Origin of the sequence: Kineococcus lubricus (assembly GCF_050871965.1) — a bacterium.
In the GTDB taxonomy this organism is placed as follows: Bacteria; Actinomycetota; Actinomycetes; order Actinomycetales; family Kineococcaceae; genus Kineococcus.
The window spans coordinates 57,672-114,437 of record NZ_JBJLSK010000011.1; the positions used below are offsets into that span (position 1 = coordinate 57,672).

Annotated in this window: 52 protein-coding genes, 2 tRNA genes and 1 pseudogene (2 of these 55 running past the window's edge); 18 read left to right on the forward strand and 37 right to left on the reverse strand. The window is 73.6% G+C overall.

Going from position 1 to position 56,766, the window contains the following annotated elements; translation table 11 throughout:
* From mutM to ACRYRX_RS10175, 8 genes are all read right to left on the reverse strand, one after another.
* On the reverse strand, positions 1–755 hold the 5' portion of the coding sequence (mutM, locus tag ACRYRX_RS10140) for a bifunctional DNA-formamidopyrimidine glycosylase/DNA-(apurinic or apyrimidinic site) lyase (RefSeq protein ID WP_432511736.1). The gene continues 172 nt to the left of window position 1, outside the view; only the first 755 of its 927 coding nucleotides appear in the window; its start codon is at positions 753–755; its stop codon lies off the left edge, out of view.
* A 1-nt stretch (position 756) separates the two neighbouring features.
* Positions 757–1,506 (reverse strand): ribonuclease III, encoded by a 750-nt coding sequence (gene rnc / locus ACRYRX_RS10145; protein WP_432511840.1) that lies wholly within the window; start codon positions 1,504–1,506, stop codon positions 757–759.
* Between the two features lies 1 nt (position 1,507).
* Entirely contained in the window at positions 1,508–1,711 is a 204-nt protein-coding gene (rpmF, locus tag ACRYRX_RS10150) for a 50S ribosomal protein L32 (protein WP_432511737.1), read from the reverse strand.
* A 2-nt stretch (positions 1,712–1,713) separates the two neighbouring features.
* Complete coding sequence (locus tag ACRYRX_RS10155) at positions 1,714–2,307, reverse strand: YceD family protein (RefSeq protein WP_432511738.1); 594 nt, start codon at positions 2,305–2,307, stop codon at positions 1,714–1,716.
* 135 nt (positions 2,308–2,442) lie between these two features.
* On the reverse strand, positions 2,443–2,997 hold the full coding sequence (locus ACRYRX_RS10160) for a hypothetical protein (protein ID WP_432511739.1): 555 nt from the start codon (positions 2,995–2,997) through the stop codon (positions 2,443–2,445).
* Between the two features lie 23 nt (positions 2,998–3,020).
* Complete coding sequence (gene coaD / locus ACRYRX_RS10165) at positions 3,021–3,539, reverse strand: pantetheine-phosphate adenylyltransferase (RefSeq protein WP_432511740.1); 519 nt, start codon at positions 3,537–3,539, stop codon at positions 3,021–3,023.
* Positions 3,540–3,548: 9 nt separating this feature from the next.
* A complete protein-coding gene (gene rsmD, locus ACRYRX_RS10170) occupies positions 3,549–4,124 on the reverse strand; it encodes a 16S rRNA (guanine(966)-N(2))-methyltransferase RsmD (protein ID WP_432511741.1) in 576 nt (191 codons plus the stop codon).
* Between the two features lie 117 nt (positions 4,125–4,241).
* Complete coding sequence (locus ACRYRX_RS10175; RefSeq protein WP_432511742.1) at positions 4,242–6,236, reverse strand: glycoside hydrolase family 3 protein; 1,995 nt, start codon at positions 6,234–6,236, stop codon at positions 4,242–4,244.
* 110 nt (positions 6,237–6,346) lie between these two features.
* On the opposite strand from ACRYRX_RS10175, the gene ACRYRX_RS10180 reads away from it, so the two are divergent.
* The gene (locus tag ACRYRX_RS10180) at positions 6,347–6,970 is read left to right on the forward strand and encodes a TetR/AcrR family transcriptional regulator (RefSeq protein ID WP_432511743.1); all 624 of its coding nucleotides are present in this window, start codon (positions 6,347–6,349) and stop codon (positions 6,968–6,970) included.
* 48 nt (positions 6,971–7,018) lie between these two features.
* Here ACRYRX_RS10180 and ACRYRX_RS10185 read toward each other — a convergent pair whose 3' ends face one another.
* From ACRYRX_RS10185 to ACRYRX_RS10195, 3 genes are read right to left on the reverse strand one after another with little or no spacing between them, the layout of a single operon-like run.
* Complete coding sequence (locus ACRYRX_RS10185; RefSeq protein ID WP_432511744.1) at positions 7,019–8,644, reverse strand: DUF6297 family protein; 1,626 nt, start codon at positions 8,642–8,644, stop codon at positions 7,019–7,021.
* Positions 8,641–9,363 (reverse strand): ABC transporter ATP-binding protein, encoded by a 723-nt coding sequence (locus ACRYRX_RS10190; RefSeq protein ID WP_432511745.1) that lies wholly within the window; start codon positions 9,361–9,363, stop codon positions 8,641–8,643. Before ACRYRX_RS10190 ends, ACRYRX_RS10185 begins: the two co-directional genes overlap by 4 nt.
* Complete coding sequence (locus ACRYRX_RS10195; RefSeq protein WP_432511746.1) at positions 9,360–11,651, reverse strand: ATP-dependent DNA helicase RecG; 2,292 nt, start codon at positions 11,649–11,651, stop codon at positions 9,360–9,362. Before ACRYRX_RS10195 ends, ACRYRX_RS10190 begins: the two co-directional genes overlap by 4 nt.
* 238 nt (positions 11,652–11,889) lie before the next feature.
* Here ACRYRX_RS10195 and rpmB point away from each other — a divergent pair, with 238 nt between their 5' ends.
* Positions 11,890–12,075 (forward strand): 50S ribosomal protein L28, encoded by a 186-nt coding sequence (gene rpmB / locus ACRYRX_RS10200; protein ID WP_432511747.1) that lies wholly within the window; start codon positions 11,890–11,892, stop codon positions 12,073–12,075.
* 72 nt (positions 12,076–12,147) lie between these two features.
* Here the strand turns inward: rpmB and ACRYRX_RS10205 are convergent, their stop codons facing one another.
* Positions 12,148–13,107, reverse strand: a complete 960-nt coding sequence (locus ACRYRX_RS10205; RefSeq protein ID WP_432511748.1) for a thiamine-phosphate kinase — start codon at positions 13,105–13,107, stop codon at positions 12,148–12,150.
* A 45-nt stretch (positions 13,108–13,152) separates the two neighbouring features.
* Here ACRYRX_RS10205 and ACRYRX_RS10210 point away from each other — a divergent pair, with 45 nt between their 5' ends.
* Positions 13,153–13,722 (forward strand): DUF3515 family protein, encoded by a 570-nt coding sequence (locus ACRYRX_RS10210; RefSeq protein WP_432511749.1) that lies wholly within the window; start codon positions 13,153–13,155, stop codon positions 13,720–13,722.
* Between the two features lie 14 nt (positions 13,723–13,736).
* On the opposite strand, the gene ACRYRX_RS10215 is transcribed toward ACRYRX_RS10210, so the two are convergent.
* Positions 13,737–14,852, reverse strand: coding sequence for a D-alanine--D-alanine ligase family protein (locus ACRYRX_RS10215; protein WP_432511750.1), 1,116 nt, complete (start codon positions 14,850–14,852; stop codon positions 13,737–13,739).
* Between the two features lie 39 nt (positions 14,853–14,891).
* On the opposite strand from ACRYRX_RS10215, the gene ACRYRX_RS10220 reads away from it, so the two are divergent.
* Entirely contained in the window at positions 14,892–16,055 is a 1,164-nt protein-coding gene (locus ACRYRX_RS10220) for a trans-sulfuration enzyme family protein (RefSeq protein ID WP_432511751.1), read from the forward strand.
* A 96-nt stretch (positions 16,056–16,151) separates the two neighbouring features.
* Positions 16,152–17,702: a helix-turn-helix domain-containing protein gene (locus ACRYRX_RS10225; RefSeq protein WP_432511752.1), complete on the forward strand. Its 1,551-nt coding sequence runs from the start codon at positions 16,152–16,154 to the stop codon at positions 17,700–17,702.
* A 66-nt stretch (positions 17,703–17,768) separates the two neighbouring features.
* On the opposite strand, the gene ACRYRX_RS10230 is transcribed toward ACRYRX_RS10225, so the two are convergent.
* The 3 genes from ACRYRX_RS10230 to leuC form a co-directional block, all read right to left on the reverse strand.
* Positions 17,769–18,314: an HU family DNA-binding protein gene (locus tag ACRYRX_RS10230; protein ID WP_432511753.1), complete on the reverse strand. Its 546-nt coding sequence runs from the start codon at positions 18,312–18,314 to the stop codon at positions 17,769–17,771.
* Between the two features lie 325 nt (positions 18,315–18,639).
* Positions 18,640–19,245 carry a 3-isopropylmalate dehydratase small subunit gene (gene leuD / locus ACRYRX_RS10235; protein WP_432511754.1) on the reverse strand — a complete coding sequence of 202 codons (606 nt, stop codon included), beginning with the start codon at positions 19,243–19,245 and terminating at the stop codon, positions 18,640–18,642.
* Positions 19,246–19,257: 12 nt separating this feature from the next.
* Positions 19,258–20,706 (reverse strand): 3-isopropylmalate dehydratase large subunit, encoded by a 1,449-nt coding sequence (gene leuC, locus ACRYRX_RS10240; RefSeq protein ID WP_432511755.1) that lies wholly within the window; start codon positions 20,704–20,706, stop codon positions 19,258–19,260.
* Positions 20,707–20,755: 49 nt separating this feature from the next.
* Between leuC and ACRYRX_RS10245 the strand changes: the two genes are divergently transcribed.
* Positions 20,756–21,472, forward strand: a complete 717-nt coding sequence (locus tag ACRYRX_RS10245) for an IclR family transcriptional regulator (RefSeq protein ID WP_432511756.1) — start codon at positions 20,756–20,758, stop codon at positions 21,470–21,472.
* Between the two features lie 48 nt (positions 21,473–21,520).
* Here the strand turns inward: ACRYRX_RS10245 and ACRYRX_RS10250 are convergent.
* The 3 genes from ACRYRX_RS10250 to gltX form a co-directional block, all read right to left on the reverse strand.
* A tRNA-Glu gene (locus ACRYRX_RS10250) sits at positions 21,521–21,593 on the reverse strand.
* Positions 21,594–21,612: 19 nt separating this feature from the next.
* Positions 21,613–21,684, reverse strand: a tRNA-Gln gene (locus ACRYRX_RS10255).
* A 120-nt stretch (positions 21,685–21,804) separates the two neighbouring features.
* A complete protein-coding gene (gene gltX, locus ACRYRX_RS10260; protein ID WP_432511757.1) occupies positions 21,805–23,289 on the reverse strand; it encodes a glutamate--tRNA ligase in 1,485 nt (494 codons plus the stop codon).
* A 169-nt stretch (positions 23,290–23,458) separates the two neighbouring features.
* On the opposite strand from gltX, the gene ACRYRX_RS10265 reads away from it, so the two are divergent.
* Positions 23,459–24,109 (forward strand): hypothetical protein, encoded by a 651-nt coding sequence (locus tag ACRYRX_RS10265; protein WP_432511758.1) that lies wholly within the window; start codon positions 23,459–23,461, stop codon positions 24,107–24,109.
* Positions 24,110–24,122: 13 nt separating this feature from the next.
* Here ACRYRX_RS10265 and ACRYRX_RS10270 read toward each other — a convergent pair whose 3' ends face one another.
* The 3 genes from ACRYRX_RS10270 to ACRYRX_RS10280 form a co-directional block, all read right to left on the reverse strand.
* A complete protein-coding gene (locus ACRYRX_RS10270) occupies positions 24,123–24,920 on the reverse strand; it encodes a fumarylacetoacetate hydrolase family protein (RefSeq protein WP_432511759.1) in 798 nt (265 codons plus the stop codon).
* 42 nt (positions 24,921–24,962) lie between these two features.
* The gene (locus ACRYRX_RS10275; protein ID WP_432511760.1) at positions 24,963–26,066 is read right to left on the reverse strand and encodes a branched-chain amino acid aminotransferase; all 1,104 of its coding nucleotides are present in this window, start codon (positions 26,064–26,066) and stop codon (positions 24,963–24,965) included.
* Positions 26,067–26,143: 77 nt separating this feature from the next.
* A complete protein-coding gene (locus ACRYRX_RS10280) occupies positions 26,144–27,193 on the reverse strand; it encodes a 3-isopropylmalate dehydrogenase (RefSeq protein ID WP_432511761.1) in 1,050 nt (349 codons plus the stop codon).
* Positions 27,194–27,340: 147 nt separating this feature from the next.
* On the opposite strand from ACRYRX_RS10280, the gene ACRYRX_RS10285 reads away from it, so the two are divergent.
* From ACRYRX_RS10285 to ACRYRX_RS10315, 7 genes are all read left to right on the forward strand, one after another.
* Positions 27,341–28,525: a sensor histidine kinase gene (locus tag ACRYRX_RS10285; RefSeq protein ID WP_432511762.1), complete on the forward strand. Its 1,185-nt coding sequence runs from the start codon at positions 27,341–27,343 to the stop codon at positions 28,523–28,525.
* 4 nt (positions 28,526–28,529) lie between these two features.
* Positions 28,530–29,291, forward strand: a complete 762-nt coding sequence (locus tag ACRYRX_RS10290) for a response regulator (protein WP_432511841.1) — start codon at positions 28,530–28,532, stop codon at positions 29,289–29,291.
* A gap of 129 nt (positions 29,292–29,420) precedes the next feature.
* Entirely contained in the window at positions 29,421–30,122 is a 702-nt protein-coding gene (locus tag ACRYRX_RS10295) for a hypothetical protein (RefSeq protein ID WP_432511763.1), read from the forward strand.
* 166 nt (positions 30,123–30,288) lie between these two features.
* Positions 30,289–31,062 carry an ABC transporter ATP-binding protein gene (locus ACRYRX_RS10300; protein ID WP_432511764.1) on the forward strand — a complete coding sequence of 258 codons (774 nt, stop codon included), beginning with the start codon at positions 30,289–30,291 and terminating at the stop codon, positions 31,060–31,062.
* Between the two features lie 12 nt (positions 31,063–31,074).
* Positions 31,075–33,606, forward strand: coding sequence for an FtsX-like permease family protein (locus ACRYRX_RS10305; RefSeq protein ID WP_432511765.1), 2,532 nt, complete (start codon positions 31,075–31,077; stop codon positions 33,604–33,606).
* An 18-nt stretch (positions 33,607–33,624) separates the two neighbouring features.
* Positions 33,625–33,930 (forward strand): antibiotic biosynthesis monooxygenase family protein, encoded by a 306-nt coding sequence (locus tag ACRYRX_RS10310; protein ID WP_432511766.1) that lies wholly within the window; start codon positions 33,625–33,627, stop codon positions 33,928–33,930.
* 10 nt (positions 33,931–33,940) lie between these two features.
* Complete coding sequence (locus ACRYRX_RS10315) at positions 33,941–34,471, forward strand: alpha/beta hydrolase (RefSeq protein WP_432511767.1); 531 nt, start codon at positions 33,941–33,943, stop codon at positions 34,469–34,471.
* Positions 34,472–34,515: 44 nt separating this feature from the next.
* On the opposite strand, the gene ACRYRX_RS10320 is transcribed toward ACRYRX_RS10315, so the two are convergent.
* Genes ACRYRX_RS10320 through ACRYRX_RS10340 form a run of 5 tightly spaced genes read right to left on the reverse strand, consistent with a single transcriptional unit; the run spans position 34,516 to position 38,917 of the window.
* Positions 34,516–35,382, reverse strand: a complete 867-nt coding sequence (locus tag ACRYRX_RS10320; RefSeq protein WP_432511768.1) for an LLM class F420-dependent oxidoreductase — start codon at positions 35,380–35,382, stop codon at positions 34,516–34,518.
* Positions 35,383–35,434: 52 nt separating this feature from the next.
* Positions 35,435–35,830 carry a DUF3253 domain-containing protein gene (locus ACRYRX_RS10325; RefSeq protein WP_432511769.1) on the reverse strand — a complete coding sequence of 132 codons (396 nt, stop codon included), beginning with the start codon at positions 35,828–35,830 and terminating at the stop codon, positions 35,435–35,437.
* 7 nt (positions 35,831–35,837) lie between these two features.
* Complete coding sequence (locus tag ACRYRX_RS10330; protein ID WP_432511770.1) at positions 35,838–37,157, reverse strand: ABC transporter substrate-binding protein; 1,320 nt, start codon at positions 37,155–37,157, stop codon at positions 35,838–35,840.
* Positions 37,158–37,175: 18 nt separating this feature from the next.
* The gene (locus ACRYRX_RS10335; RefSeq protein ID WP_432511771.1) at positions 37,176–38,003 is read right to left on the reverse strand and encodes a carbohydrate ABC transporter permease; all 828 of its coding nucleotides are present in this window, start codon (positions 38,001–38,003) and stop codon (positions 37,176–37,178) included.
* Positions 38,000–38,917, reverse strand: coding sequence for a carbohydrate ABC transporter permease (locus tag ACRYRX_RS10340; RefSeq protein ID WP_432511772.1), 918 nt, complete (start codon positions 38,915–38,917; stop codon positions 38,000–38,002). Before ACRYRX_RS10340 ends, ACRYRX_RS10335 begins: the two co-directional genes overlap by 4 nt.
* 82 nt (positions 38,918–38,999) lie before the next feature.
* Between ACRYRX_RS10340 and ACRYRX_RS10345 the strand changes: the two genes are divergently transcribed.
* Positions 39,000–39,605 (forward strand): flavodoxin family protein, encoded by a 606-nt coding sequence (locus ACRYRX_RS10345; protein ID WP_432511773.1) that lies wholly within the window; start codon positions 39,000–39,002, stop codon positions 39,603–39,605.
* Positions 39,606–39,653: 48 nt separating this feature from the next.
* On the opposite strand, the gene ACRYRX_RS10350 is transcribed toward ACRYRX_RS10345, so the two are convergent.
* The 8 genes and pseudogenes from ACRYRX_RS10350 to ilvD form a co-directional block, all read right to left on the reverse strand.
* The gene (locus tag ACRYRX_RS10350; RefSeq protein WP_432511774.1) at positions 39,654–40,271 is read right to left on the reverse strand and encodes a hypothetical protein; all 618 of its coding nucleotides are present in this window, start codon (positions 40,269–40,271) and stop codon (positions 39,654–39,656) included.
* 237 nt (positions 40,272–40,508) lie between these two features.
* Positions 40,509–40,649, reverse strand: a pseudogene (locus tag ACRYRX_RS10355) (ketol-acid reductoisomerase); the annotation flags it as partial.
* 82 nt (positions 40,650–40,731) lie between these two features.
* Positions 40,732–41,685, reverse strand: a complete 954-nt coding sequence (locus tag ACRYRX_RS10360) for a hypothetical protein (protein ID WP_432511775.1) — start codon at positions 41,683–41,685, stop codon at positions 40,732–40,734.
* A complete protein-coding gene (locus ACRYRX_RS10365; RefSeq protein WP_432511776.1) occupies positions 41,685–43,031 on the reverse strand; it encodes an AAA family ATPase in 1,347 nt (448 codons plus the stop codon). The genes ACRYRX_RS10360 and ACRYRX_RS10365 overlap by 1 nt, the downstream gene beginning before the upstream one ends.
* A gap of 70 nt (positions 43,032–43,101) precedes the next feature.
* Positions 43,102–44,130 carry a ketol-acid reductoisomerase gene (gene ilvC / locus ACRYRX_RS10370; protein WP_432511777.1) on the reverse strand — a complete coding sequence of 343 codons (1,029 nt, stop codon included), beginning with the start codon at positions 44,128–44,130 and terminating at the stop codon, positions 43,102–43,104.
* A gap of 42 nt (positions 44,131–44,172) precedes the next feature.
* Positions 44,173–44,685 (reverse strand): acetolactate synthase small subunit, encoded by a 513-nt coding sequence (gene ilvN / locus ACRYRX_RS10375; protein ID WP_432511778.1) that lies wholly within the window; start codon positions 44,683–44,685, stop codon positions 44,173–44,175.
* A complete protein-coding gene (locus ACRYRX_RS10380) occupies positions 44,685–46,529 on the reverse strand; it encodes an acetolactate synthase large subunit (RefSeq protein ID WP_432511779.1) in 1,845 nt (614 codons plus the stop codon). The genes ilvN and ACRYRX_RS10380 overlap by 1 nt, the downstream gene beginning before the upstream one ends.
* A gap of 263 nt (positions 46,530–46,792) precedes the next feature.
* Positions 46,793–48,496 (reverse strand): dihydroxy-acid dehydratase, encoded by a 1,704-nt coding sequence (gene ilvD / locus ACRYRX_RS10385; protein ID WP_432511780.1) that lies wholly within the window; start codon positions 48,494–48,496, stop codon positions 46,793–46,795.
* A 108-nt stretch (positions 48,497–48,604) separates the two neighbouring features.
* Here ilvD and ACRYRX_RS10390 point away from each other — a divergent pair, with 108 nt between their 5' ends.
* Positions 48,605–50,590 carry an aldo/keto reductase gene (locus ACRYRX_RS10390; RefSeq protein WP_432511781.1) on the forward strand — a complete coding sequence of 662 codons (1,986 nt, stop codon included), beginning with the start codon at positions 48,605–48,607 and terminating at the stop codon, positions 50,588–50,590.
* Positions 50,587–51,528, forward strand: coding sequence for a LacI family DNA-binding transcriptional regulator (locus ACRYRX_RS10395; RefSeq protein ID WP_432511783.1), 942 nt, complete (start codon positions 50,587–50,589; stop codon positions 51,526–51,528). The genes ACRYRX_RS10390 and ACRYRX_RS10395 overlap by 4 nt, the downstream gene beginning before the upstream one ends.
* Before the next feature lie 2 nt (positions 51,529–51,530).
* Here ACRYRX_RS10395 and ACRYRX_RS10400 read toward each other — a convergent pair whose 3' ends face one another.
* On the reverse strand, positions 51,531–51,707 hold the full coding sequence (locus ACRYRX_RS10400) for a hypothetical protein (RefSeq protein WP_432511784.1): 177 nt from the start codon (positions 51,705–51,707) through the stop codon (positions 51,531–51,533).
* 191 nt (positions 51,708–51,898) lie between these two features.
* Between ACRYRX_RS10400 and ACRYRX_RS10405 the strand changes: the two genes are divergently transcribed.
* A complete protein-coding gene (locus ACRYRX_RS10405) occupies positions 51,899–53,467 on the forward strand; it encodes a methyl-accepting chemotaxis protein (RefSeq protein WP_432511785.1) in 1,569 nt (522 codons plus the stop codon).
* A 34-nt stretch (positions 53,468–53,501) separates the two neighbouring features.
* Here ACRYRX_RS10405 and ACRYRX_RS10410 read toward each other — a convergent pair whose 3' ends face one another.
* A protein-coding gene (locus tag ACRYRX_RS10410) for a molybdopterin-dependent oxidoreductase (RefSeq protein WP_432511786.1) crosses the window boundary here: on the reverse strand, positions 53,502–56,766 show its 3' portion. 671 nt of this gene lie beyond the right edge of the window; 3,265 of the gene's 3,936 nt are visible here — the last part of the coding sequence; its start codon lies beyond the right edge, outside the window; it ends in the stop codon at positions 53,502–53,504.

The following is a 56,766-nucleotide window of genomic DNA, read 5'->3' on the forward strand; positions in this document are numbered from 1 at the left end:
TACAGCGCGTCGAAGCTCGTCCCGCCCGCGGCCAGCGCGGCCGTCATGACCTCGCGCAGACCGGTGAGGAGGTCGGCGGCCTGGGCCCGCGTCGTGCTGCGGGTGGGACGGGCGTAGTGCAGCCGCGCCCGCCACAGCGCCTCGTCGGCGTAGATGTTGCCCACCCCGGACACGAGCGTCTGGTCCAGCAGCGCCCGCTTCAGGCCCGTGGTGCGCTCCCGCAGCCGCTTCGCGAACCCGGCGTCGTCGAAGGCGGGGTCGAGCGGGTCCCGGGCGATGTGCGCGACCGGCGCCGGCAGCATCCGGGACCAGGGGGCGTCGGTGGACTCCCCCGCACCGCCCAGGCCCCCGTCGCCGGTCCCCACCAGCGGCACGACGGCGATCCCGCCGAAGGTGCGCTGGTCGACGAACCGCAGGTCCTCGCGGTCGTCCTCGAACGTCCACACCGCCCGCAGGTGCTTCTCCGGCGGCGCGTCGGCGGCCTCCACGAGCAGCTGCCCGCTCATGCCGAGGTGGACGACCATCGCGTCCGCGGCGTCGCCGCCGGGACCGGCCAGCGGCATCCACAGGTACTTCCCGCGGCGCACCGCGTCGGCGACGACCAGCCCGCGGGTGCGGGCGACCGCGTCGGCCGGGCCCTCCACGTGCCGGCGGGTCACCCGCGGGTGCAGGAACGAGGCGGACGCGACGGTCCGCCCCACCACCCAGCGGGCGACGCCGCGGCGGACGACCTCGACCTCGGGCAGCTCGGGCACGTCAGGAGGACGCGCGCACGGCGGCGGCCGCGGTGGCCGCCCGCAGCGCCTCGACGGCGGCCGCCGCGGCCTTCTGCTCGGCTTCCTTCTTGCTGCGGCCCTCGCCGTGCCCGATCGCGGTGCCGCCCACGACGGCGTCGGCCGTGAAGCTCTTGGCGTGGTCCGGCCCGGACTCAGTGATGGCGTAGGAGGGGACGCCGAGGTCCTCCGCGGCCGTCAGCTCCTGCAGCGCGGTCTTCCAGTCGGTCCCGGCGCCCAGGCGCTCGGAGGAGTCCATCAGCGGCGCCGTCAGGCGCAGCACGAACTCCCGGGCGCCCTCGACGCCGACGGACAGGTACGCCGCCCCGATGACGGCCTCCATGGTGTCGGCCAGGATCGAGTTCTTGTCCCGGCCACCGGTGCCCAGTTCACCCTTGCCCAGGCGCACGTGCGCCCCCAGGTCGAGCCCGCGGGCGATGTCCGCCAGCGCGCGGGAGTTCACGACAGCGGCCCGCAGCTTGGCGAGCCGGCCCTCGGAAACGTCCGCGAACCGCGTGTACAGCTCGTGCGTCACGACCAGGCCGAGCACCGAGTCCCCCAGGAACTCGAGCCGTTCGTTGGTCGGCAGCCCGCCGTGCTCGTAGGCGTAGGAGCGGTGGGTCAGGGCGAGCAGCAGCAGCTCCGCCTCGATCTCCACCCCCAGAGCAGCAGTCAGCCGGGCGACGTCTCGGACGTCGCCCGGCGTGACGGCGGGGGCCTGCTGAGCGGTCAGCTCAGAGGTCCTTGACCTTGCGGCCCTTGTACTCGAGGTACAGCGGGGTGCCGGCGGAGTCGGTGACGACGCGGGCGGTGTGGGGACGCGAGTACGCGACCTGGCCACGGACGGTGTCGCGCACCAGCGTCTCCTCGGACGCCTTCCACTGCGAACGGCGGGCGCGGGTGTTGCTGCGGGACATCTTCCGCTTCGGGACGGCCACGATCAGCTCTTCTCTCTGGTTCCGGACGGGGAGTCGTCACTGCTCGGGAGCAGGGACTGCAAGGCGGCCCACCGGGGGTCCGCCGGTTCTTCGGGGACGGGGGCCGGTTCGGACACCCCGATCTCGTAGTCCTGCTGGCAGGGACCGTCGCACGCGGGCTGGAACGGCAGCTCCAGCACGATCGCGTCCCGCACGGCGGGTTCGAGGTCGACGAGCTCGCCGGGGGCGACCTCACGGATCTCGTCCTCGTCGTCGGCCACCTCGACCGGCGTCCTGCCGGGGTAGGCGAACAGCTCCTGCAGGGTGACCTCGACCGGTGCGGTGACCTCGGTGAGGCACCGCACGCACTCGCCCACGGCCGTCCCGGAGACCGTGCCGGAGACCAGCACACCCTCCATGACCGCTTCCATCCGCAGGTCGAGCTCGAGATCGCTGCCCTCCGGGACGCCGATGACGGCGATCCCGAGGTCGGCGGGGGCGGGCACGGTGCGCCGCAGGGTGCGCATCGAACCCGGCCGGCGCCCCAGGTCGTGCGTGGACAGCACGAGCGGCGCGTTCGGGTCCAGGTGACCTTCCGGCAGTTGCCTCTTGCTCACGTCCACACCTCGTTCCCCAGTCGTTCCGGCACACCACACGGCCCCGCCGCTGGTGGGAGTCCCACGCGCGCCGAGGCCGCCCCCAAGGGTAACCGAGGGTGCCCCCCGCGACCCAATCGGCGGGCCGGACAGGGCTCAGGACTCGGCGGCGGGCACCGCGGAGGCGGCCGTCGCGCCGGCCGGGGCCTGCCCGGCGGCCCGGGCCGGGGCCTGCGGCGCCTCCTCCGGCTCGGCGTCGGCGTCGGCGTCGCGCACCTTCAGCCGGTCCCGGCCGCGGGCGGCCTGCTGCTTGAGCCGGTCCAGCTCGTCCTCGAAGTCCGACAGCTTGCGGTCGACCCAGGCGTCGGCGTCCAGCCGCAGCCGCTTGGCCTCCTCCCGCGCCGTCTGCACGATGTGGTCGGCCCGCTCCCGGGAGGCGCGGGTCACGGCCTGGGCGTCGACGAGCTCCTCGGCCCGCTCGCGCGCCTCGGTCAGCACCTTGTCCGCGTCGGCGCGGGCGGCCTCGAGGACCTCGTCGCGCTGGGCCAGGACGTCACCGGCCTGCTGGACCTCGGCCGGCAGCAGCCGCCGGACGTCCCCGACGAGCGCGAGCAGCTGCTCTCGGTCGACCAGCACCGACGACGACAGCGGCACGCCCCGCGCCCCCGACACGAGCGCGGCGAGCTCGCCGAGCTTCTCGTGCACCTCCACAGCAACAGCCTCTCGTAGATCCGTCAGTCCGAGCCGGTCGCATTCTCCCCCAGCCGTGCGGCCAGGGCCGCACGCACCGCCGCGGGCACCAGCCCCGAGACGTCCCCGCCGTACCGGGCGACCTCCTTGACCAGCGAGGAGGAGACGTGCCCGAACCTCGGGTCGCCGACCAGGAACACCGTCTCGACGTCGGCCAGGTGCCGGTTCATCAGCGCCATCGGCAGCTCGTAGGCGTAGTCCGTCCCCCCGCGCAGCCCCTTCACCACGACCCGCGCGCCCAGCCGCCGGCACTGGTCGACCAGCAGCCCGTCGCCGAACTCGTGCACGACGACCCGCCCGGCGCGCGGGTCGCCGGAGTCCGCGAGCGAGCGCCGGACCAGCTCGACGCGCTCGGCGCCGGTGAACAGGCCGCGCTTGGCGGGGTTGACCGCCACCGCGGCGTGGACGACCTCGAACACCCCCGCCGCCCGCAGCAGGACGTCGAGGTGACCCAGGGTCAGGGGGTCGAAGCTGCCCGGGCACACGCAGGAGGTCGCCGTCACGCCAGAACCCTAGGTGGCACCGGGGCCGGCGAAGGCCGCCACCCACACCGTCGTCTCCCCGTAGCGCCGCTCCCGCACGTCCGGGACCGGCTCGGGCCAGGTCGGCGGCGCGGTGCGCGAGGACCGCTCGACGACGACGACGGCCCCCGGGGCCAGCAGCGGCGCGAGCGCGGCCAGGACGGCGGAGACCTCCTCGGAGGCCACCGCGTACGGCGGGTCGACCAGCACGAGGTCCCACCCGCCGTCCACCACGGCGCCGGGCGAGGCGAGGAACCGCTCGACCCGGTCGGCCACGACCCGCACCCCCGGCAGCGCGACGGTGCCCGCGTTGGCCCGCGCGGTCGCGGCCGCCGCCCGCGCCGCCTCGACGAGGACCACCTGCGCGGCCCCGCGGCTGGCCGCCTCCAGGCCCAGCGCCCCCGACCCGGCGTACAGGTCCAGGACGCGGGCGCCCTCGACCGCCCCGGCGGCCTCCAGCGCGGAGAACAGCGCCTCGCGCACCCGGTCGCTGGTGGGCCGGGTGGTCTCCCCCGGCGGCACCTTCAGCCGCCGGCCGCCGGCCGCGCCGGCCACGATCCTGGTCACGTCGAACCCCTCGTCCCGTCGGGGCCCCCCTCACGTCGAGAGCCGGGTCCCCGGCCCCAGGGTAGGAAGGCCGTCCCGGCCCCGGTCCGGGTACCCGGAGCGGGCCGGGACGGTGGCTCAGCGCCGGTCGTAGGACAGGCCCGCTCCCCGGGCGAACAGCGGGTCGGCCGAGTCGTCGGCCACGTCGGGCGACTGCGCCTCGACGGCGGCGGTGGACGACGGCAGCTCGAAGGGCAAGCGCCCACCCGGTTCCCGCAGGCCCAGGACGGTGTCGAGCAGCACCTCGTCGGACACGCCGTAGTTGGCGAGCACGGCGTCGGCGACGTCGGCCACGCCCGTCAGGACGAGCGGGCGGTCCAGCTTCGGGACGGCGACGGTCGGGGTGCCGGCTGCAGCCGCGGCGCGCAGCAGGCGGACGTCCTCCTGCTCCTCGGTCGGTTCCAGGCCGGTGAGGTCGTCCCCCGAACGCGGGTCGGCGATGCGGACGACGGCGAGGTCGGCCTGCGCCGGGTCGTCGGTGACGCGCAGACCGCGGGCCTGCGCGACGGCGGGGTCGACGCCGACGAGGTGGACGGTGCGGACGGAGGCGCGCGAGACGGGCAGCAGGTCGTCGGTGTTCTGCAGCAGGGTCAGGGACCTCTCCTGCGCCTCGTCGCCCAGCCGCTGGAACCGGGCGTTCCCGGCGAGCCGGCCGGCGGCGGCGGGGTCGACGAAGGGGTTCTCGAACAGGCCGAGCTGGAACTTCTGCACCAGGACGCGGTGGGCGGCCTGCGCGACGCGCTCGGGGCTGAGCAGCCCCTGCTCGACGGCCGCCACGACCTGCGTGGAGTCGGAGTCCCCGCCGATCTGGTCGACGCCGGCGTTCAGGGCCTTCGCGAACCGCTCGGTGCGGGTGAGGTCCTCCACGCCCCAGGGCATCCCCACGCCCCAGGAGCCGACGAAGCTGTCCGGCGGGCGGTTCTCGAGGCACTCCTGCGGGCAGTCGCCGGTGATGCCCCAGTCCGACAGGACGACCCCGTCGAAACCCTTCTCGCCGCGCAGCACGTCCTGCAGCAGGTAGGAGTTGAAACCGGCGCCGACCTGCTCGACCTCCTGCCCGTCGCGCTGCAGGCCCTGCAGGATCGAGTAGGTCGGCATGATGCCGGCGGTCCCGGCCTCGAAGGCGCCGTCGTAGGGGACGAGGTGCTCCTCGAAGTCCCCGCCGGGGAACGCGGCGTAGCGGCCGTAGTGGTAGTGCGAGTCGTAGCCGTCCACCTGGGCGCCGTACCCGGCCCAGTGCTTGGTGACGGTGGCGACGCTGTCGCGGTGCAGGCCGTCGGCGCCGCCCTGCGTCCCGTCGACGTAGGCCCGCACCTGGTCGCGGGCGGTGTCCGCGTCCGAGCCGAAGGTGCCGTTGATCCGCGTCCAGCGCGGTTCGGTCGCCAGGTCGGCCTGCGGCCCGAGCAGTTCGGCGATGCCCACGGCGCGGAACTCCTGGCGCACGACGTCGGCCAGGCGGCGCGTGAGGTCGGGGTCGCCGGCGGCGGCCAGGCCGGTCGGGTCCGGCATGGCGGTGGTGCCGGTGCGGGCCACGGTCTGCCCCTCGGTGACGGAGAAACCGTTGCGGGGGTCGCTGGAGACGAGGACGGGGATGCCGAGCGGCTGCTGCTCGGCGATGAGCTGCACGAGGTTGTTCGCCTCGGCGATCTCCTCGGGCCCGGCCGACAGCCGGGTGATGAACGTGGTGACGTGCCGGTCGGCGACGTCGCGGGCGGTCGCGGCGACGTCGTAGGTGGTGCCGGAGGAGGTGAGGTTGCCGTGGACGAGCAGCCCGGCGCGCTGGGCGAGGTCGAGGCGCCCCAGCAGGTCGTCGGCGCGCTGGTCGGGGGTCAGCCGCCAGTCCTCGTAGGGGGTGAGCTGCCCGTCCCGGTCGAGGTCGCGGAAGCGCAGACCCCCGACCTGCAGGACCTCGGCGCCGCGGGTGGACAGGACCGGCTGCCCACCGGCCGCGGTGGGGGCGGTGGCCGGTGCCGCGGTGGAGGTCGTCGTGCCGGCGACCGTGACGGCGACGAGCCCGGCGAGCGCGGCGAGCGCCCGCGAGACGCGGCGGGGGGTCGTGAGGTGTCCGTCCATGATTCTCCTTCGAACCGGTGGGGCGTACCCGCCCGGCGGCGTCGCCGGGCACGGGAACCGTACATGAACTTCTCATCCAGCACAGAAATTGGGCGTGGGAAGGTGGTCGTGTGCCGACCACCGACACCAGCCGCCCGCGCGGGGCGCGCGGGGAGTACGCCAAGTCGGCGCTGCGGCGGCAGGAGATCCTCGACGCCGCCCTGACCGTCTTCGCCGCCTCCGGGTACCGCAACGCCTCGGTGCGGGAGATCGCCGACCGCATCGGCATCACCCAGCAGGGCCTGACCTACCACTTCCCCACCAAGGACGCGCTGCTCGCGGCGGTGCTGCGCGCCCGCGGCGAACGCGACCGCGCGCTGTTCGAGGCCGACGCGCAGGGGCCGGAGTCGCACCTGCGGGCGGTGCTGGAGCTCCTGGAGCGCAACCAGGCGACCCCCGGTCTGGTCGAGCTGCACTGCACGCTGTCGGCCGAGGCCACGTCGGCCGACCACCCCGCGCACGAGTACTTCCAGGAGCGCTACGCGGGCATCCTCGGACGCACCCGGCAGGTCTTCGAGGAACTGCGCGCCCAGGGGCGGCTGCGCGAGGGGGCCGACCCCGGCCGCTGCGCCCGCGCCCTGGTCGCGCTCATGGACGGCCTGCAGGTGCAGTGGCTGCTGTCGGGCAAGCAGGTCGACATGGTCGCCGACGTCCGCGCCCACCTGGCGTCGGTGACGACCCTCGACCTGTCCTGACCCCACCGTGCGGGTCCCGACGAACTCCCCGGCGTCACGTCGCCCACCTCAGGAGATCCTGCGGGCCCGGTGGGCGGCGTAGGCCCAGCCGATCCCGACCGCCGCCGCCGAGGCCAGCGCCTGCCCGAGCAGCAGCCAGTCGAAGGCGCCGCGCGACAGCGTCGCCAGCAGCACCGGAACGCTCACCAGGACCGCGAGGTCGGGCCCCGTGGTCGTCGCGGCCGCGGCTCCCGGCGGTAGCGCGCCCATCGCCGTCGCGATGACCGGCTTGGCCAGGTCCGGGTCCGGCCGCACCGCCCCCCGCAGGGCGGCCGCGGCGAACCCCGGCCCGGCCAACGCCCCCAGCGCCGCCCACGACCACCACGCCGCGCCGATCGACTCCCCGTGCAGCAGACCGGAGGTCGTGACCGCCAGGGGGTACGCCAGCGCGCCCCACACCGTCGACAGGACCGCCACCGGGATCCACCGCACGATCACGACGGTGGAGGCCGCGATCGGCAGCGTGCGGGCCGCGGCCGGGACCAGCGCCAGCCCGCGCGCCGGTTCGGACAGCGTCGTGGCCGCCGCGTACCCGGCCAGCCACAGCAGCAGGGCCACGACCGCGCGGTGCGCCGAGGTGCCGGCGGCCAGCACGAACGGCACGAGCACCAGCACCCCCGCCGTCACCAGCCGCCGCGGCTGCCGGCGCAGCAGCAGGACGTCGGCCGCCACGACCGCCGCGACCGGCCCGCGGACGCGCCCGAACGTCCGGCGGCGCCGGACCCGGCCCTCGGAGTCCGCCGACAGCGCCCGCCCCATCTCGCGCACGTCGAACTGCAGCACCGACGACGTCAGCCGCTCCAGCCGCGACGCCCCCCGCCGCAGCGACGGCGAGCCGACCTGCCCGGCGCGCGCCAGCGCCCACCGCCCCGCCAGGACGAGGACCAGGAGCGCCCCCGCGGTCACCACCGCGGCCGGCAGCAGGACGTCGCGCGGGTGGACGGCGTCCAGCGGGATCCCGACGGCGGCGCCGGCGGCCAGCAGCACCACGACGAGCACCCCGAACGCGTCGAGCAGCCGTCCCGCGCGCAGCAGCGCCGCCACCCCCGAGCGCACGGCCGGGCGCACGACGAGCAGGTACCCCGCCCCGGCGAGCCCGGCCCCGACGGCGACGCCGCCGAGCAGCCCCGCGGCGACCAGGCCCCCCGTCAGCGTCCCGGCGACCCCGAAGGCCACCGACGTCGCCCACGCTGTGAAGGCCCCGCCGGCCAGCGCGGTCCCCAGCGCCCGGTTGCGCACCACGGGCCGCAGCAGGCCGCCGCGGTCCACCGGCAGCGGCGTCCACCAGGTCGTCGGGGCGGTACCCAGGGAGACCGGGCCCAGCCGGCACCAGACGGCCAGGCCGAAGGCGACGGCGGCGGCCGAGATCCCCACGGAGGTCAGCACCGCCGACGTCTGCGCCGTCCACCCCGGCCCGTCGCCGGTGGCCGACAACCCCGCCCGCAGCGCGTTGCGCAGGGACCCGCTGCCGCCGAGCAGCAGCAGGAAGGCGATGGCCACCTGCAGCACCGTCGTGTAGGTGTCGACGAACGTGGCGCGCAGACCGCGCGCGGCCCGCGACGGCGCGGCCTCGTCGCGCAGCTCGCGGCGGGTGGGGTACGGCTGGTCGGCGAGGGGACCGACGAGGTCGGTCACCGGACGGGGTCGCTGACGATCCGGGCCGCTTCCTCGGCGTCCACGACGGCGCAGGCGTCGTCGTCGATCACGACGGCGCGGGTCGCGAGCCGGCGCAGCAGCACCACGTCGTGGGTCGCCAGGACCAGGGCCGTCCCGGCGTCGCGCTCGGCGACGAGCCGTTCGGCCAGCGCCTCCCGGCCGGTGGGGTCCAGCCGCTGCTCGGGCTCGTCCAGCAGCAGCACCGAGCGCGGGCGCACGAGCGCCGCGGCCAGCAGCAGCCGGCGCTTCTGCCCGCTGGACAGGGAGGTGGGCAGCTGGTCGGCGGCGTCGGTGAGCCGCTGCGCCTCCAGCTCGGCGTCGACGACCCCGACGACGTCGCGCACGCCGTGGCCGCGGGCGACCAGCTCGAGGTGCTCGGCGACGGACAGCTCCGCGAACCAGGCGTCCTCGTCGAAGACGCAGGCGACCTCGCGGCGGAAGCGCACGGACCGCTCGTCGACGGGCTCGCCGTGCAGCGCGACGGTGCCGCCCAGGGGCTCGAGCAGCCCGGCGACCGCGCGCAGCACCGTCGACTTGCCGGCGCCGTTGGCGCCGACGAGGCACAGCGCCTCCCCGCGGGCGACGTCCACGGTGACGGGCGCGCAGACGGGTTCGCCGTACCCGACGCGCAGGTCCTCCAGGGCCAGGACGACCTCGCGCCGCTCCTTCGCCCTCTTCTTCGACGTGCTGGTGCTCATGTCCGTCCCAGGAACGCTTCGGTGTCGCCGCTCACGCGGGCCGCCACGGCGGCGGCCAACCCGGCGAACCCTGCCAGGTCGGGGTCGGCCTCGACGATCGAGCGGGCGTAGGTGCGCGCCCGCTCGATGATCTCGCTGTGCTGCAGGACGCCCAGCAGCTGCAGGGACGTGCGCTGACCGGACTGCGCGGCGCCCAGCACGTCGCCCTCGCGACGTTCCTCCAGGTCCAGGCGGGCCAGTTCGAACCCGTCGCGGGTGCGGGCCAGCGCGGCCAGCCGGCGCCCGGCGCGCGAGCCCTCGGTGGTTCCGGACAGCAGCAGGCAGGTCCCGGGCAGCCCGCCGCGGCCGATGCGGCCGCGCAGCTGGTGCAGCTGGGAGATGCCGAACCGGTCGGCGTCGACGACGACCATGACGCTGGCGTTGGGCACGTCGACGCCGACCTCGACGACCGTGGTGGCCACGACGACGTCGAGCTCGCCGCCGGCGAAGCGGGCCATGACGTCGTCCTTGTCGGCCGGGGCGAGCCGGCCGTGCAGGACGTCGATGCGCAGCCCCGAGGTGGCGGGGTGGTTCCGCACGACCTCGACGATCTGCGACACCGCGGCCGGCGGGCGCGGCCCGGGCTTGCGGCCCGGGCCGCCGCGGGGGGCGGCCGGGACGGCCCCCTCCTCCAGCAGGGCCTCCTGCGCGCCGTCGGCCACGGCGTCGTCGTCGGCGTCGATGCGCGCGCACACCACGTACGTCTGCCGGCCCAGCGCGGCCTCCTCGGCGACCTTCTGCCAGGTCCGGTCGACCCAGGCGGGCCGGTCCTGCGGGACGACGACGGTCTGGACCTCGGCGCGACCGGGCGGCAGCTCGGACAGCACCGAGGTCTCCAGGTCGCCGAACAGGGTCATCGCGACCGTCCGGGGGATCGGCGTGGCCGTCATGACGAGCAGGTGCGGGATGCCGTTCCCCTTGCGGCGCAGCACGTCCCGCTGCTCGACACCGAAGCGGTGCTGCTCGTCGACGACGACGAGGCCGAGGTCGGCGAACTGGACGCCCTCCTGCAGCAGGGCGTGGGTGCCGATGACGATCCCCGCCTCCCCGCTCGCGGCGGCCAGCAGCGCCTCGCGCCGCGCCGCGGCCCCCATCGACCCGGTCAGGAGGACGACCCGCGTCCCGCGCGGGTCACCGCCCAGCAGGCCCCCCGCGGCGAGGTCGCCGAGCATCGCCGTGATCGAGCGCAGGTGCTGGGCGGCGAGGACCTCGGTGGGGGCCAGCAGCGCGGCCTGCCCGCCGCCGTCGGCGACGGTGAGCATGGCCCGCAGCGCGACGAGCGTCTTGCCGGAGCCGACGTCGCCCTGCAGGAGGCGCTGCATGGGGTGCGGCCGGGCGAGGTCGGCGGCGATCTCGTCGCCGACCTCGCGCTGGGAGCCGGTGAGGGGGAACGGCAGCCGCGCGTCGAACGCGGCGGCCAGGCCGTCGGCCGACGCCACGCGGGGCAGGGCCCGCTGCGCGGCGGTGGAGGCGCGGCGCATCGCCAGCGCGGTCTGCAGGACGAACGCCTCCTCGAAGCGCAGCCGGTCCTGGCCGGCGGCCAGCTGCGCGCGGTCGCGGGGTGCGTGCACCGCGCGCAGGGCCTCCAGCGGGCTGGGCAGGTCCTCGGCGGCGACGACGTCGGGCGGCAGGAACTCCTCGAACCCGTCGGCGGTGGCGCCGAGGCGGTCCAGCAGCGTGGCGACGCAGTCGCGGATCAGCCAGTTCGGGCAGTCGCGGGTGGCGGGGTACAGCGGGATCGGCCGGTCGGCGCGGGTGGCGGTCTCGACGCCCTCCTGGAGGGCTCCCCCGGGGTCGGCGCCGGTGTCCTCGAGCAGCTCGTAGTCGGGCTGGCCCAGCTGCCACTTGCCGTTGAACTGCCCGGCCTTGCCCGAGGCCAGCACCAGCCGCCCGGGCTCGAGGTCCTTCTGGACGTGCCCGAACTGGTGCACGCTCTTCATGAAGAACGTCATGGTGATCTCGTCGCGGCCGTCGGACAGCGTCACGACGAGGCGCGCGCCGGGCCGGCTCTTGAGCACCGCGGGCTTCCCGGCGTCGACGACCTCGGCGAGGATCGTGACGTTCTCCCCGACCTCCAGGTCGCGCAGGGGGGTCAGCGCACCCCGGTCGGCGTACTTGCGCGGCAGGTGCCACAGCAGGTCCCGGCCGGTCTCCAGGCCCAGGGAGGACAGCCACCGGGCCGGGTCCCCCTTCTTCCCCCGGCCCTGCCCGGGCAGCAGGCTGGACAGCGGGGCGTCCAGGTCAACCACGCGGGCAGGCTACCGCCGGGCTCCCCCGCGGCCCCCGCCGGCAGCCACCGGCGCTGCGAAGCCGCGGTCACCCGGTCGGCGGCACGCCCCCGCGCGCCGGGCGCGGCGTCGCCCGACGCGCCGGTTTCACCCGGAGCGTCGACCTCGGCTATGGTGTTCGACGGTGTTCGGGATGGCCGGGCACCTGCGCGCCCCGTCCGGGGCGGCGCACCTGTTCGTTCGACTTCAGGAGTTCCCCGTGGCTGCCACCTGTGACGTCTGCGCCAAGGGCCCTGGCTTCGGCAAGAGCGTCTCGCACTCGCACCGGCGGACCAACCGCATGTGGCTCCCGAACATCCAGCGGATCAAGGCCACCGTGAACGGTTCCCCCAAGCGCGTCAACGTGTGCACCTCCTGCCTGAAGGCGGGCAAGGTCACGCGCTGACCCCCTTCCAGATCGCAGGACGGGCCCGGATCCTCTGGATCCGGGCCCGTCCTGCGTCCTGAGCCGGTCGGGTCAGCGGCGGAAGTGGTCCCAGCCCCCGGGGCCGGCCCACGGCCGCCCGTCGACGAGGACGGGGTGCCCGCCCGCGGCGACGACCCGCCCCACCGGGACGAACGGCTCCGGCAGCGGCGTCCCGGCCGGGAAGCACCCCAGGAGGGCGTGGTCCTCCCCGCCGGTCAGGACCTGGGCGAGGCCACCGGCCCCGCCCAGGTCGGCGGCCCACTCCCCCAGCGCCGAGCCCGTCGACAGCTCGACCGAGACCCCGCTGGCCGCGGCGATCCGGCCCGCGTCGCGCAGCAGCCCGTCGCTGACGTCCATGAGCGCGCTCGCGCCGGCGAGCGCGGCGGCGGGGCCGGCCGCGACGGGCGGCTCGGGGCGCCGGTGCGCGGCCAGCAGGTCCGGGCGGGCGTCGGGCGCCCCGGTGCGCAGCAGCTCCCAGCCCGCCGCGGAGCGGCCGAGGACCCCGGCGACGGCCACGACGTCCCCGGCCCGCGCACCCGAGCGCAGGACCGGTGCCCGGCCCCCGAGGTCGCCCAGGGCGCTCACGGCGACGACGACCTCGCCGGCCGCGGACAGGTCCCCGCCGACCACCACGGCCCCGAACCGGGCGCAGGCCTGCGCGACGCCGGCGGCGAAGCCCTCCACCCAGGCGACCTCGACGTCGCCGGGCAGCCCCAGGCCGATGAGCAGCCCCGTGCAGGTGGCGCCCATGGCGGCGACGTCGGCGACGTTCTGCGCGACGGCCTTCCACCCGACGTCCGCGGCCGTGGACCAGTCGCGGCGGAAGTCGCGGAACTCGACCAGGACGTCCGTGGTCGCCACCACCCGCCCGTCGGGGGCGGCGACGAGCGCGGCGTCGTCACCGGGTCCCAGCAGGGCCCGGGTGGGCATGAGCGGCACCACGCGGGCCAGCAGCTCCCCCTCGTCCAGGTCCTGGACCCGCAGGTCCTCCCGCACACCGTCGTCCCGCAAGCCCTCGTCCCCTCGTCCCGGCGCTGGGCGGCACACTACGGGGCGATGTCCCACCCCGACCCCACCCCCGACGACACCCCCGACGACACCCCCGGCGACACCCCCGGCGACGCCCCCGGGCCCGGCCCCGCGACGCGCCGGCCCGCACCGCTGGTGGTCGCCCTCGCCGTCGCCGCCGTGACCGCCGCGGCGGTGTGGGCGTACGCGGCGGGCTCGCGGGGCGTGGACCCCGCCCCCGACGCCGACGACCCCGCCTGCGCACCGCTGCTGGCGGCCCTGCCCCCCACCCTGGGCGACCTGCCGCGCACCCCGCAGGGTGCGGCGGGGGTCGCGGTGTGGGGCGAGGACCAGGTCGTCCTGCGCTGCGGTGCGCAGGTCCTGGGGCCTACCGGCAAGCCGTGCATCCCGGTGGCCGACTCCGCGGGCCGCAGCGTCGACTGGGTGCAGGACGCCGCGAGCGAGCGCGCCGTCCGGTTCCTCACCTACGGCCGCACCCCGGCCGTGGAGGTGACCGTGCGGTACGGCGACGGCCTCACCAGCGACCAGGCGACCTCGCAGCTCGTCGACCTCGCCGCGGCCGTCGAGCCGATCCCGCAGACGCGCACCTGCGTGTAGGCGGGGGTCGCGGGTCAGCGCAGCCCGGTGGGCCGGCGCAGCGCGAGCTGCAGGAGGTGGTCGACCAGCTGCGGGTAGTCGACGCCCGTGGCGGCCCACATGCGCGGGTACATCGAGAAGGGGGTGAACCCCGGCATCGTGTTGATCTCGTTGACGACGATCCCCTCCGGCCCCTTCGCGGGGTCCACGAAGAGGTCGACCCGGGCCAGCCCCTCGGCCCCCATGGCCTCGAACACCCGGGCGGCGGTGCGGCGGACCTCGGCGGTGACGTCGTCGGGCAGGTCCGCCGGGCAGGACAGCCGCACGCTGTCCGCGTCGAGGTACTTGGCCTCGAAGTCGTAGAAGTCGTGACCGCCGACGAGCTCGATCTCCCCGGGCAGGCTGGTGAGCGGCTCACCGCCGTCGAGGTCCTCCAGGACCCCGCACTCGATCTCGCGGCCGGTCACGGCGGCCTCGACGACGACCTTGGGGTCGTGCGAGATCGCCTCGGCCACGGCCGCCTCCAGACCGTCGCGGCCGGTGACCCGGCTGATGCCGATGCTGGACCCGGCGCGGGCGGGCTTGACGAAGACGGGGTACCCCAGCGCCTCGACCTCGGCGACGACGGCGTCGCGGTCGGTCTCCCAGCGGCGGGCCCGGAAGGAGGTCCACGGGCCCACGCGCAGGCCCTGGCCGGCCAGCAGGAGCTTCATGACCTGCTTGTCCATGCCCGCGGCCGAGGCCAGCACCCCGGAGCCGACGTAGCGGGTGTCGGACAGCTCCAGCAGCCCCTGCAGAGTGCCGTCCTCCCCGAAGGGGCCGTGCAGCAGCGGCAGCACGACGTCGACGGCACCGCCGAGGACCTGCCCGGCCGGTCCCTGCAGCGCCTTGGAGTCCACGTCCTGCGACAGCGCCACCGGGACGCCGGCGGCGGGGACCTCGGGCAGCTTGCCCCCGGTCAGCTGGAACCGGGCGGGGTCGTCGTCGACGAGGACCCACCGGCCGCTGGTGGTGATGCCGATCGGGACGACGTCGTAGACGTCGCGGTCGAGGGCGGCGAGGACGCCCGCGGCGGTCACGCAGCTGATGGCGTGCTCGGAGGACCTGCCGCCGAAGACGACGGCGACGCGGGGTTTGGGCTGGCTGCTCATCGGCGCCGACCCTACCCGCGGTGTGGTTGGGTTCCCCCCGTGCCAGATGACGTGTCCCCCGCCAGCCTGTCCCCCCGCACCGTCGCCGTCGTCGCCGGACGCCCGGCCCGGGCGCTGGACAGCGAGCTGAACACCCCCGTGTCCCTGTCCGCCACCTACGTCGGGGGCGGTTCGCTGGGGCAGGCCGACCTGGGCTACGGCCGGTTCGGCAACCCGACCTGGACCGCCCTGGAGACGGCGGTCGGTGAGCTGGAGGGCGGGCGCGCGCTGGCGTTCGCCTCCGGCATGGCCGCCGTGGCCGCGGCCCTGCACCTGGTGCCGGCCGCCGGGACGGTGCTGGTCCCGCACGGCGCCTACAACGGCACGCACTCCCTGACGGCGCTGCTGGTGGCCCAGGACCGGCTGCGGGTGCAGCCGGTGGACATCACCGACGTCGCGGCCGTCCGCGCGGCGCTGGCGGGCGTGCAGGGCCCGGTGGTGCTGTGGCTGGAGTCGCCGACGAACCCGCTGCTGGAGGTCGCCGACATCGCCGCGCTGGCCGCGGCCGGGCACGAGCACGACGCGCTGGTGGTGGTGGACAACACGTTCGCGACGCCGCTGCTGCAGCGCCCGCTGGAGCTGGGCGCCGACGTCGTCGTGCACTCGGTGACGAAGTTCCTCTCGGGCCACTCCGACGTCGTGCTGGGGGCGGTGGTGGCCCGCTCGGAGCCGACGCTGGCGGCCCTGCAGGCGCACCGGACGCTGCACGGGGCCATCCCCGGCCCGCTGGAGACGTTCCTGGCCCTGCGGGGCCTGCGGACGCTGCCGCTGCGGCTGGAACGCGCCCAGCAGAACGCCGCCGACCTGGCGCGCCGGCTGCTGGACCACCCGGCCGTGACGCGGGTGCGCCACCCCTCGCTGCCGCAGGACCCCGGGCACGCGCTGGCGACGCAGCAGATGTCCGGGTACGGCGCGCTGGTCTCCATCGAGGTCGTCGGCGGGGCGGCGGGCGCGGACGCCGTCGTGGACGCGGTGCGGCTGTGGGTGCCGGCCACGAGCCTGGGCGGGGTGGAGTCGCTGGTGGAGCGCCGCCGCCGGCACGCGGGCGAGCCGCGCGTGGTGCCCGAGGACCTGCTGCGGCTGTCCGTCGGGGTCGAGGACGTCGAGGACCTGTGGCGGGACCTGTCGGCCGCGCTGGACCGGGCGCTCGACACGCGGGGCTGAGGGACGGGGGCGGGCCGGGCGCGTGGCACAGTGGACGACACGCCCGGCCCCACCTCTTGACGGGCTTTATCTCATCTGTGAGATAGCGTGCCCCTCATGGCAGTCTCCACCGAGCAGCTGACGCCGACCGGCGACCACCTCTCGCAGATCGGCGCCCTCATCCGTGACGCCCGCAAGCACCGGGGCCTGACCCAGGTCCAGCTGGCCGAGCGCCTGGGCACGTCCCAGAGCGCCGTGCACCGCATGGAGCAGGGGCAGCAGAACGTCTCGATCGACATGCTGCAGCGCGTCGGGCACGCCCTGCAGGACGACATCGTCTCCATCGGACGGCCCGGCCCCACGCACCTGCGCGTCCACGGCGGCGCCAAGCTGTCCGGCAGCATCGCGGTGAAGTCCAGCAAGAACGCCGGCGTGGCGCTGCTGTGCGCGGCGCTGCTGAACAAGGGCCGCACGACGCTGCGCGGGGTCGCGCGGATCCTGGAGATCCACCGCATCCTCGACGTCCTGGCCAGCATCGGCGTGCGGTACGAGTGGATCAACGAGGCCGACCTCGTCCTGGACGTCCCGAACGACCTGGACCTGGACGCCATGGACGGCGAGACCGCCCGCCGCACCCGCAGCATCATCATGATGCTGGGCCCGCTGCTGCACCGGTACGAGGAGTTCGCCCTCCCCTACGCCGGTGGCTGCGACCTCGGCACGCGCACCGTCGAGCCGCACATGGTCGCGCTGCGCCCCTTCGGCCTCCAGGTGACCGCGACCACGGGCTTCTACCACGCGACCGTGGACCGCTCCGTGACCCCGCAGCGCCCCATCGTCCTGACCGAGCGCGGCGACACCGTCACCGAGAACGCGCTCATGGCGGCGGCGCGCATGGACGGCGTCACGACGATCCGCAACGCCAGCCCGAACTACATGGTCCAGGACCTGTGCTTCTTCCTGGAACTGCTCGGCGTCCGCATCGACGGCATCGGCACGACGACCCTCGTCGTGCACGGCGTGCCCGACATCTCCGTCGACGTCGACTACGCCCCCTCGGAGGACCCGGTCGAGGCCATGAGCCTGCTGACCGCGGCGATCATCACGCACTCCGAGCTGACGGTGACCCGCGCCCCGATCGAGTTCCTGGAGATCGAGCTCGCGATCCTGGCCGAGATGGGCCTGGAGTACGACCTGAGCCCGGAGTACACCGCGGCCAACGGCCGCACCCGGCTGGTCGACGTCACGGTGCACCCCTCGGAGCTGAAGGCGCCGATCGACAAGATCCACCCGATGCCGTTCCCGGGGCTGAACATCGACAACCTGCCGTTCTTCGCGGTCATCGCCGCGAGCGCGGAGGGCTCGACGACCGTCCACGACTGGGTCTACGACAACCGGGCGATCTACCTGACCGAGCTGAACCGCCTCGGGGCGCGCGTCAAGCTCCTCGACCCGCACCGGGTGCTGGTGGAGGGACCGACGCGCTGGTCGGGGGCGGAGGTGCTCTGCCCGCCGGCGCTGCGCCCGGCCGTGGTCGTGCTGCTGGCGATGCTCGCGGCCAAGGGCACCTCGGTGCTGCGCAACGTCGACATCATCGCCCGCGGGTACGAGCAGCTCGCCGAGCGGCTCACCCCGCTGGGCGCGCAGATCGAGACGTTCCGGGACTGACGCCCCGCGCGCGACGAGGCCCCGGCCCCCTCACGGGGTCCGGGGCCTCGTCGCGTGCGGTGCGGGTCAGGCCTTCTTGGCCACGCGGCGCGTCGCCGGAGCGGCCTTGGCCGGGGCCGCCTTCTTCGCGGCGGTGGTCGCCGTGCGGGCGGCCGGGGCGGCCTTCTTGGCGGCGGTGGTCGCCGTGCGGGCGGCCGGGGCCGCCTTCCGCGCGGTCGTCGCGGTAGTGGCGGTGCGCGTGGCCGGGGCCGCCTTCTTGGCGGCCGGGGCCGCCGCGGCCGGAGCCGCCGAACCGGCGGCCCGCTCCTTGAGCGAGGCCTGGAACGCGCGCAGCTGCTTGGTGTCGGAGACGACCTCCTTGAAGAGGGTGCCCGGGCGGAAGCGCGGCACGGACGTCTTCTTGATCTTCACGGCCTCGCCGGTGCGCGGGTTGCGGCCGGTGCGGGCGTTGCGGGCCTGCTTCTCGAAGGTGCCGAACCCGCTGATGGCGACCTTGTCGCCCTTGGCGACGGTGACGGTGATGAGCTCGACGATCGCCTCGACGGCGGTGACGGCCTGCTTGCGACCGCCCAGACGCGCCTCGAGCGCGTCGACCAGTTCTGCCTTGTTCACGGGGGGCTCCTCCTGGGGGGACCGGGCGTTGTCCGAACCGAACATCTGCTCGCGCAACGGATCGCGCAGGGCCGACGGGGAAACGGTACGACCGCTGATCACCTGCGTCCACCACCGGCGTGGCGGCGAGTCGTTGCGGCACAGGGCACCTGGCGTCGCGGCGCCGGCGAGGCCCTGCGCCGCAGGGCGTTCGGCACGCCGGTCCGGCGACGACGGGCCCCTCCCACCGGATCGACCGGAAGCCTTGTCCCGCAACGATCCTGGACGCAGGACGGCCCCGGTCCCGCTGCGCCGCAGCGGGTGTCCGGGGCCGTCCGGGCCGGTCTCAGGCGGTGGCCGCCCGCGGCGTCGTGGTCGGCTTGAACGAGGGGCGGCGGGCCTCGAAGTCGGCGATCGCGTCGGCGTGGCGCAGGGTGAGGCTGATGTCGTCCAGCCCCTCCATCAGGCGCCAGCGCACGTAGTCGTCCACCTCGAACCGGGCGGTGAAGTCGTCCACCCGGACGACGCGCTCGACGAGGTCGACGGTCACCTCGGTGCCCGGGTGCGCCTCCAGGGCCTTCCAGATGAGGTCGATGTCGCTCTGCTCGACGACGGCCGCGAGCAGCCCCTGCTTGCCGGCGTTGCCGCGGAAGATGTCCGCGAACCGCGGCGCCAGCACCGCCCGGAAGCCGTAGTCGCGCAACGCCCAGACGGCGTGCTCCCGGCTGGAGCCGGTGCCGAAGTCCTTGCCCGCCACGAGGACCGACCCGGGCCGGTAGGGCTCCTGGTTCAGCACGAAGTGCGGGTCGGTGCGCCAGCCGGCGAACAGGGCGTCCTCGAAGCCGGTCTTGGTGACCCGCTTGAGGTAGACGGCGGGGATGATCTGGTCGGTGTCGACGTCGGTGCGGCGCAGCGGCACCCCGACCCCGCGGTGGACGGTGAACTTCTCCACGGCGTGCTCCTGTCAGACGTTCGCGGGCTGGGGGGCGGGCTGGGTGAGGGGTTCGAGGTCGGCCGGGGAGCTGAGCGTGCCCCGCACCGCGGTCGCGGCGGCCACCAGCGGGGAGACCAGGTGCGTGCGGCCCCCCTTGCCCTGCCGGCCCTCGAAGTTGCGGTTGGAGGTGGAGGCGCAGCGTTCCCCGGGGGCGAGCTGGTCGGGGTTCATCCCCAGGCACATCGAGCACCCGGCGAAGCGCCAGTCGGCGCCGAACTCCTTGAACACCGCGTCCAGGCCCTCGGCCTCGGCCTGCAGGCGCACCTTCGCCGAGCCGGGCACGACCATCATGCGGACCGAGTCGGCCTTCTTGCGCCCGCGGACGACGTCGGCGGCCGCCCGCAGGTCCTCGATGCGGCTGTTGGTGCACGAGCCGAGGAAGACGGTGTCGACGGCGATGTCGCGCATCGGCGTCCCGCCCTCCAGGCCCATGTACTCCAGGGCGCGCTCGACGCCGAGCCGGACGCCGTCGTCACCGATCTCCTCGGGCACCGGCACCGAGCCCGACAGCGGGACGCCCTGGCCGGGGTTGGTGCCCCAGGTGACGAACGGCTCGAGGTCGGCGGCGTCCAGGACGACCTCGGCGTCGAACTCGGCGTCCTCGTCGGTCTGCAGGGTCCGCCAGTAGGCGACGGCCGCGTCCCAGTCCTCCCCCTGCGGGGCGTGCGGGCGGCCCTCGAGGTACGCGAAGGTGACGTCGTCGGGGGCGACCATGCCCGCGCGGGCGCCGGCCTCGATGGACATGTTGCAGATCGTCATCCGCCCCTCCATCGACAGGCTGCGGATGGCCTCGCCGCGGTACTCCAGGACGTAGCCCTGGCCGCCGCCGGTGCCGATCCGGGCGATGACGGCCAGGATGATGTCCTTGGCCGTGGTGCCGGGCCGCAGCTGCCCGTTCACGGTGACCGCCATGGTGCGGAAGGGCTTGAGCGGCAGGGTCTGGGTCGCCATGACGTGCTCGACCTCGCTGGTGCCGATCCCCATGCCGAGGGACCCGAAGGCGCCGTGCGTGGAGGTGTGGGAGTCGCCGCAGACGACGGTCATGCCGGGCTGGGTCAGGCCCAGCTGCGGTCCGACGACGTGCACGATGCCCTGCTCGGCGTCGCCGAGGGGGTGCAGCCGGACGCCGAACTCCGCGCAGTTCTCCCGCAGCGTCTGCAGCTGCTTGGCCGAGGTCTGGTCCTCCAGCAGCGACAGCGGGCGCTGGATGTCGGCCGTGGGGGTGTTGTGGTCCTCGGTGGCGATGGTCAGGTCGAGCCGCCGCAGGCCCCGGCCCGCGAGGCGGAGGCCGTCGAAGGCCTGCGGGCTGGTCACCTCGTGGACGAGGTGGAGGTCGATGTACAGCAGGTCCGGTTCCCCGGCCTCGCCCTTGCGGACGACGTGGTCGTCCCAGACCTTCTGCGCCAGCGTGCGTCCCATGACCGGCTCCCCTCTTGCGTCTCACTGGTTGAGACGCCAGTATCGCTTCGTGGACAAGAGTAGCGGAGTCGGCGTCCTCGACAAGGCCGTGCTGGTGTTGGACGCCCTCGAGGCCGGGCCCGCCAGCCTGGCCCAGCTGGTCACCGCGACCGGCCTGGCCCGCCCCACCGCCCACCGCCTCGCCGTCGCCCTGGAGCACCACCGCCTCGTCAGCCGCGACGTCCAGGGCCGCTTCGTCCTCGGCGCCCGGCACGGCGAGCTGGCGGCCGCCGCCGGGGAGGACCGCCTGGTGGCCGTGGCCGGGCCGCTGCTGACGGCGCTGCGCGACAGCACCGGTGAGAGCGCCCAGCTGTACCGGCGGCACGGTGAGCACCGGATCTGCATCGCCGCGGCCGAGCGGCTGCACGGCCTGCGCGACACCGTCCCGGTGGGCACGTCGATGACCATGCACGCCGGGTCCGCCGCGCAGGTGCTGCTCGCCTGGGACGACCCCGAGCGGCTGTCGGTGGAGCTGCTCGGCGCCCGGTTCGACGCTGGCGCGCTGTCGGGGGTCCGGCGGCGCGGCTGGGCCCACTCCAGCGGAGAGCGCGAGGCGGGCGTGGCCTCGGTCAGCGCACCCGTGCGCGGGCCCTCGGGGCGCGTCCTGGCGGCGGTCTCGGTCTCGGGCCCGGCCGAGCGCTTCGGCCGCCACCCCGGCCGCCGGCACGCCGACGCCGTCCTGGCCACCGCGGCGGCCTTCACGACGGCCCTGGCGCTGCAGAACTGACCGGGAAAGAGAGAAGGCTCCCGGTCGGTGACCGGGAGCCTTCTGACGTAGCCCCGACGGGATTCGAACCCGCGCTACCGCCGTGAGAGGGCGGCGTGCTAGGCCGCTACACAACGGGGCCCTAGCTTGCAGTACAAGCGCTGGGGTACCAGGACTCGAACCTAGACTAACTGAACCAGAATCAGTCGTGCTGCCAATTACACCATACCCCATGGTGTTCCGTCCGGCCGGCGGACCGCCCGAACGAGATGAACTCTAACGGGTCGCGACCCTGCTTCCCAAATCGGCTCCCCGGCGGCCCACCTGAGGCCGCCGGGGACGTCGCTGCGCCCTCAGAGCCGGGCGCGCAGGGCCCGCAACCGGGTCAGCGAGGACTCCCGGCCCAGGATCTCCATCGACTCGAACAGCGGCGGGGACACCCGGCGGCCCGTGACCGCGGTGCGCAGCGGCGCGAAGGCGAACTTGGGCTTGACCCCCAGACCGTCCACGACGGCCGCGCGCAGCGCCGCCTCCAGCGCCGGGGTCGTCCAGTCCGCCAGCGCCTCCAGCGCGGCCAGCGCGGCGTCCAGCACGTCGGCGGCCTCCGGGCGCAGCGCCCCCAGCGCGTCCTCCTCGACCACGACGTCGGCGTCGGCGGCGAACAGGAAGCCGAGCATCCCCGGCGCCTGGCCGAGCAGCGTCATGCGCTCCTGCACCAGCGGCGCCGCCGCCGCGAGCCGCTCCAGCTGCGCCGGGGAGGGCTCGGCGGGCAGGACGCCCGCCGCCTGCAGGTACGGCACCAGGCGCGCGCGGAAGTCCTCCGGCGCCAGCAGGCGCAGGTGGGCCGCGTTGATCGCCTCGGCCTTGGTCACGTCGAAGCGCGCCGGGGAGGCGTTGACGTCCGCCACGTCGAAGGCCTCTACGAGCTCGTCCACGCTGAACAGGTCCCGGTCCTCGGCGATCCCCCAGCCCAGGAGCGCGAGGTAGTTCAGCAGCCCCTCGCGGATGAACCCGCGGTCGCGGTGGTGGAAGAGGTTGGACTCCGGGTCGCGCTTGGAGAGCTTCTTGTTGCCCTCCCCCATCACGTACGGCAGGTGCCCGAAGCGCGGGACCGACTGCGCGACACCGATCTCCACGAGCGCCTCGTACAGCGCGATCTGCCGCGGCGTGGAGGACAGCAGGTCCTCGCCGCGCAGCACGTGGGTGATCCCCATGAGGGCGTCGTCGACGGGGTTGACCAGCGTGTAGAGCGGGTCGCCGTTCGCCCGCACCAGCACCGGGTCGGGGAACGAGCCCGCCTTGAACTCGATGCGCCCGCGCACGAGGTCGTCGAAGGAGTAGTCGCGCCCCTCGGGCAGCCGCAGCCGCAGGGTGGGCTCGCGGCCCTCGGCCAGGAACGCGGCGACCTGCTCGGGCGTCAGGTCTCGGTCGAAGCCGTCGTAGCCCAGGACCTTCGGGCGTCCCGCGGCCTCGTGCCGGGCCTCGATCTCCTCGGCCGTGGAGAACGACTCGTACAGGTGCCCGGCGTCCTTGAGCCGCTGCACGACGTCGTCGTACACCGGCCGGCGCTGGGACTGCCGGTACGGGCCGTGCGGGCCGCCGACGTCGATGCCCTCGTCCCAGTCCAGGCCCAGCCAGGCCAGGGCGTCGAGGATCTGCGCGTAGCTCTCCTCGGAGTCCCGGGCGGCGTCGGTGTCCTCGATGCGGAACACCAGCTTCCCGCCGGTGTGGCGGGCGTAGGCCCAGTTGAACAGGGCCGTGCGGATGAGCCCGACGTGCGGGGTGCCGGTGGGCGAGGGGCAGAAGCGGACGCGGACGGGCGCGGGGGTGTCAGTCATGGCCCGCCCAGCCTATTCGGGTGAGCCGGCCGGTGTCGGCTGCGCCCGGTGGAGTGGTTGCGGTGCGTCACCGGTGCGCCGTTCGTGTGGCGGCGCCGCTCACTGCGCGTCACGCGTGCCAGCGTCATGGGGACAGATCCCCGCACTCGCCGCCCTGGAGCACCCCGTGATGACCGCGCGCCCCGCCACGACGTTCGTCGCCGTCGCCCTCCTGCTGCCGCTGGCCGCCCTCACCGCCTGCGGCTCGGTCCAGGCCGCCGCCGGCCTGACCCCCGCGACGACCGAGGCCGCCACGCCCACCGCGAGCGCCGCCCCCACCGCCACCGCGGTCGCCGTCGAACCCGTGCACAACGACCTGGCGCTGGGCTCGGCCCACCACGAGCTGCAGGCCGGCGGCACGACCCTGGCGGTGGACTACTGGTCCACGCTGGACATGGGCGCCTGGACGGCCGAGGCGGCCAAGCCGGTGCAGCTGGCCGCCACCATCACCGGCCCCAACCTGGGCACGGGGAAGAAGCAGCAGAAGGCGTACGTCAGCACCATGACGGTGACCAGCTCGCTGGTCGCCGCCGACGGCACGCAGAGCACCGGCCCGACCGTCCAGGACACCTCCCGGCAGACGCCGGGCTACCTGGCGATGGCGCCCTACGCGTACTCGACCTCGTTCGTCCTGCCCGCGGTGCCGGCCGGCACCCGCAGCGTCGAGCTGCTCATCAGCTACGACGTGCTGGAGCAGAGCGCCCCGGGCGCCGCCGACTACTCCAAGGCGACCGCGACGGACACCCTCACGGTCGCGATCGCCCCTCCCAGCGGCTCCTGACCGCCGCCCGGGCTCACCCGGGGGCGGTGAACGTCGTCGTCAGGACGCCGATGCCCTCGACCTCGACCTCGACGCGCTGCCCGGCGCGGACCGGGCCGACGCCGGCCGGGGTGCCGGTCATGATGACGTCGCCCGGCAGCAGGGTCATGGCCTGCGAGACGTGCGCGACGATCGCCGCGACGTCGTGGACCATGAGGGAGGTCCGGCCGTCCTGGACGACCTCGACGTCCTCGCCGGTGACCCGCCGGGTCTCGATGCGCAGGTCCGCCGGGTCCAGGTCGGTCTCGATCCAGGGGCCCAGCGGGGTGAAGCCGTCGGCGCCCTTGGCCCGCCACCACTGCTTGTCGCTCTCCTGCAGGGCGCGGGCGGTGATGTCGTTGGCGATCGTGTAGCCGTACACCACCTCGGCGACCCGTTCCCTCGGGACGTCCTTGCAGATGCGCTTGACGACGACGGCGAGCTCGCCCTCGTAGTGCAGTTCCTCCCCCGCCCACGCGGGGATGGCCAGCGGGTCGCCGGGACCGGCGACCGAGGTGTTCGGCACCGTGAACACCAGGGGCTCGGTGGGGACCTCGTTGCCCAGCTCCGCCGCGTGCGCCGCGTAGTTGCGGCCGATGCCCAGCACCTTCGAGCGCGGGATGACCGGCGCGAGCAGGCGGGCGTCGACCAGCGGGACCCGTTCCCCCGTCGGGTTCAGCGGGGTGAACAGCGGGTCCCCGGAGACGACGAGGATCTCCTCCTCGCCCGGGGCGCCCTCCACGACGCCGAACCGCGGGTCGGAGCCACCGGACGAGAACCTGGCGATGCGCATGCGCCCACCCTAGTGACACCCCCGGCGGCGCCCCGGGGACGGTCAGACGAGGCGGTGCAGCCAGCCGCGGGTGTCGCGCGACCGCCCGTACTGCAGGTCCAGCAGCGCGTTCCGGATCGACATGGTCACCTCGCCGGCGACCCCGGCGCCGTGGGTCAGCTCGCCGTCGTCCCACACCAGGCGGCCCACGGGGGTGACCGCGGCGGCCGTGCCGCAGGCGAACACCTCGGTGATGCGCCCGGAGGCGACCCCCTCGCGCCACTCGTCGATGCTGACGCGGCGCTCGGTGACCTCGTGGCCGAGGTCCGCGGCCAGCTCGGCGATCGAGTCGCGGGTGATGCCCTCGAGGATCGTGCCGGTCAGCTCGGGGGTCACGATCGAGCCGTCGTCGTGGACGAAGTAGAGGTTCATCCCGCCCAGCTCCTCCACGAACCGGCGCTCGGTGGCGTCGAGGAAGCAGACCTGGTCGCAGCCGTGGGCGCTCGCCTCGTCCTGCGCGGCGAGGCTGGCGGCGTAGTTCCCGCCGCACTTGGCCGCGCCGGTGCCGCCGACCGCGGCCCGCGTGTAGTTCTGGGAGAGCCAGATCGAGACGGGTTTCACGCCCCCGGGGAAGTACGCGCCGGCCGGGGAGGCGATGACGAGGAACTTCACCTCGTGCGCGGGGCGGACGCCGAGGAACGCCTCGGTGGCGACCATGAACGGGCGCAGGTACAGGGAGGACTCCCCACCGGTGGGGACCCACGCCTCGTCGGCGCGCACGAGCTGGGTGACGGCCTCCAGGAAGGTGGCCTCGTCGACCTCGGGCAGCGCCAGCCGCCGGGCCGAGCGCGCCAGCCGGGCCGCGTTGGCCTCGGGGCGGAACGCCCAGACGCTGCCGTCGGCGTGCCGGTAGGCCTTGAGCCCCTCGAACACCTCCTGCCCGTAGTGCAGGACGGCGGCGGCCGGGTCCAGCAGCAGCGGCCCGTAGGGGACGACGGCGGCGTCGTGCCAGCCGGCGTCGCGGGTCCAGGTCGCCACCGCCATGTGGTCGGTGAAGTGCTTCCCGAACCCGGGGGCGGCGAGGATCTCGGCCCGGCGCTGGTCCGAGACCGGCGCGGCCGACGGGGTCACGGGGAACGTCAACCCAGCGGTCGGCGCGGCGGTCATGGGGTTCTCCTCGGTGGTGGTGGACGGCCTGGTCGACGGTACCCGGTGCCCCGGGACCGGGGTGGTGCCCCGAGGGGTCAGGACACCGCGGTGGCGAGCGCGTCGCCGACGGCGGCGGTCGGGCGCTGCCCGACCTCCCCGGCGGCGCGGCGGGCGAGGTCGGCGGTCACGGCGGCGTCGACGCGCGCGGCGGCGGCGGTCTCGCCGAGGTGCTCCAGCAGCAGGGCCACCGACAGCACGGCGGCGGTCGGGTCGGCCAGCTGGCGGCCGGCGATGTCGGGGGCCGAGCCGTGGACGGGCTCGAACATGCTCGGCGCGGTGCGGTCGGGGTTGACGTTGCCCGAGGCGGCCAGCCCGATGCCGCCGGTGACGGCCGCGGCGAGGTCGGTGAGGATGTCGCCGAAGAGGTTGTCGGTGACGATGACGTCGAACCGGGCCGGGTCGGTGACCAGGAAGATGGTCGCCGCGTCGACGTGCAGGTAGTCGACGCTCACGTCGGGGAACTCCGCGCCGACGGCCTCGACGGTCCGGCGCCACAGGTGGCCGGCGTGCACGAGGACGTTGTGCTTGTGCACGAGGGTCAGCTTCCTGCGCGGGCGCGCCGCGGCCCGGGCGAAGGCGTCGCGCACGACGCGCTCGACCCCGAAGGCGGTGTTGACGCTGACCTCGGTGGCGATCTCGTGGGGGGTGCCCACCCGCAGCGCGCCGCCGTTGCCGACGTACGGCCCCTCGGTGCCCTCGCGCACGACGACGAAGTCGATCTCACCGGGATCGCCGAGCGGGGTGGGGACGCCGGGGTACAGCTTGGAGGGGCGGAGGTTGACGTAGTGGTCGAGGGCGAACCGCAGCTTCAGCAGCAGCCCGCGCTCGAGGACGCCGCTGGGGACGCTGGGGTCGCCGACCGCGCCGAGCAGGATGGCGTCGTGGCCGCGGACCTCCTCCAGGACGCTGTCCGGCAGGGTCTCCCCGGTGCGGTGGTACAGCCGCGCCCCGAGGTCGTACTCGGTGGTCCGCACGCTGCGGCCCGATCCGTCGAGCACGGCGGTGAGCACCTTGAGCGCCTCGGCCGTCACCTCCTGGCCGATGCCGTCGCCGGGGATGACTGCCAGTCGCAAGGTGTCCGCCATGGGCGCGAGGGTATCCGAGGCCGGTCCCCGCCCGTCCAGCATGTGGTCACCGCGTCTCGGAGTCTGGACAGCTCCACCCGTGGGGGGACGGCCGGGATCGGTCCGCGGGGCGACGACCGCGCCGCCGGCGGTGCCTACCCTGAGGCGGTGCCGAGGGATCCGGGGCAGAACGTCTTCGACCGCGTCGTGAGCTGGACGCGCGCCAACAGCCTGCTCCTCGACGCCCTGGGCGCCCTGGTGCTGGCCGGGCTGGCGGGGTTGTTCAGCGCGGGCGACAGCACCGGCGGCGGCCTCTTCGCCGGGCTGGTGGGCGTGGCGATGTGCCTGCCGCTGGCGGTGCGGCGACGCTTCCCCGAGGTCTCCGGCGCGCTGGTGGCGGCCGCCGGCCTGGCCCAGGTGCTGGCGCCGTCGCCGTCGTTCGGGAACGTCGCGGTGCCGATCGCGGTCTACTCCCTGGCCGGCTACGCGCGCCGGTGGGCCTCCCTGGGCGGGCTGGGCCTGGGGCTGTTCGGGGCACCGGTGTGCGCGCTGCGCTTCTTCACCACCGCCGGGCTCGCCTCGGTCGTGGTGGGGGCGGCGTTCATCGCGCTCACGGTCGTCGTCGCCTGGTCGCTGGGGAGCCTGCGCCGGGCGCAGCGGCAGAACGAGCTGGCGCTGGTGGAGCGGGCGCGGCTGCTGGAGAACGAGCGGGAGAACGAGTCGCGGATGGCGGCGACCACCGAGCGGCAGCGCATCGCCCGGGAGATGCACGACGTGGTGGCGCACTCCCTGTCGGTGATCATCGCGCAGGCCGACGGGGGCCGCTACGCCGCGGCCGCGGACCCGCAGGCGGCCGTGCGCGTCCTGGAGACGATCTCCGGCACCGGCCGGCAGGCGCTGGCGGACATGCGCAACCTGCTGGGCGTCCTGCGGTCCGGGCCGGGCGACGAGCGCGCCCCGCAGCCGGACGCGACGATGATCGGCGACCTGGTCGACCAGGTCCGCGCCAGCGGCCTGGAGGTCACCGCCGAGGTCAGCGGCCCGGCCCGGGACCTGCCCCCGGCGATGGGGCTGGCGGCGTACCGGATCGTGCAGGAGTCCCTGACGAACGTCCTCAAGCACGCCGGCCCGGGGGCGCGCACGCAGGTGCGGGTCCGGTGGGACGACGACGCCCTGCGGGTGCGGGTGGACGACGACGGCCGGGGGGCCGCCTCGATGGTGCGGGCGACCCCGGGCGGGCAGGGGCTGGTGGGGATGGCCGAGCGGGCGAAGCTGCACGGCGGGACGGTGACCAGCGGGCCCCGCGCGGGTGGGGGTTTCTCGGTCAGCGCGACCCTTCCCTACAGTTCCTGAGGTGATGCTCCCCCCCACGACGGACGAGGCGACCGACGACCCGGGCGGCCGGGCGATCAGGGTGGTCCTCGTCGACGACCAGCAGCTGGTGCGGGCCGGTTTCCGGATGGTCATCGACTCCCAGCCGGACCTGACGGTCGTCGCGGAGGCCTCCGACGGCGCCGACGCGGTGCGCGTGGTGACCTCGACCCCGGCCGACGTGGTGCTGATGGACGTGCGCATGCCGGGGCTGGACGGCATCGAGGCCACCCGGCAGATCACCCAGCGGATGACCCGCCAGACCGGCCAGGACGGCGCCGGCCCGCGGGTGGTGGTGCTGACGACGTTCGACCTGGACGAGTACGTCGTGGCGGCGATCGGCGCGGGGGCCAGCGGGTTCCTGCTCAAGGACGCCCCGCCGGAGGAGCTGCTGGCGGCGGTCCGGACGGTGTTCGCCGGGGACGCGGTGATCGCGGCGAGTTCCACGCGCCGCCTGCTCCAGCACGTCGGGCCGATGCTGCGGGCCGGCGCCGCCGCGCCCGCCTCGGCGCCGCAGGGGCTGCCGAAGGACCTGACGCCGCGCGAGCTGGAGGTCCTGGAGTGCATGGCGCACGGGCTGACGAACTCGGAGATCGCGGCGCGGTTCGTGGTGTCAGAGGCGACGGTGAAGACGCACGTGGGCCGGGTGCTGGCCAAGACGCACTCGCGCGACCGGGTCCAGGCGGTGGTGCTGGCGTTCTCGGCGGGGCTGGTGCAGCCCGGTGAGGTGCTGCGCGACGCCCGCTGAGGGACCTCCGGGCAGGACCTGATCACCACGAGTGACGAGATGGGCCGAAAGCGCCCCCGACGCCTCACTCTTCGTGCACCATGAGTGACGGTTCGCGATGGCCGCGCACCACTGAGGGGGGTCTCAGCCATGTTCCGTCGCCACGTCCACCGCCGCGTCCACCGCCACACCCGGCACCGCCTGCGCACCGCGGTCCTCACCGCCCCGGCCCTGCTGGCCGCCGGCGCCGCCGCGCTCGCCACCGCGGGCCCGGCCGCCGCCGCCCCGCGCACCGCGCCCGGCGCCCTGTCCGTGCGCGACGCCGTCGTCGACCTGCACTCCCCCGCCCAGGCCAAACCCCTCACCGACGACTGCTGGACCGGGTGGAGCGGGGCCCTGTGCGGCTACGGCGCGGTGAGCTTCACCCTCGCCGGTTTCGACGCCCACGGCGGCGTCCCCTCCTGCGACCCCGAGGACGCCGGGTACTCCGAGACCTGCGAGGAACCCGTCGCCGAACTCGTCGAGACCCGCGGGACCCGCGTCGACCTCGTCGTGCGCTGCGCCGGGAAGCTCCTGCCGCGCGTCGCCTCGGTCCCCGTCGTGACCGAACCCACGCACCTCGTCGGGCCCTCCGACGTCAGCGCGTTCAACCGGATCGACAGCGACAGCGCCCGCGTCGCCGTCCTGTTCTACTTCCCCACCCCCAGCCAGGTCGCCGTGTGCGGGGGGAAGGCCACCGAGGTCGTCGCCGCCTCCGCGCGGGGCATCACGGTCGGCTGGGAAGGCACGGGGACCTCCGTGCCCGCCGGCACGTACCGGGTCCCCGGCACCCACCGGTTCCGGCTGCGCTGACCGCGAGGACGTACCGGGGCCCGCGGCCGTCCCCCTGCGGGATGACGTCCGCGGGCCGCGTCCACCGGGAGTCCCACCCCCCGGATCAGTTCCCGAACCGACGACCCCGGTCGCGGTCCCCCGTAGCGTCGCCGACGTCGAGAACGTCTGCGAACAGGGAGAACCCGTGTCCGAAACCAGCCGGCGCAGCAGCGCCCCGGCCGTCCTGGAAGCCACCCGCCCGGCGGTGCGGGCCGTCGGGCTGCGCAAGACCTACGGACGCGGCGACGCCGCCGTCCACGCGCTCGCCGGGGTCGACGTCGAGTTCACCCGCGGTGAGTTCACCGCCATCATGGGGCCCTCCGGTTCGGGCAAGTCGACCCTCATGCACTGCCTGGCCGGCCTCGACGACGCCTCCGGCGGGCAGGTCTTCCTGGGCGACACCGAACTGACGGCGCTCAAGGACGCGGAACTGACCCGGCTGCGGCGCGACCGGATCGGTTTCGTCTTCCAGAGCTTCAACCTGCTGCCCGTCCTGACCGCCGCCGAGAACATCGTGCTGCCGCTGCGCCTGGCCGGCCGCGCCCCCGACCCCGCCTGGCACGCCGACGTCGTGGACCGGCTCGGGCTCACCGAACGCCTCGGCCACCGGCCCCGCGAACTGTCCGGCGGCCAGCAGCAGCGCGTCGCCGTCGCCCGCGCCCTGCTGCCCCGCCCCGACGTGGTGTTCGCCGACGAACCCACCGGGAACCTCGACTCCCGTGCCGGCGCGGAGGTCCTGAGCCTGCTGCGCGGCAGCGTCCGCGAGTTCGGGCAGACCGTCGTCATGGTCACCCACGACCCGGTGGCGGCCAGCTACGCCGACCGCGTCGTCCTCATCGCCGACGGGGCGCTCGCGGGCGGGCTGACCCGGCCCACCCCCGACGACGTCATCGACGCCCTGCGCACCCTGGGGGCCTGAACCGTGCTCCGGGTGACCCTGGCCCACCTGCGCGCGCACGGCGCGCGCGTCGTCGCCTCCTGCCTCGCCGTGGTCATCGCGGTGGGTTTCGTGGTGGCGACCCTGTCCCTGAACGCCACCGCCGGCGAGGCCGTCCGGCAGGGCGTCGGCGCGCAGTTCACCGGCAGCGACGTCGTCGTCGAACCCGAGGACGAGTTCGGCGAGGACCGGACCCTGGACACGCTGCGGACCACGCTGGCCGACCTGCCGCAGGTCGCCGCGCTCACCGCCGACCGCACGGCGTACGTCGCGCTGCGGCTGCCCGGCCGCAGCGGTTCCACCTACGCCCAGGCCGACGGCACCGGGACGGCGGCGTCCCTGCAGTGGCAGCGGCTGAGCGCCGGGCGCCTGCCGGCGACCGCGGGCGAGGTCGCGGTCTCCGACCGCGTCGACGTCCCGCTGGGGACCTCGATCGCGCTGACCCACGACCCGGTCGTCCCGCCGGGCGGCGACACCGGGGGGACCGCGGAACCGCCCGCCCCCGTCACCGAGACGGTCACCGTCGTCGGCACCGTCGACCTGACCGGTGACCCGCGCGCCGGGGTGACCCCGCGGGTGTTCGGCACCGACGAGGCCGTCACCTCCTGGGGGGGCACGAGCGTGCGCCGCGTGCGGATCGCCGCCGCCGGGGGCCAGGACGCGCTGGCGGCCGTCACCGCCGCCACCGCCGGGCTGCCCGTCACCGTCTCGACCGGGCAGGACGCGGCGCAACGGGTCGCGGACTCCTACACCGGTCAGGCCGCCGGCATCACGACGGTCCTGCTGGCCTTCGCCGCGATCGCCGTCCTCGTCGCCGGGCTCGTCATCGCCAACACGTTCGCCGTCCTGCTGGCCCAGCGGACCCGCGAGCTCGCCCTGCTGCGCTGCGTGGGCGCCGAGCGCCGGCAGGTCCGCCGCAGCGTGCTCGGGGAGGCGCTCGCCGTCGGCGTGCTGGCCTCCGCGGTGGGGGTGCTGGCCGGGGCCGGTCTGGCGCGGGCCGTCGCCGCCGTCGCCGGCCGCGTCGAATCCCCCATCCCGCTGACCGACGTCGTCCTGCCCCCGTCGGCGGTCCTGGTCGGCCTGGTGCTCGGCACCGCCGTCACCGTCCTGGCCGCGGCCGTCCCCGTCCGCCACGCCACCCGGGTCGCCCCGCTCGCGGCGCTGCGCCCGGTGGACGTCGCCCCGGCCGGTTCGCCCGCGAGCCGGGTGCGGCTGGTCCTGGGGGTGCTCACCGCGGTGCCGGCGACGGCGGCCCTGGTGTTCTTCGCCGTGGGCGGCGACCTGCTGCCCGCCGTGGCCGCCGGTGCCGTCAGCTTCCTGGGGTTCCTGCTGGTGGCCCAGCGCCTGGTCCCGGCGGCCGTGGCCCTGGCCGGCCGGCCGTTCCACCGCCTCGGCGGCGTCCCGGCCCGGCTCGCGGCGGGCAACAGCGTCCGCAACCCGCGGCGGACGGCCGCGACGGCGACGGCCCTGGTCATCGGGGTCACCCTGACGACCGCGATGGTCGTGGGCACCGCCTCGACCCGCAGCTCGGCCGGCGCCGGCATCGACGCCTCCTACCCCACCGACGTGGTGGTCTCGGCCCCCACGCCGCTGGAGGCGACGGCGGTCGCGGCGGTCGAGGGCACCGGCGGGGTCGCGGCCACGACGCTCGTCACCGAGCTGACGCTGGCCACCACCGACGGCGCCCTGAGCATGGACGTCACCGCGGTGGACCCGGCCCAGGCCGCCGGGGTCGTCCGCTCCCAGGAGCGGACGCCGGTGCCGCGCGACGGCGAGGTCGTCGTCCCCGGCGGCACGGCGCAGGCGGCGGGCCTGGTCGAGGGGCAGCGGATCACCCTGGCCGCGGCCGACCCCGCCACCGGCACGGCCGGGACCGGCCCGAGCGCCGCGTTCACCGTCCGGGTCGCGCCGCGGTCCTCCGCACCGGCCGCGGTGACCCGGGCCGACGGGGCCCGGCTGGACCCGGACGCGCGCCCCACCGGCGCCTGGGTGCGGCTCGCCGACGGCAGCGCCGAGGACCAGGCCGCGGCCACCGACGCGGTCTCCGAGGCCCTCGCGCAGGTCCTGCCCGCCAGCGAGGTGACCGGCATCGCGTCGGTGCGCAACTCCCTGGACCAGGTGCTCACCACCATGCTCCTGGTGGTGACCGGGCTGCTCGCGGTCGCCGTGGTCATCGCGCTCATCGGCGTGGGCAACACCCTGGCCCTGTCGGTCGTGGAGCGCCGCCAGGAGTCCGGTCTGCTGCGGGCGCTGGGCCTGACGCGGGGGCAGCTGCGCGCCCTGCTGGCCTGGGAGGCGCTGCTGGTGGCCGGGGTGGCCGCCGTCCTCGGCGTCGCGCTCGGCACCGGGTACGGGCTGGCCGGGACGGCCTCGGTGCTGGCCCGCGAGGTGCCCGTGCGGCTGGACGTCCCGTGGCTGCAGGTGGCCGGGATCGTGGTGGTCGCCGCCGTCGCCGGGGTGCTGGCCTCGGTGCTGCCGGCGCGGCGCGCGGCCCGGACACCCCCGATCGCCGCGATCGCGGACTGAACCTGCGACCCTGCGGTCATGGCTGTGGTGAAGATCAACGCGATCGAGGTGCCGGACGGGTCCGGGCCGGAGCTGGAACGGCGGTTCGCCGCGCGGCTGGGGGCGGTGGAGGGCAGTCCCGGGTTCCTGGGGTTCGAGCTGCTGCGCCCGGTCGCCGGGGAGACCCGCTACTTCGTCTACACGAAGTGGGAGACCGAGGAGGCGTTCCAGGCGTGGGCGGGCGGCAGCGCCCGGGAGGCCCACGCCGGTGAGCGCCAGCGCCCGGTCGGCACCGGCGCCTCGCTGCTGGAGTTCGAGGTCGTGCTGGGCGCCGACCCGAGCTGAGGACCGGCCGGTGCGCGTCGTCGAGGAGGGCCGCGCTCCGGGAGCACCCGCGCTGGTGCTGCCGGGGCGCGGCTACGACGTGGACCGGCCCGTCCTGCGGGCGGTGCGCGACGAGCTCGTCGCCGCCGGGTGGCGCGTCCTGGCGCTGTCCTGGACGCAGGGGCCACCCCGGCCGCAGGAGGTGCCCGCGCTCGTCCGTCTCCTCCTCGACGACCTGCGTCCCGGTCTGCTGGTCGCGAAGTCGCTCACGACGCTGGCGCTGCCGGTCGCGGCCGACCGGGGGCTGGCCGGGATCTGGGTGACCCCGCTGCTGGACCGGCCGGACGTGGGGCTGGCCGCGGCCCGGTCCCACCGGCGGACCCTGCTCGTCGGCGGGACCGCGGACCCGTCGTGGAACCGGACGCTCGCGCACGAGAGCGACCGCGAGGTCCTCGAGCTCCACGGCGCCGACCACTCGCTGGAGCACCCCGGGGACCCGGCGCGGACGGCCGAGGACCTGCGGCGGCTGCGGACGGTGGTCCGGGGGTTCCTGGCGGGCTGATCCGCTCAGGCCCCGGGGAGGTCACCCCGCCGCCGGGCGGGACCTCAGGCGCCGAGCTCGGCCAGCCGCGGGACCACCTCGGCCCCGAAGCGCCGGACGCTGCCGGGCTCGAAGTACCCGCGGAACCCGCCGTGCACGTGCGTCACGCCGAGCGCGGCGAAACCCCGGCACTTCTCGACGAGCCCGTCGACGTCGTCGGGGTCGAAGACGTCCATGACGGTCTTCTCGATCTCGTCGTAGTCGCGGCCGACGTCGTCGCAGTGCCGCCGCAGGACGTCGAGCTTGCGGGCGATGTCGTCGTTCCCGAACAGGTTGCAGGCGTCGCCGTGCTGCGCGACCAGGCGCAGGGTCTTCTTCTCCCCGCCCCCGCCGATGAGGATCGGCGGGTGCGGCCGGCGCAGGGCCTGCGGGCTGTTGAGCGTGCGGCCCAGGGCGTAGTGCCTGCCCCGGAACGGTTCCTCCGAGTCCGACCACATCTGCCGGCAGATGCGCAGGGTCTCCTCCAGCCGCTCGAAGCGTTCGGCGGTGGGCGGGAAGGGCAGCCCGAGGCCGGTGGCCTCCTGCTCGAACCAGGCCGCCCCGATCCCCAGCCAGGCCCGCCCGCCGGAGAGCACGTCGAGGGTGGTCACGAGCTTGGCGAGCACCCCGGGTTCGCGGTAGGTGACCGCGGTGACCCAGGCCAGGAGTTCCACGCGCTCGGTGCGGGCCGCGATGAAGCCCAGGGTCGTGTACGCCTCGAGCATGGCCCGTTCGGCGTCCCCGACGGGCGGGATCTGCCAGAGGTGGTCCATGACGCTGACGGAGCGGAACCCGGACTCCTCGGCCTCGGTGACGACGCGGACGAGGTCGTCGCGCAGCGCGGCCGGGCCGCCGGGGTTGGTGAAGTCGGAGACGTGCAGACCGATGTGCATGGGGGCTCTTGACGCTCGGTGGGGCAGGTGATCGCGACGCTACGCCCGCCCCTCAGCGCCGCCGCACCCGGATCGGGCCCTTCGCGGTCGAGGGGTCGACGACGCGCCCGCCCTGGGTGATCTCGGCCTCGCCGGCGGCGACGAGCCGGCGCGCGGCCGACCGCGCCGGTTCCACCAGCTCGCGCCAGTCGTCGCCGCCGACGGCGCGCGCCACCTCGCTGGGGCACACCGTCTTCGCGTTCCCCCGCTCGTCGAGCAGCCGGCGCAGCGCGGTGTCGAGCTCGGCGTCGACGCCGCCCCCGGGACCGCCCTGGGACTTGGCGCGGCGGCGGCAGGCGTCGGAGCAGTACTTCACGGCGTCCCAGTCGCGCTCCCACTTCCTGCGCCAGGTGATCGTGCGCCCGCACACGGCGCAGTCCTTCGTCGGCAGGTCGCCGCGGCGGCTCACCCGCGACTCACCCGCGGATCGCCGCGTTGGCGGCGTCCTGCGCCTGCTTCATGCCCTCGGGGACGGGGATGCGCCCGAGGAACACCTCCTTGAGGACCTCGTCGGCCGCCGCCTGCCCGGTCTGGGCCCGCGGCCCGTGCGGGGCGGGCACGACGTCGGTCGCCGCGGCGGCGTCGAGGAACGGCTGCACGTCGACGCCCTGGCCCTGCCAGTGGTCGAGGTACCCCTGCTGGGCGGCGGTGACGGCCGGGAACGCCGCGCCCTCGGCCCCGATCGGGGCGGCCCCCTCCGCGCTGCCGAGCCACTCCAGGACCTTCAGCGTGGCTTCCTTGTCCTTCGTCTTCGCGTTGCCGACCGCGACGATGCCGTTGGTGACCAGGACCCGGCCCGCCGGGCCCGTCAGACCCGGGGCGAGGCCCCAGTCGAACTGCGCGCCGTCGGCGACGTTCTTGAGGTTGTAGGTGCCGGACTGGAACAGGGCCATGTTCCCCTGGGTGAACTGGTCGCGGGAGAAGTCGCCGTTGTCGTTGGTGTCGGCGGCCGACGGGGACACCTTCTCGCGGTTGACGAGGTCCACGACGTACTGCATGGCCTCCACCGACCTCGGGTCGTCGCCGAAGACGTAGGTGTCGTCCTCGGCCTGCCACGCGCCGCCGTTGGAGCCGACGAAGTCGTAGAAGATGGCCTGCAGGTCGTAGGCGGCGTTGAACCCGTACTGGGCCCGCGCCCCGTCGGTGCGGGTCAGCGCCCTCGCCGCGGGCAGGAACGTGTCGCCGGTGCCCGCCGGGTTCCACACGAGGTTCGCCGGGTCGACGCCGGCGGCCTCCACGAGCCCGCGGTGGTAGAACAGCCCGATCGCGTCGGACAGCTGCGGGACCCCCCACAGGGCGCCGTCGCGGGTGTACTGGTCGACGACGGTCTGCTGCCAGCCGCCGACGGCGTCGGGCAGTTCCTCGCTGATGTTCAGGAACGTGCCGGAGTCGACGTAGACGCCGAAGTTGGAGCTGTTGACCCACAGGACGTCCGGCAGGGTGCCGCCGGCGACGTCGGCGGGCAGCTTGTCCCAGTAGCTGGCCCACGGGACCAGCTCGATCCTCGGGGTGATGCCGGGGTTCTTCGCGCGGAACGCCTCGAAGCTCTTCTCGTAGGCCGGTTGCACGGTGTCGTCCCACAACCGGACGGTCACCGTCGTGCCGCTCCCGGACGATCCGCCGCCGGAACCGCCGTCGTCGGCGATGGAGCAGCCGCTGAGCGCCGCGGTGCCGAACCCGGCCGCGAGACCGCCGCGCAGCAGGTTCCGCCGGGTCAGGGGGTTCGAGGTGGTCATGTCGGTGCCTTCCGTGCCTCAGCGGAAACCGGTGAGCGAGATGGACTGCGTGACGTGCTTGTTGACGAGCAGGAACAGGACGACGAGGGGGGCCATGGCGAGCGTCGTGGCGGCCGTGACGAGGGTCCAGTTCCCGTTGTACTGGCTCTGCAGGTTCGCCGTCGCGACCGTCAGCGTCTGCCACGTCGGCCCGGTGGTGATGATGAGCGGCCAGAGGAAGTTGTTCCACTGGCTGACGACGGTGATGACCGCGAGCGTGGCCAGCACCGGCCGGGACAGCGGCACGACGACGTGCCGCAGGATGCGCAGGGTCCCGCACCCGTCGAGCCGCGCGGCGTCCTCGAGGTCCTGCGGGACGGCGCGGAAGTGCTCGCGCAGCAGGTACACCGCGAACGGGGACCCGAAGAGGGTCGGCAGGACGATCCCCCAGAACGTGTTCCGCAGACCCGCCTGGGCGAACATCACGTACAGCGGGACGATCGTCACCACCTGCGGCACCATCATCGTCGCGAGGTAACCGCCGAACAGCAGCCGGCGCCCGGGGAACCGCAGCCGCGCGAAGGCGTACGCGGCGAGCACCGAGCAGACCAGCTGCCCCACGAGCAGCACGACGACGACCTGGACGGTGACGACGAGCGCGGGGACGAGCGTGAACCGCCCACCGAGGACGTCGGCGTAGTTCTGCCCCGTCCACGGCGCGGGCCAGGTCAGGGTCGCCCGGCGGGCCAGCTGCGCCGGTTCCTTGAGCGAGGTCAGCAGGCTCAGGACGTACGGGCCGAGGGCGAGCACGGCCCCGGCCAGCAGGACGGCGTACGTCCCGGCGATCCCCGCGGCGCGCCGGGTCACGCCGCGACCTCGTACGTCGACCGCCGTCCGAACCACAGGCGCTGCGCCACGGTGAGGACCACGAGGACGACGGTGAGCAGGACCGCGATGGCGGCCGCGCGGCCCATCCGCAGGGCCGTGAACGCCTCGGAGTAGATCTCGTAGGCGATCAGGGACGTCGCCCCGCCGGGTCCGCCGCGCGTCATGGCGTAGACCGTGTCGAACACCTGGAAGCTGGAGATGACGCCGGTGATGAGGACGAATGACGTCGTCGGGCGCAGCAGGGGCAGCGTGATGCTCCAGAACACCCGCCACGGGCCGGCCCCGTCGACGCGCGCGGCGTCGGCGAGCTGGTCCGGGATCCCCGCCAGGCCCGCGAGGAAGAACAGGGCGACGTACCCGACCTGGGTCCAGACGGTGACGAACGCGACCGCGGGCAGCGCGAGGGTGTGGCTGGTGAGCCACTCGACGCGGGTGCCGAGGACCGCGTTGAGGGCACCGGTCGAGGGGTCGAACACCCACCGCCAGACGAGCCCCACGACGAGCGGCGCGCAGATCCACGGGACGACGTACAGGACGCGGAAGAACGTCGAGCCCGGCAGCCGCCGCGCCAGCAGCACGGCGACGAACAGCCCCAGCGCGGTCTGGACGGGGATGACGAGGACCGTGAACAGCAGCGTCACCGCGAAGGAGTGCCGGACGCCGGCGTCGGTGAGGACGGTGGCGTAGTTGTCCAGGCCCGCCCAGCGCGCCGGGGAGACGAGGTCCCAGCGCTGCAGGCTGAGCCACAGGGCGACCGCCACCGGGACCAGGAGGAAGGCGACCGTCCCGAGCAGGCTCGGGGCGAGCAGCGCCCACCCCGTGAGCGCTTCCCGCGTTCGGCGTGTCCGCACGTCACCCCCCCTGTCGTCCGGTGGCCGTCCGGGGGTCAACATGCCACGCCCCCGGTGCGCTCGCGACGGGAGCGGGCTAGGTTGGACCCCGACACTTGCACGTTCAACGACCTGGGAGGTCCCCGTGACCGACGTCAAGCTCGCGATCGTCTACTACTCCGCGACCGGCACGGTCCGGACGATGGCCGAGAGGCTCGCCGCCACCGCCGAGCAGGCCGGCGCGGAGGTCCGCCTGCGCCAGGTGCAGCGCCAGCCCACCGGCGGGGAGAAGGCCGCCACCGACGAGCAGGCCGCCGAGGCCGAGGCGGCCAAGGGCGCCCCCGGCGCCACCGCCGACGACGTCGTGTGGGCCGACGCGGTGCTGTTCGGCTCCCCCACCCGCTACGGCAACATCGCCGGTCAGCTGAAGACGTTCATCGACTCCCTCGGCGCGCAGTGGGCCCAGGGCCTGCTCGCCGACAAGGTGTACGCCGGGTTCACCGCCTCCCAGACCGCCCACGGCGGCCAGGAGACCACGCTCATCGCGCTCTACAACACGATCTACCACTTCGGCGGGATCATCGTCCCGCCCGGCTACACCGACGGCTCCAAGTTCGTCGACGGCAACCCCTACGGCGTCAGCCACGTCACCGGCGGCGGCAACGACATCCCCGTCGGCGACGTCACGAACACCGCGCTGGACCACCTCGTGCAGCGCGTCATCGGCATCACCCGCAAGCTCAAGGGTTGAGTTCCGCCGGTGAGGGGTCTCGGGTCACCGGCCAGGCCCCTCACCGGTTCACACTGCGGTCAGGCAGTAGAACTCCCCCGTGGGAGACCGCAGGTAGTCGATCGAGGCGCACGTCTCCGGACTCGAAACCTCAGCGGTGATGCGCCAGTGAGCCTCGGTCGAGCCGCACGGGACCTGCTCGACGTCACCTTCGCCATTCAGCGAGGAGCCGGCGACGTCGCTCCAGCAGGAGCCGGTCATGGAGGCAGTGCCGCCTTCAGTTGCCGCTGGACCGGTAGGAGCCGGCGGTTCGATGAGCTTGAAGCCGGCGACACCGCACAAGGTGAGGACGACGCAGGCACTGACGACCACACCGGCGATGGCGGTCAGCGGGGTGCGGAGACCGACTCGGTGCACCGCGATCATCGTCTTGCCCGCGCGGACGAACAGCAGGGCCGCCACGAGGAAGCCACCGGTCCAGACGATCCCACCGTCGCTCGCCGCCAGGGCGATGCCCGCAGCCACCACCGCGATCACGCAGCCGAGGACGTAGTGGTTGCGGGCACGGGTCCGGGCCGCGCGCGCCTGGAGGTAGAGAGCGAAGAGCCGCTGCTCGGCCACGTCGTCCGGGACGAGCTGCGGGTTCAGGACGGGCGACGGGCCGTCGTCGTGGGATCGGGTCAACACTGCTCCAGTCATCGAGTTGCCCCGACAAATTAGGTGGTGCCGAGCTGCCGCACGGCCGGATCCGAGCAGATCGGTTCCCGGTTTCCCCCGCCCGGCGCAACCGGTGCGCACGGGGTGGCCGTCGAGTCACCCCGCGGTGCGCCGAGGGAGGTCCTGCGGCACCGGTGGATGACGAGGCCTCCGCACCCTCGAAGGGTGCGGAGGCCTCGGCTCACGCGGTTCAGCGGACGGCGGAACCTCGACGTAGTCGGAGTCGTCCGACTTCATCCACGCCATGAGTTTGCGCAGCTCACGGCCGGTGGCCTCGATCGGGTGCTCCTTGTCCTGGGCGCGCAGCTTCTTGAACTTCGGGGCCCCGGCGTCCTGGTCCTCGATGAAGTTGCGGGAGAGGGACTGTCCTTTGGTTATCACAATCGACTATTAAATGATTAGGAAGCGGCAAACCTTCTTAGAGCACCCCCTATTCTTCGTTCGATTCCATGCGGGCAGACAAGCCCGCGAGAAGTGAGTACTTAAATGAAGCTTGCCAAAAAGACATTCTTCGCCAAACCTCCCATCGGGAAAGCGCTAAAGGGTCGACCGCAAGACGAACACGCCGCTCCAAATCCTTACGATCCATTTGAACCTTATATTGAGCACGCAGCGCAATACAGATCCCTTCAATTAGCGAGTGGCCATTCGCGTGGGCTCGTCCTCTACAGTCTCGGCAACTGATATCAAAATGTTTCTTGCACTCAACGTCCTCTAATTGCTCAAGGTCTCGAATGACGTACTCAATTCGATCTTCGGGCCAGTGCAGAACGGTCCCCATGCGGCTCGCAACATCAACAGAGGGTATGGCACTCGAACCAGAAAGCCAGTCGACAAGCAGATCTACGTCCCGCAGTTCCACTCGCCTCTTAACGGTCATTTCAAGGTCCAGAAGCTTGACCGGAAGCTTGCGCTTTTGGGCGGCGCGTAGCACCATACCGAATGTAGTTGCGACCTCCTCCGCAAGTTCAACGATCTGACGCGCCACACGGCGACCCTCACCCGGGCTCGCCACCTTGTCGGCCACACTCTCTAAAATGACTCGCTCATAGGCTTCGAGTTCTACAAGAAGATCCGCGTCCATGTCCCGCCGCACAGAGAGGATGAGCCCCTCCTGGCCTTTCAATCGGGATGCAATATCTCCATCGCAGTCGACCAGGCAAAGAACTCCCGGAAAATTCTGTTGTCGCAAAGACTCAAAAATGTCAAGAACATGATTCTTGCCGCCGACCGGAAGAACCGTAACATCTGAAGCAAGAAACGGAAAAAGGGCTCGCTGATCAGCGACTCCTTCAACAACCAGTACAGCTGAGGCCACGGGAGCTGCTCGGCGCATCATGCGGATTAACTGCAGTCGACTCTCAACATCTGGATAATCGAGCATTAGTCCAGATCCTCATCCAACGAGCGCTCGACTTCGGGCGTTGACGCCAAGAGAACTGGCGAATGCGTAGCCAGCAGAAAATGAAGCCCCCTGGGCGCCCCCATCTGACGAAGACTCTGCAGCAGGGTGTGCTGCCATCGCACATGCAACGAAAGTTCAGGTTCATCGATTATCACCAACGTGCCTGGCTTTGAGCGAAAAAGCACCTCATAGGCGAGGATCAGCATCTGTTGCTCACCTGAGCTGAGCTGGCTTGCACGCACCAATGCACCCGATGCGACGCGAAATTTTAGTCCCGATCGGCGAGTCAGCACGAGCACTTTAGGGTCGAATCGATCATCCAGGAATTGTTTAAATAGCTGCAGCTGTTCGGCGAGCTCCTCCAAGACAGCTAACTTGCGCAAAGTCGCAGTCAAGAACGTGGCCAATACAGGGCGCACCTCAGTGCGCTCCAGACTCTCGCCCGCAATCTCGGGCTCGAATCCGTCTTCCAACTCAAGTAACCCAACTCCCCGCAGCATCTCCCGCTTAGAGGAAACCCGAGAGATAAGCGTTTCCAGGCGCTCAACCGAGAGTGAGTTAGAGCTACTCATGGCATCAATAACGTCCCGAGGAAATCTGCGGTCGTGCATCTGCGAGATATGCGCATACCGGGTATCGACACGTCTCATCTGCTCTGAGATGTCAAGGCTCGCCGCCTCGACCGCGGATCTCGTAACTCGTCGAACAACACGTTCGTACTCGCCAGAGTCACCCGGAACGGTTACGAGGCGCTGATCCGAAACAAAGAGCACTGCAAAATTCTCGCTCAACTCACTAAACCAGTCGGGCGCAGAGTACTCCACAAAATCCCGACGCTCTTTCGAACTTGAAACTCTTAGAGAGTCGCGACGAGCAAGAAGACGACGACGAACGCGGATTACCTCATCCGTCGAAACCTCAGCCTCAAGAGCTGCGCTGCGTAGCAACTCCATTTGCTCATCAGCTTCATCACCTTCCAAGACTGCCGTATGTGCCCACTCTGGAATATCGGGATCAACGAGCGATTCTTCGACATATCCCTCATTACCCCGCCAATTGACAGCCGCCCGGCGACCCGCTTCGGGAGTCAACCTAAAGACGCTCTGATCCACGAAGATCAGCGTCAGTTCGGAAACCGGCGCCCGGACCAATGTGCGGACGTCGCCAGTTGCAACGGCGTTGATAAGTCTGAGGATGGTGGACTTACCAGTGCCATTACCTCCCGTTAAGACCGTGGTTGCGCTTTCATCAAGGCGGATATCATAGTTCCGCAGGCCAAATAATCCCGTTACGATAACCCTCGTGAGGCCAGTCCTCTGTTCCATTGCATCCCCCTAGAAAATGAACTGGGACCAACCCTATCGGATTGGTCCCAGTTCACGGGGTATCTTGAGGTCAGCGGGCGGCGGAACCCTCGACGTAGTCGGAGTCGTCCGACTTCACCCACGCCATGAGCTTGCGCAGCTCACGGCCGGTGGCCTCGATCGGGTGCTGCTCGGCCTGGGCGCGCAGCTCCTTGAACTTCGGGGCCCCGGCGTCCTGGTCCTCGATGAAGTTGCGCGCGAAGGTGCCGTCCTGGATGTCCTTCAGGACGTCCTTCATGCGCTCCTTGACCGAGGCGTCGATGACGCGCGGGCCGGAGATGTAGTCGCCCCACTCGGCGGTGTCGGAGACCGACCAGCGCTGCTTGGCGATGCCGCCCTCGTACATGAGGTCGACGATCAGCTTCAGCTCGTGCAGGCACTCGAAGTAGGCGACCTCCGGCTGGTAGCCGGCCTCGATGAGGACTTCGAAACCGGTCTGCACGAGGGCGGAGGCGCCACCGCACAGGACGGCCTGCTCACCGAACAGGTCGGTCTCGGTCTCCTCGGTGAAGGTGGTCTTGATGCCGCCGGCGCGCAGGCCGCCGATCGCCTTGGCGTAGGCCAGGGCCAGCTCCCAGGCGTGACCGGTCGCGTCCTGCTCGACGGCGACGATCACGGGGACGCCGCGGCCGTCGACGTACTCGCGGCGCACCAGGTGCCCCGGGCCCTTGGGGGCGACCATGACGACGTCGACGTCGGCCGGGGGCTTGATGTAGCCGAAGCGGATGTTGAAGCCGTGGCTGAAGAACAGCGCCTTGCCGGCGGTCAGGTTCGGCTCGATCGCCTCGGCGTACAGACCGCGCTGCAGGTGGTCCGGCACCAGCACCATGATCACGTCGGCGGCCTTCGCGGCCTCGAACGGGGTGAGGACCTGCAGGCCCTGCTCCTCGGCCTTGGCGCGGGACTTCGAGCCCTCCTTGAGGCCGACGACCACGTCGACGCCGGAGTCGCGCAGCGACAGCGCGTGGGCGTGGCCCTGGCTGCCGAAGCCGATGACGGCCACCTTCTTACCGGTGATCTTGGACAGGTCGGCGTCGTCGTCGTAGAACATCTCGGCCACGTGGGGTTCTCTCCTCGGGTTTCTTCTCGGGGGTCGTGCGGGTCAGGCGGAGCGCAGCGCGCGGTCGGAGATCGCGCGCCCACCGCGGGCGAGCGCCACCGAACCGGACTGCACCAGTTCGCGGATGCCGAACGGCTCGAGCACGCGCAGCAGCGCGGCCAGCTTGTCCGGGCTGCCGGTCGCCTCCACCGTCACCGCGTCGGGAGACACGTCGACGACGTGCGCGCGGAACAGCTGCACGGTGTCGAGCACCTCCCCGCGCGCCGAGGCGTCGGCCCGGACCTTCACGAGCAGCAGCTCGCGCTGGACCGAGGCGCCGTCCTCGAGCTCGACGATCTTCAGGACGTTGATCAGCTTGTTGAGCTGCTTCGTCACCTGCTCCAACGGCTGCCGCTCCACGTCGACGACGATGGTCATCCGGGAGATCTCGGAGCGCTCGGTCGGTCCGACCGTGAGGGAGTGGATGTTGAAGTTCCTGCGCGCGAACAGCGACGTGACGCGCATCAGGACACCGGGTCGGTTCTCGACCAGGACGGACAGGGTGTGGCGGGACATCAAGAGATCACCATCTCTTCGCCGTCCTCGGAGGACACGATGTCGGAGTCGACCTCGCGGTCCCACTTGGGAGACAGGCCGCGGGCGTACTGGATGGCGTCGTTGCTCACGCCGGCCTCGACCATCGGCCAGACCATGGCGTCGCGGTGGACGCGGAAGTCGATGACGACGGGGACGTCGTTGATCGCCAGGGCCTTCTCGATGGTGGCGTCGACGTCCTCGGGCTTGTCGCAGCGCAGCCCGACGCAGCCGTAGGCGTCGGCGAGCTTGACGAAGTCCGGCACGGGGGCGGAGTGCTCGCCGTGGTGGTCACCGGAGTGCAGGTCGGTGTTGGAGTACCGCTCGGAGTAGAAGAGCGTCTGCCACTGCCGGACCATGCCCAGGGAGGAGTTGTTGATGATCGCGACCTTCAGCGGGATGCCGTTGAGGGTGCACGTCGCCAGTTCCTGGTTGGTCATCTGGAAGCAGCCGTCGCCGTCGATGGCCCACACGACGGTGTCGGGGCGCCCGACCTTGGCGCCCATCGCGGCCGGGACGGAGAAGCCCATGGTGCCCAGGCCGCCGGAGTTGATCCAGGTGCGCGGGTTCTCGTACCGGATGAACTGCGCCGACCACATCTGGTGCTGGCCGACGCCGGCGACGTACACGGCCTCGGGGCCGGTGAGGGCGCTGATGCGCTCCAGGACGTACTGCGGGGCCAGGGTGCCGTCCGCGGAGTCGGCGTACCCCAGCGGGTACGTCTCCGTCCAGGACCGGGTCTGCTCCGTCCACGCCGTGAGGTCGGCGCGGCCGTGCTCGAACTCGGCCGCGACCGCCGCGGTCAGCTCGGCCAGGACGAGCTTGGCGTCGCCGACGATCGGGACGTCGACCTCGCGGTTCTTGCCGATCTCGGCCGGGTCGATGTCGGCGTGGATGACCTTGGCCTCGGGGGCGAAGCTCGACAGCTCGCCGGTGACGCGGTCGTCGAACCGGGCCCCGAGGGTGATGAGCAGGTCGGACTTCTGCAGCGCCGTGACGGCCGCGACGGTGCCGTGCATGCCGGGCATGCCCAGGTTCTGCGGGTGCGAGTCGGGCAGCGCGCCGCGGGCCATGAGCGTGGTCACGGCGGGGATGCCGGTGAGGTCGGCCAGGGCGCGCAGCTCGGCCGAGGCGTCGGCCTTGATGACGCCGCCGCCGACGTACAGCACGGGGCGCTCGGCGGCGGCGATGAGCCGGGCCGCCTCGCGGATCTGCTTGCCGTGCGGGCGCACGACGGGCCGGTAGCCGGGCAGGTCGACGGTCTCGGGCCAGGTGAAGGACGTCGTGGCCTGCAGCGCGGACTTCGCGACGTCGACCAGGACCGGGCCGGGGCGGCCGGTGGCGGCGAGGTGGAAGGCCTCGGCCACGGTGCGCGGGATGTCGGCCGGGTCGGTCACCAGGTAGTTGTGCTTGGTGATCGGCGTGGTGATGCCCGCGATGTCGGCTTCCTGGAAGGCGTCGGTGCCGATGGCCTTGGCGCCCACCTGACCGGTGATGGCGACCATCGGGACCGAGTCCATGTTCGCGTCGGCGATCGGGGTGACGAGGTTCGTCGCCCCGGGGCCGGAGGTGGCCATGCAGACCCCGACCTTGCCGGTGGCCACGGCGTACCCCTCGGCCGCGTGGCCGGCGCCCTGCTCGTGCCGGACGAGGATGTGCCGGATGTGCGGGGAGTCCATGAGCGGGTCGTAGGCCGGCAGGATCGCCCCGCCCGGGATGCCGAAGACGACCTCGACCCCTACCGCCTCGAGGGAGCGGACGAGGCTCTGGGCGCCGGTGAGCTCGGCGACGGGGAGCTTGGGGTCCAGGGGCAGTTGCTCTGGCATCTGGGTGTCCTCCTCGGGCGGTGCCGTCCACGGTGTCGTGCTCCGGACGCCCGGCGTGTTCGGTCCGCCGGACGCAAAAAGACCCCTCAGCCAGGGATGGCGTGTGAGGGGTCGCGCGCTCGGCCGAACTGACTCAGCCGGCGCGCTGTCCGATGGCTACGAGGAACCGCATGGAGGAGAAGGTAGTCCCCTCGCGGCCCCGTGTCAGCCGACGGGGCCCCGCGTCTCACCATGTGAGACGCGGGGTCCAGCCCCTGGACGGCTCAGCGGCAGACGGCGCCCGTGGAGGCGGACTGCACCTGCTTGGCGTACTTGGCCAGCACGCCGCGGGTGAACACCGGCGGCAGCGGCTCCCAGCCCTCGCGGCGGGCGGCGAGCTCCTCGTCGTCGACGAGGACCTCGAGCGTCTTGCCCGCGACGTCGAGCCGGATGCGGTCGCCGTCGCGGACGAAGGCGACCGGACCGCCGTCGACGGCCTCGGGGGCGATGTGCCCCACGCACAGCCCCGTCGTCCCACCCGAGAAGCGGCCGTCGGTCAGCAGCAGGACGTCCTTGCCGAGCCCGGCGCCCTTGATCGCCCCGGTGATCGCGAGCATCTCGCGCATCCCCGGACCGCCCTTGGGGCCCTCGTAGCGGATGACGACGACGTCGCCCGCGGAGATCGTGCCGTCCTCCAGCGCGTCGAGCGCGGCGCGCTCGCGCTCGAAGACGCGCGCGGTGCCCTCGAAGACCTCGGAGTCGAACCCGGCGCTCTTGACCACGGCCCCGCCCGGGGCGAGGTTGCCGGTGAGGATCGTGATGCCGCCGGTCTTGTGGATGGGGTTGTCCAGCGCCCGCAGCACGACGCCGTCGACGTCCGGCGGGGCGATGTCGGCGAGGTTCTCGGCCATCGTCTTGCCGGTGACGGTCAGCGCGTCGCCGTGCAGCAGCCCGGCGTCGAGCAGGGCGCGCATGACCACGGGGATCCCGCCGATGCGGTCGACGTCGACCATGACGTGCTTGCCGAACGGCTTGAGGTCACCCAGGTGCGGCACCTTCGCGGCGATGCGGTCGAAGTCGGCCAGCGTCAGGTCGACCTCGGCCTCGTAGGCGATCGCGAGCAGGTGCAGCACGGCGTTGGTGGACCCGCCCAGGGCCATGACGACGGCGATGGCGTTCTCGAACGCCTCCTTGGTGAGGACCTGCCGGGCGGTGATCCCCCGCCGCAGCAGCTCGACCACGGCCTCGCCGGACTTGCGGGCGAACCCGTCGCGGCGGCGGTCGGTCGCCGGCGGGGCGGCGCTGCCGGGCAGCGACATCCCCAGCGCCTCGGCGGCGGCGGCCATGGTGTTCGCGGTGTACATGCCGCCGCAGGCCCCCTCGCCCGGGCAGATGGCGCGCTCGATGACGTCGACGTCCTCGCGCGACATCAGCCCGCGGGCGCACGCCCCGACGGCCTCGAAGGCGTCGATGAGCGTGACCTCGTGCTCGCTGCCGTCGGACAGCTTGGCCCGTCCCGGCAGGATCGTCCCGGCGTACAGGAACACGCTGGCCAGGTCCAGGCGGGCGGCGGCCATGAGCATCCCGGGCAGCGACTTGTCGCAGCCGGCGAGCAGCACCGAGCCGTCGAGCCGCTCGGCGCTCATGACGGTCTCGACCGAGTCGGCGATGACCTCGCGGGAGACCAGCGAGAAGTGCATCCCCTGGTGACCCATGGAGATGCCGTCCGAGACCGAGATCGTGCCGAACTCCAGCGGGTACCCGCGGGCGGCGTGCACGCCGTCCTTGACGGCCTTGGCCAGGCGGTCCAGGGACAGGTTGCACGGGGTGATCTCGTTCCAGCTCGACGCGACGCCGATCTGGGGCTTCTCCCAGTCGTCGTCCCCCATGCCGACGGCGCGCAGCATGCCGCGCGAGGCGGTCGCCTCCAGCCCGTCGGTGACCTGGCGGCTGCGCGGTTTGACGTCGATTCCATCAGCAGGGCTCACACCCGGAGTCTAGGTCCCCTCCTGCGTTGACCGCCGGGGGCGCGAGGGCTAGCGTGACGACCGCCGTGAACGTTCACGGCCCCACCCCCGGCCCGAAGGAGCGCCCCCGTGCCCACCTCCCCCACCCGCTGGGCAGTGCTCGGAGCCGGTGGCATCGCCCACCGGTTCGCCTCCCAGCTGCCCTTCGCGGACGCCCGGCTCGTCGCCGTCGGCCACTCCGACACCCCCGCGGGGGCCGAACGCGCCCGCACCTTCGCCCAGGAGTTCGCCCCCGACGCCTTCGTCGGCGACTACGACGCCGTCCTGGCCCGCGAGGACGTCGAGGCGGTCTACGTCAGCACCGTCCACGTCACCCACGCCCGGCTCGCGCTGGCCGCGGTCCGCGCGGGCAAGCACGTCCTGGTGGAGAAGCCCCTCGCCCCCAACCACGGCACCGTGATGGCCGTGGTCGACGCGGCCCGGGCGTCCGACGTGCACGTCCTCGAGGCGTACATGTACGCCCACCACCCGCAGGTGCAGAAGCTGCTCGAACTCGTGCGCGAGGGCGCGATCGGCACGGTCCAGCACGTCGACGCGAGCTTCGCCTTCGCGACCGGCGCCAAGCAGGGACGGCTGTACGACGCCGACCTCGCCGGCGGCGGCATCCTCGACGTCGGTGGCTACCCCGTCTCCGCCGCGCACCTCGTGGCGAGCGCCGCGCTCGGCCGCACCGCGGCGGTCCAGGAGTTCTCCGCGCAGGGCACGGTCGGCGAGACCGGGGTCGACGAGTGGGCGACCGCGTCGATCACCTTCACCGGCGGCGTCACGGCCGCCGTGCGCACCGGCGTGGCCCTCGCGGACCCGCAGACCATCACGGTCTACGGGTCGGCCGGGCGCATCCACCTGCCGGACCCGTGGACGGTCCTCGGCGACACCCGCGTCGTGCTGACCCGGCCGGGCGCCGAACCCGAGACGTTCGCGTTCGACCCGGAACTGCCGCAGAACAAGGCGTACGCCCTGGAGGCCCGGGCCCTCGTCGGCGACGGCACCCCCGCGTTCACCCTCGACGACACCCTCGCGGTCAACGCGGTCCTGAACCGCTGGCGCGACGCGATCGGCCTGCGGTACCCGTTCGAGACCGACACCGCCGACATCCCCACCGCCTCGGGCCTGCCGCTGCGGCGCGCCGAACCCACGGCCATGAAGTACGGGCGGATCCCCGGCCTGGACCGCGAGGTCTCGCGCCTGGTCATGGGGTGCGACAACCAGCCCGACCTCGCGCACGCCTCGGCGATCTTCGACGCGTTCGTGGAGGCCGGCGGGAACACGTTCGACACCGCGTGGCTGTACGGCATGGGCAAGTACGAGAAGCTGCTCGGCCGCTGGATGGCCAACCGCGGGAACCGGTCCGAGCTCAACGTCATCGTCAAGGGCTGCCACACCCCGCACAACGACCCCGAGTCGCTGACCCGGCAGTTGTTCGAGTCCTTCGAGCGGCAGGGCCACGACCGCGCCGACATCTACATGATGCACCGCGACAACGAGGACATCCCCGTCGGCGAGTTCGTCGACGTCCTCGACGAGCACGCCTCGGCCGGGCGCATCACCGTCTACGGCGGCTCGAACTGGTCCCCGGCGCGCGTCGACGAGGCGAACGCCTACGCCGAGAAGCACGGCAAGCGCCCGTTCACGGTGCTGTCCAACCACTTCGGCCTCGCCGAGGCCTACGACGTGCCGTGGGCCGGGTGCCGCCACGTCACCGACCCCGAGTCCAAGCGGTGGCTCGCCGAGCGGGACATCGCGCTGCTGCCGTGGAGCTCGCAGGCCCGCGGGTTCTTCGCCCGCGCCCACGTGGACGACCGGAGCGACGCGGAACTGGTGCGCTGCTACTACTCCGACGCGAACTTCGAGCGCAAGGCCCGCGCCGAGAAGCTGGGCGCCGAGCTCGGCGTCCCGGCCACCGCGATCGCCCTGGCGTTCGTGCTGGCCCAGCCGTTCCAGGTGTTCGCCCTGTTCGGCCCCCGCACGATCGCCGAGGCCCGTTCGTCGATGACGGGCCTGGGTGTGGAACTCACTCCCGAGCAGGTCGCCTGGCTGGACCTGCGCGAGGGGTGAGCGGACCGGATCCGGCCCGGGCGGCGACGATCGTCGACGTCGCCCGGGCCGCGGGGGTCTCGCGGCAGACCGTGACGCGCGCCGTGCACGACATGGCCGGGATCAGCCCCGCGACCCGCGCCCGAGTCCTGGCCGCGGCGAGGGACCTGAACTACCACCCGTCGCGCTTCGGGCGCGGGCTGGTCAAACCCGCGGCCCGCACCCTGGGCCTGCTCGTGGGCGACCTCACGAACCCGTACTACGCTGAACTCGCCTCGACGGTCCTGCGGCTGGCCGCCGGGCGCGGCTGGAACGTCGTCATGGCCGAACCCGGCTCGGCGGCCGACCTCGCCGGCGGCGCGGACGCGGTCGTCGCGTTCACCGGTGTGGCCTTCGACCCGCCCAGCCCGGCCGCGCCGAACCTGCCGGTGGTCGAGATCGACCCGCCGCGGACCCACCCCGGGCACGGGCGCGTCGAGTTCGAGCGCGAGGGCGCGACGCGCGAGGCCGTGCGGCACCTGCTCGGGCGGGGCGTGCGGCGGCCCGTCGTGCTGGACCTGCTGGGGTCGACCTCGCGGGGGCGGGCGTTCGTCGAGGCGTTCCGCGCGCAGGGCGTCGACCCCTTCGTCGCCGACCGGGGCGCCGGCTGGGACGACGTGCGGCCGCACGCCCCGGACGCCGTCGTGGCCTTCAACGACCTCGACGGGTTCCGGCTGCTGCGCGACCTCGCCCGGGCGGGGGTCGCGGTGCCCGGGCAGGTCAGGGTCGTCGGTGTCGACGGCCTCGGCGTCGGGGAGTTCGTCACCCCGCGGCTGTCGACGCTCGCGATCGACCTGGCCGAGGTCGCCCGCAGCGCGCTCGACCTCGTGGTGGAACTGCGGGGGGACCGGAGCACCGACCGGGGCACGGACCCCGTCCGGGTCGTCGCGCACCGCTTCGTGGCGCGCGACTCGACCTGATCTCAGGCCCGCTGGAGCCCCAGCCGTCGCAGCGTCGCCCGGACCTCGGCGGCCTCCCACCCCAGCCGTCCCTCGGACCAGGTCGGGGCGGGCAGCGCCCCGCGGCCGACGAGGGCGTGCAGCGTCGCGACGTCGACGTCGTAGCGGTGGCTGACCTGGAGCAGGGTGAGCTTGTCCATCGGGTCCGATCCTCGAGGACGACGCGCGGTGGTGAGCGTCGTGGGGCGATGTGGCCAAACGGACCGATGATACCCGGATCAGCGGCCTCCGGGAAGCCGGTGGCTCCCGCTCAACCGTTCGGCCCCACCTGCCGAGGAATGCACCGGGGATCGCCCCTCCCCACCCCGTGCGCACGAGTGAGGTCCCAGGCATGATCAACGCCGGCATCGGACGCAAGCTGACCGTCCTGACCGCGGTCCCGCTGCTCATCCTCGTCACGGTGGGGGTGATCGCGTTCAGCAGCGCCGTGCAGCTGCTCCAGCAGCAGCACATGGTCAACCACACCTACCAGGTGCTCGCCGGGTCCAGCGAACTGCGCTCCTCCCTCAAGGACGCCGAGACCGGCCAGCGCGGGTACCTCATCACCGGTGAGGACAGCTACCTCGACCCCTACCGCCAGGCCGTGCAGGCCCTGCCGGACGAAGTCGACGCCCTGCGCTCGCTGACCGCCGACAACCCCGCCCAGCAGGAACGGCTGGACAGCGTCGACGGCCTCGTCGACGCCAAGCTCGCCGAGCTGGCCGAGACCGTCGACCTGCGCACGACGGCCGGTTTCGACGCCGCCCGCGACGTCGTCCTGACGAACGAGGGCAAGGCCGTCATGGACGAGCTGCGCACCACCCTCGACGAGTTCGAGGGCGCCGAGGCGTCCCTGCTCGACCAGCGCGCCGCGGCGAGCGCCGCCGCCGCCCTGCGCGTCAAGCTCAGCGTCCTCGTCGGGGTCGTCGTCGGGGTGCTCGTCGGGGTCCTGGTCGGCTGGCGCACCACCCGCGGCATCGTCCGCCCGGTGCGCGAGGTCACCGCGCTCGCCCACGCCCTCGCCGAGGGCGACCTGACCCGCTCGGCCCACGTCGAGGGCTCGGACGAGATCGCCCGCATGGCCACCGTCCTGAACGACGCCGTCGCCACCGTCCGCAGCACCGTCGCCACCGCCGCCGACAGCGCCGCCGCGGTCGCCGCCGCCAGCGAGGAGCTCGGCGCGACCTCCACGCAGATCTCGCGGGCCGCCGGACGGGCCAGCCAGGAGGCCGGTGCCGCGCACGACGAGGGTGACCGCGTCACCCGGAGCCTGCAGACGGTCTCGGCCAGCGCCGAGCAGATGACCGCCTCCATCCGGGAGATCTCCGCGGGCGCCTCCGAGGCGGCGTCGGTGGGTTCGGAGGCCGTCGAGGCGGCTGCCGCGACGAACCAGACCATCGAGGAGCTGGGTTCCTCCAGCGCCGAGATCGGCCAGGTCGTCAAGGCGATCACCGCGATCGCCGAGCAGACGAACCTGCTGGCCCTCAACGCGACCATCGAGGCCGCCCGCGCCGGGGAGGCCGGCAAGGGGTTCGCGGTCGTCGCCAGCGAGGTCAAGGAACTGGCGCAGCAGACCGCGCGCGCCACCGAGGACATCGCCCACCGCGTCGAGGACATCCAGCGCGCCAGCGACCAGGCCGTCAGCTCCATCGCCGGCATCGGCGAGATCATCCAGCGGATGAACGCGCACCAGACGACCATCTCGGCGGCGGTCGAGGAGCAGTCGGCCACGACCGCGGAGATGACCCGCAGCCTCAGCGACGCGGCGGCCGGCAGCACCCGGATCGGTGAGCGCATCGCCTCGGTGGCGCAGTCCTCGGCCGTGACCGACCAGGGCGTCGGGGAGAGCGAGCAGGCGGTCTCCGAGCTGGCCCGGATGGCGGCGGCGCTGCAGACGGCGGTGGCCCGCTTCCGGTACTGAGGGCCGCGGTCCGGCGCGCGGTCAGCACGCGCGGTCAGTAGACGTCGCGCACGTACCGCTTGCGCGCCGCCAGGTCCCGCACGTACTCCGTCGCGGCGTCGGGGTCGAGCCCGCCGTGCTCGGCCACGACGTCGCGCAGGGCCGCGTCGACGTCCTTGGCCATCCGGGCGGCGTCCCCGCAGACGTACACGTGGGCGCCGTCCTCGATCCAGCGCCACAGCTCCTCGCCGTGGCGGCGCACCCGGTCCTGGACGTACACCTTCTCCGGCTGGTCGCGGGAGAACGCCAGGCTGAGGCGGGTGAGGAGGCCGTCCTCGCGCCAGGCCTCGAACTCCTCGCGGTAGTACCAGTCGGTGCGGGAGCTGCGCTCGCCGAAGAACAGCCAGTTGCGGCCGGTCGCGCCCTGGGCGCGGCGGTGCTGGAGGAACCCGCGGAACGGGGCGACCCCGGTGCCGGGCCCGATCATCACCATCGGCGCGTCGGGGTCGGCCGGGGGCCGGAACGCGGGCGAGGGCTGCACGAAGACCCGCAGGTCCACGTCCTCGGCCCGGTCGGCGAGGAACGTGGAGCAGACCCCGTGCCGCACGGGGTCGCCGAACCGGACGGCGGAGACCGTCAGCTGCACCTCGTCGGGGTGGGCCTGGGGGGCCGAGGAGATCGAGTACTGCCGCGGCTGCAGCGGTTTGAGCAGGTTCCGCCACTCCGCGGGCCCGGCGGCGACCGGGAAGTGCCGCAGGACGTCGACGGTCTGCCGGCCCTGGCACCACTGCGCGGTGGGGGTCCCGGCGCGGGAGTGCCGGCCCACGAAACCCAGCAGGTCGGCGGTGGGCCGGGTCAGGTCGAACCCGGCGAGCTCGTCGGGTTCCAGCCCGGTCAGCGAGGCGATCTCGGCCACCAGGCGCGGGTCGTTGACGGGCCACACGCCGAGGGAGTCACCGGCCTGGTAGTCCAGCCCCTCGTCGCGGGACAGGCCGACGAGCCGCACCTCCTTGGACGACCCGTCGCCGGTGAGCCGGACGTTGCGGACCAGCCGGGAGGTGTACGGGTCCTTGCGGGTGGGGCGGGCCGGGCGGGTGGGGCCGGTCGTGCGCTGGGCGGGGATGGCGGGCCGGGCGGGGGCCTCGGGCCGGGCCGGGGCCCGCTCCCCCAGCAGCGCCGCGACGCGCTCGCTCCAGCGCGCGGCGCGCTCGTCCTCGCCCGGTTCGCAGTCCACCCGGTCCAGCAGGCGGGTCGCGCCGAGCTCGGCGAAGCGCTCGTCGAGGCGGCGGCCGTGGCCGCAGAAGTCGCTGTAGCTGGAGTCCCCCAGGGCCAGGACGGCGAACCGCCCGTCCAGCCGCGGCGCGTCGGGGGCCGTGAGCCGCTCCCAGAACGCCTCGCCGTTGTCCGGGGGGCCGCCGTCGCCGAACGTGCTGGAGACCAGCAGCGTCGTGGGGGCCAGCCGGGCCGGGTCCGCCTCGTCCATGCCGCGCAGCGCGACCCGGACCCCCGCCGACTCCAGGGCCTGCGCCGCGCCGCGGGCGTGCTCGGCCGCCGAGCCGGTCTGGGAGGCGTACAGGACCAGCACGTCCGGTTCCGCCGGGCCACCGGCCTCCTGGGGGGAGGTGCGGGGACCGGTGGCGAACGTCCCCGCCAGGAACCCGTCGACCCACGACCGGTCGGTCTCGGAGAACGGTGCGGAGCCCGGCAGGACGGGGGTGAAACCCGGCGTCTCGCCCAGGGCGTGCAGGAACCCGTCGAGGTAGCGGCGCTGCCGGTCGTCGAACTCCGGGGGCGCCGCCGGGGTGGCCGGGGTGGCCGGGGTGGCCGGGGCCTCGGGCACGGCGGGCTCGGCCGCGGCCACCCGGGTCAGCGACACCGCGCACACCTTGAACTCCGGCTGGAAGCTGTCGGGGTCGACGGCGTCGTTCGTCACGGCGTTCACGGCGAGGTCCTCCCCGACGGTGTCGTTCCAGTGGAAGGGGGCGAAGCAGCACCCGGGCAGCACGCGGTCGGTGACGACGGCGGGCAGGACCGCCCGCCCGCGCCGGGACGCGATCTCCACCCGGTCGCCCTCGGCGATCCCCAGGCGGGCCGCGTCCTGCGGGTGGACCTCCACGAACGGCCCGGGGTTCAGCCGGTTCAGCGCCGCGACCTTCCCGGTCTTGGTGAGGGTGTGCCACTGGTGCTGGACGCGGCCGGTGTTCAGGACGAAGGGGTGCTCGTCGTCGGGCAGCTCGGCGGCCGGGACGTACGGCCGCGGCCAGAACACGGCCCGGCCGCTGGGGGTGGGGAAGCGCAGCTCCCCGTCGGTGACGTACCGCACCGGGTTGCGGTCCGGGCCGCCGGGCGCGGCCGGCCACTGCACCGGCCCCTGCCGGAGCCGGTCGTGGTCCACGCCGCGCAGGTCGTACCCGGTGCCGGGGTTGGAGAACCGGCGGATCTCCTCGAACACCTCGGCGGCACTTCGGTGGGCGAACTGCTCGGTGAACCCCATCGCCCGGGCCACCATCGCGATGAGCTCCCAGTCCGGGGTGGCGTCCCCGACGGGGTCGGCCGCCTGCTGCAGCAGCGTCAGGGACCGCTCGGAGTTGACGGCGACCTGCTCGGACTCGGCCCACAGCGTCGCCGGCAGCAGGACGTCGGCGTACGGGGTCGTCTCGTTCAGCGCGAACACGTCCTGGACGACGACGAAGTCGCAGCGCTGCAACGCCTCCACCACGGTGGAACGGTTGGCGACGGAGGCGACCGGGTTGGTGCAGACGATCCAGCAGGCCTTCACCCGCCCGTCGGCCATCCGGCGGAACAGGTCGATGGTCCCGGTCCCGACGTCGGTGCGCAGGGTCCCCGGTTCCAGCCCCCACACCTCCTCGGTGAACGCGCGGTCGGCCTCGACCAGGACGGACCGCTGACCGGGCAGGCCCGGGCCCATGTACCCCATCTCCCGGCCGCCCATCGCGTTGGGCTGCCCCGTCAGGGAGAACGGGCCGCTGCCGCGGCGGCCGACGGCCCCGGTGGCCAGGTGCAGGTTGACCAGGGCGTTGGTGTTCCAGGTGCCGTGCACGGACTGGTTCAGGCCCATCGTCCAGCAGCTCACCCAGTTCGGGGCCGCCGCGATGAGCTCGGCGGCGCGGCGCAGGTCGGCCTCGTCGACGCCGGTGAGCTCGGCGACGCGGGCCGGCGGGTGGTCGGCGACGACGGCGGCCATCGCCTCCCAGCCCTGGGTGTGCGCGGCGACGAACCCCTCGTCCACGGCGCCGGCCTCCACCAGCAGGTGCAGCAGGCCGTTGAGCAGCGCCAGGTCCGTCCCGGGCCGCACGGGC

What these genes read in the sequence shown, in the direction of transcription:
- ACRYRX_RS10210 (WP_432511749.1), top strand. Translation starts at nt 13,153, where the DNA reads ATGTCCCACCCCGACCCCACCCCCGACGACACCCCCGACGACACCCCC.
- ilvN (WP_432511778.1), bottom strand. Translation starts at nt 44,685, where the DNA reads ATGTCCCGCCACACCCTGTCCGTCCTGGTCGAGAACCGACCCGGTGTC.
- ACRYRX_RS10340 (WP_432511772.1), bottom strand. Translation starts at nt 38,917, where the DNA reads ATGTTGACCCCCGGACGGCCACCGGACGACAGGGGGGGTGACGTGCGG.
- ACRYRX_RS10190 (WP_432511745.1), bottom strand. Translation starts at nt 9,363, where the DNA reads ATGAGCACCAGCACGTCGAAGAAGAGGGCGAAGGAGCGGCGCGAGGTC.
- ACRYRX_RS10225 (WP_432511752.1), top strand. Translation starts at nt 16,152, where the DNA reads ATGGCAGTCTCCACCGAGCAGCTGACGCCGACCGGCGACCACCTCTCG.
- ACRYRX_RS10405 (WP_432511785.1), top strand. Translation starts at nt 51,899, where the DNA reads ATGATCAACGCCGGCATCGGACGCAAGCTGACCGTCCTGACCGCGGTC.
- ACRYRX_RS10320 (WP_432511768.1), bottom strand. Translation starts at nt 35,382, where the DNA reads ATGCACATCGGTCTGCACGTCTCCGACTTCACCAACCCCGGCGGCCCG.
- gltX (WP_432511757.1), bottom strand. Translation starts at nt 23,289, where the DNA reads ATGACTGACACCCCCGCGCCCGTCCGCGTCCGCTTCTGCCCCTCGCCC.
- ACRYRX_RS10295 (WP_432511763.1), top strand. Translation starts at nt 29,421, where the DNA reads ATGTTCCGTCGCCACGTCCACCGCCGCGTCCACCGCCACACCCGGCAC.
- ACRYRX_RS10270 (WP_432511759.1), bottom strand. Translation starts at nt 24,920, where the DNA reads ATGCGCATCGCCAGGTTCTCGTCCGGTGGCTCCGACCCGCGGTTCGGC.
- ACRYRX_RS10380 (WP_432511779.1), bottom strand. Translation starts at nt 46,529, where the DNA reads ATGCCAGAGCAACTGCCCCTGGACCCCAAGCTCCCCGTCGCCGAGCTC.
- ACRYRX_RS10310 (WP_432511766.1), top strand. Translation starts at nt 33,625, where the DNA reads ATGGCTGTGGTGAAGATCAACGCGATCGAGGTGCCGGACGGGTCCGGG.
- ACRYRX_RS10280 (WP_432511761.1), bottom strand. Translation starts at nt 27,193, where the DNA reads ATGGCGGACACCTTGCGACTGGCAGTCATCCCCGGCGACGGCATCGGC.
- leuC (WP_432511755.1), bottom strand. Translation starts at nt 20,706, where the DNA reads ATGGGACGCACGCTGGCGCAGAAGGTCTGGGACGACCACGTCGTCCGC.
- ACRYRX_RS10330 (WP_432511770.1), bottom strand. Translation starts at nt 37,157, where the DNA reads ATGACCACCTCGAACCCCCTGACCCGGCGGAACCTGCTGCGCGGCGGT.
- ACRYRX_RS10360 (WP_432511775.1), bottom strand. Translation starts at nt 41,685, where the DNA reads ATGCTCGATTATCCAGATGTTGAGAGTCGACTGCAGTTAATCCGCATG.
- ACRYRX_RS10290 (WP_432511841.1), top strand. Translation starts at nt 28,530, where the DNA reads ATGCTCCCCCCCACGACGGACGAGGCGACCGACGACCCGGGCGGCCGG.
- ACRYRX_RS10275 (WP_432511760.1), bottom strand. Translation starts at nt 26,066, where the DNA reads ATGACCGCCGCGCCGACCGCTGGGTTGACGTTCCCCGTGACCCCGTCG.
- ACRYRX_RS10175 (WP_432511742.1), bottom strand. Translation starts at nt 6,236, where the DNA reads ATGGACGGACACCTCACGACCCCCCGCCGCGTCTCGCGGGCGCTCGCC.
- ACRYRX_RS10265 (WP_432511758.1), top strand. Translation starts at nt 23,459, where the DNA reads ATGACCGCGCGCCCCGCCACGACGTTCGTCGCCGTCGCCCTCCTGCTG.
- ACRYRX_RS10215 (WP_432511750.1), bottom strand. Translation starts at nt 14,852, where the DNA reads ATGAGCAGCCAGCCCAAACCCCGCGTCGCCGTCGTCTTCGGCGGCAGG.
- ACRYRX_RS10365 (WP_432511776.1), bottom strand. Translation starts at nt 43,031, where the DNA reads ATGGAACAGAGGACTGGCCTCACGAGGGTTATCGTAACGGGATTATTT.
- ACRYRX_RS10400 (WP_432511784.1), bottom strand. Translation starts at nt 51,707, where the DNA reads ATGGACAAGCTCACCCTGCTCCAGGTCAGCCACCGCTACGACGTCGAC.